General features: G+C 52.8%; 48 protein-coding genes. 38 read left to right on the forward strand and 10 right to left on the reverse strand.

Annotated features, from left to right (window positions below; all coding sequences use genetic code 11):
- The first annotated feature begins 70 nt into the window (after positions 1–70).
- The 3 genes from SD69_RS05155 (at position 71) to SD69_RS05165 (ending at position 1,893) form a co-directional block, all read left to right on the forward strand.
- The gene (locus SD69_RS05155) at positions 71–1,069 is read left to right on the forward strand and encodes a type 2 periplasmic-binding domain-containing protein (RefSeq protein WP_157471616.1); all 999 of its coding nucleotides are present in this window, start codon (positions 71–73) and stop codon (positions 1,067–1,069) included.
- A 77-nt stretch (positions 1,070–1,146) separates the two neighbouring features.
- Complete coding sequence (locus tag SD69_RS05160; RefSeq protein ID WP_041522360.1) at positions 1,147–1,497, forward strand: hypothetical protein; 351 nt, start codon at positions 1,147–1,149, stop codon at positions 1,495–1,497.
- Between the two features lie 27 nt (positions 1,498–1,524).
- A complete protein-coding gene (locus SD69_RS05165) occupies positions 1,525–1,893 on the forward strand; it encodes a SpoIIAA family protein (RefSeq protein WP_041522361.1) in 369 nt (122 codons plus the stop codon).
- Between the two features lie 48 nt (positions 1,894–1,941).
- Here the strand turns inward: SD69_RS05165 and SD69_RS05170 are convergent, their stop codons facing one another.
- The 6 genes from SD69_RS05170 to SD69_RS05195 all read right to left on the reverse strand — a co-directional run bounded on the left by SD69_RS05170 (position 1,942) and on the right by SD69_RS05195 (position 11,668).
- Positions 1,942–2,736 carry a gluconate 5-dehydrogenase gene (locus tag SD69_RS05170; protein WP_041522362.1) on the reverse strand — a complete coding sequence of 265 codons (795 nt, stop codon included), beginning with the start codon at positions 2,734–2,736 and terminating at the stop codon, positions 1,942–1,944.
- A gap of 22 nt (positions 2,737–2,758) precedes the next feature.
- Positions 2,759–3,598, reverse strand: coding sequence for a 5-dehydro-4-deoxy-D-glucuronate isomerase (kduI, locus tag SD69_RS05175; RefSeq protein ID WP_041522363.1), 840 nt, complete (start codon positions 3,596–3,598; stop codon positions 2,759–2,761).
- A 42-nt stretch (positions 3,599–3,640) separates the two neighbouring features.
- Positions 3,641–6,133 carry a DUF4861 family protein gene (locus tag SD69_RS05180; protein WP_041522364.1) on the reverse strand — a complete coding sequence of 831 codons (2,493 nt, stop codon included), beginning with the start codon at positions 6,131–6,133 and terminating at the stop codon, positions 3,641–3,643.
- A gap of 208 nt (positions 6,134–6,341) precedes the next feature.
- Positions 6,342–9,050: a TonB-dependent receptor gene (locus tag SD69_RS05185; RefSeq protein WP_041524462.1), complete on the reverse strand. Its 2,709-nt coding sequence runs from the start codon at positions 9,048–9,050 to the stop codon at positions 6,342–6,344.
- Positions 9,051–9,354: 304 nt separating this feature from the next.
- Entirely contained in the window at positions 9,355–10,767 is a 1,413-nt protein-coding gene (locus SD69_RS05190; protein WP_041522365.1) for a glycoside hydrolase family 28 protein, read from the reverse strand.
- A 133-nt stretch (positions 10,768–10,900) separates the two neighbouring features.
- Positions 10,901–11,668 carry a FadR/GntR family transcriptional regulator gene (locus SD69_RS05195; RefSeq protein ID WP_052480911.1) on the reverse strand — a complete coding sequence of 256 codons (768 nt, stop codon included), beginning with the start codon at positions 11,666–11,668 and terminating at the stop codon, positions 10,901–10,903.
- A gap of 209 nt (positions 11,669–11,877) precedes the next feature.
- On the opposite strand from SD69_RS05195, the gene SD69_RS05200 reads away from it, so the two are divergent.
- From SD69_RS05200 to SD69_RS05215, 4 genes are all read left to right on the forward strand, one after another.
- A complete protein-coding gene (locus tag SD69_RS05200; protein ID WP_041522366.1) occupies positions 11,878–13,404 on the forward strand; it encodes a UxaA family hydrolase in 1,527 nt (508 codons plus the stop codon).
- Positions 13,405–13,620: 216 nt separating this feature from the next.
- Complete coding sequence (locus SD69_RS05205) at positions 13,621–14,796, forward strand: Re/Si-specific NAD(P)(+) transhydrogenase subunit alpha (RefSeq protein ID WP_041522367.1); 1,176 nt, start codon at positions 13,621–13,623, stop codon at positions 14,794–14,796.
- A gap of 12 nt (positions 14,797–14,808) precedes the next feature.
- Positions 14,809–15,093, forward strand: a complete 285-nt coding sequence (locus tag SD69_RS05210) for a proton-translocating transhydrogenase family protein (RefSeq protein WP_041522368.1) — start codon at positions 14,809–14,811, stop codon at positions 15,091–15,093.
- A gap of 9 nt (positions 15,094–15,102) precedes the next feature.
- Positions 15,103–16,506, forward strand: coding sequence for an NAD(P)(+) transhydrogenase (Re/Si-specific) subunit beta (locus SD69_RS05215; protein ID WP_041522369.1), 1,404 nt, complete (start codon positions 15,103–15,105; stop codon positions 16,504–16,506).
- A 127-nt stretch (positions 16,507–16,633) separates the two neighbouring features.
- Here SD69_RS05215 and SD69_RS18725 read toward each other — a convergent pair whose 3' ends face one another.
- Entirely contained in the window at positions 16,634–16,885 is a 252-nt protein-coding gene (locus SD69_RS18725) for a hypothetical protein (protein WP_157471617.1), read from the reverse strand.
- Here SD69_RS18725 and rpsJ point away from each other — a divergent pair, their 5' ends adjacent.
- The 28 genes from rpsJ to rplQ all read left to right on the forward strand — a co-directional run bounded on the left by rpsJ (position 16,886) and on the right by rplQ (position 30,768).
- Positions 16,886–17,197 (forward strand): 30S ribosomal protein S10, encoded by a 312-nt coding sequence (rpsJ, locus tag SD69_RS05220; RefSeq protein WP_020210111.1) that lies wholly within the window; start codon positions 16,886–16,888, stop codon positions 17,195–17,197.
- A 101-nt stretch (positions 17,198–17,298) separates the two neighbouring features.
- Positions 17,299–17,943, forward strand: a complete 645-nt coding sequence (rplC, locus tag SD69_RS05225) for a 50S ribosomal protein L3 (RefSeq protein WP_041522370.1) — start codon at positions 17,299–17,301, stop codon at positions 17,941–17,943.
- Between the two features lie 20 nt (positions 17,944–17,963).
- Complete coding sequence (rplD, locus tag SD69_RS05230) at positions 17,964–18,578, forward strand: 50S ribosomal protein L4 (protein WP_041522371.1); 615 nt, start codon at positions 17,964–17,966, stop codon at positions 18,576–18,578.
- Positions 18,575–18,871 (forward strand): 50S ribosomal protein L23, encoded by a 297-nt coding sequence (rplW, locus tag SD69_RS05235; protein ID WP_041522372.1) that lies wholly within the window; start codon positions 18,575–18,577, stop codon positions 18,869–18,871. The genes rplD and rplW overlap by 4 nt, the downstream gene beginning before the upstream one ends.
- 13 nt (positions 18,872–18,884) lie before the next feature.
- Positions 18,885–19,712: a 50S ribosomal protein L2 gene (gene rplB, locus SD69_RS05240; RefSeq protein WP_041522373.1), complete on the forward strand. Its 828-nt coding sequence runs from the start codon at positions 18,885–18,887 to the stop codon at positions 19,710–19,712.
- A gap of 33 nt (positions 19,713–19,745) precedes the next feature.
- Positions 19,746–20,024 (forward strand): 30S ribosomal protein S19, encoded by a 279-nt coding sequence (rpsS, locus tag SD69_RS05245; protein ID WP_041522374.1) that lies wholly within the window; start codon positions 19,746–19,748, stop codon positions 20,022–20,024.
- A 27-nt stretch (positions 20,025–20,051) separates the two neighbouring features.
- Entirely contained in the window at positions 20,052–20,384 is a 333-nt protein-coding gene (gene rplV, locus SD69_RS05250) for a 50S ribosomal protein L22 (RefSeq protein ID WP_041522375.1), read from the forward strand.
- A 13-nt stretch (positions 20,385–20,397) separates the two neighbouring features.
- Complete coding sequence (gene rpsC, locus SD69_RS05255) at positions 20,398–21,075, forward strand: 30S ribosomal protein S3 (protein ID WP_041522376.1); 678 nt, start codon at positions 20,398–20,400, stop codon at positions 21,073–21,075.
- Between the two features lie 12 nt (positions 21,076–21,087).
- A complete protein-coding gene (rplP, locus tag SD69_RS05260) occupies positions 21,088–21,501 on the forward strand; it encodes a 50S ribosomal protein L16 (protein ID WP_041522377.1) in 414 nt (137 codons plus the stop codon).
- Entirely contained in the window at positions 21,501–21,692 is a 192-nt protein-coding gene (gene rpmC, locus SD69_RS05265; RefSeq protein ID WP_041522378.1) for a 50S ribosomal protein L29, read from the forward strand. The genes rplP and rpmC overlap by 1 nt, the downstream gene beginning before the upstream one ends.
- A gap of 2 nt (positions 21,693–21,694) precedes the next feature.
- A complete protein-coding gene (gene rpsQ / locus SD69_RS05270; RefSeq protein WP_041522379.1) occupies positions 21,695–21,961 on the forward strand; it encodes a 30S ribosomal protein S17 in 267 nt (88 codons plus the stop codon).
- Positions 21,962–21,998: 37 nt separating this feature from the next.
- Positions 21,999–22,367, forward strand: a complete 369-nt coding sequence (gene rplN, locus SD69_RS05275) for a 50S ribosomal protein L14 (protein WP_041522380.1) — start codon at positions 21,999–22,001, stop codon at positions 22,365–22,367.
- Positions 22,368–22,403: 36 nt separating this feature from the next.
- Complete coding sequence (gene rplX, locus SD69_RS05280) at positions 22,404–22,718, forward strand: 50S ribosomal protein L24 (RefSeq protein WP_041522381.1); 315 nt, start codon at positions 22,404–22,406, stop codon at positions 22,716–22,718.
- Positions 22,719–22,723: 5 nt separating this feature from the next.
- On the forward strand, positions 22,724–23,263 hold the full coding sequence (gene rplE / locus SD69_RS05285) for a 50S ribosomal protein L5 (RefSeq protein ID WP_041522382.1): 540 nt from the start codon (positions 22,724–22,726) through the stop codon (positions 23,261–23,263).
- A 10-nt stretch (positions 23,264–23,273) separates the two neighbouring features.
- Positions 23,274–23,579, forward strand: coding sequence for a 30S ribosomal protein S14 (rpsN, locus tag SD69_RS05290; RefSeq protein WP_041522383.1), 306 nt, complete (start codon positions 23,274–23,276; stop codon positions 23,577–23,579).
- Positions 23,580–23,610: 31 nt separating this feature from the next.
- Entirely contained in the window at positions 23,611–24,003 is a 393-nt protein-coding gene (gene rpsH / locus SD69_RS05295; RefSeq protein WP_041522384.1) for a 30S ribosomal protein S8, read from the forward strand.
- A gap of 11 nt (positions 24,004–24,014) precedes the next feature.
- Positions 24,015–24,548, forward strand: a complete 534-nt coding sequence (gene rplF / locus SD69_RS05300; RefSeq protein WP_041522385.1) for a 50S ribosomal protein L6 — start codon at positions 24,015–24,017, stop codon at positions 24,546–24,548.
- Between the two features lie 10 nt (positions 24,549–24,558).
- Positions 24,559–24,909 (forward strand): 50S ribosomal protein L18, encoded by a 351-nt coding sequence (rplR, locus tag SD69_RS05305; protein WP_041522386.1) that lies wholly within the window; start codon positions 24,559–24,561, stop codon positions 24,907–24,909.
- Between the two features lie 10 nt (positions 24,910–24,919).
- Complete coding sequence (gene rpsE, locus SD69_RS05310) at positions 24,920–25,429, forward strand: 30S ribosomal protein S5 (protein ID WP_041522387.1); 510 nt, start codon at positions 24,920–24,922, stop codon at positions 25,427–25,429.
- 37 nt (positions 25,430–25,466) lie between these two features.
- On the forward strand, positions 25,467–25,652 hold the full coding sequence (gene rpmD / locus SD69_RS05315; protein ID WP_041522388.1) for a 50S ribosomal protein L30: 186 nt from the start codon (positions 25,467–25,469) through the stop codon (positions 25,650–25,652).
- 1 nt (position 25,653) lies between these two features.
- Positions 25,654–26,088, forward strand: a complete 435-nt coding sequence (rplO, locus tag SD69_RS05320) for a 50S ribosomal protein L15 (protein ID WP_041522389.1) — start codon at positions 25,654–25,656, stop codon at positions 26,086–26,088.
- Between the two features lie 9 nt (positions 26,089–26,097).
- Positions 26,098–27,435, forward strand: coding sequence for a preprotein translocase subunit SecY (secY, locus tag SD69_RS05325; RefSeq protein ID WP_041522390.1), 1,338 nt, complete (start codon positions 26,098–26,100; stop codon positions 27,433–27,435).
- A gap of 22 nt (positions 27,436–27,457) precedes the next feature.
- Positions 27,458–27,574, forward strand: a complete 117-nt coding sequence (gene rpmJ, locus SD69_RS18400; RefSeq protein ID WP_020210089.1) for a 50S ribosomal protein L36 — start codon at positions 27,458–27,460, stop codon at positions 27,572–27,574.
- A 264-nt stretch (positions 27,575–27,838) separates the two neighbouring features.
- Positions 27,839–28,195: a 30S ribosomal protein S13 gene (gene rpsM / locus SD69_RS05330; protein ID WP_041522391.1), complete on the forward strand. Its 357-nt coding sequence runs from the start codon at positions 27,839–27,841 to the stop codon at positions 28,193–28,195.
- A gap of 57 nt (positions 28,196–28,252) precedes the next feature.
- Positions 28,253–28,648, forward strand: a complete 396-nt coding sequence (gene rpsK, locus SD69_RS05335; RefSeq protein WP_041522392.1) for a 30S ribosomal protein S11 — start codon at positions 28,253–28,255, stop codon at positions 28,646–28,648.
- 12 nt (positions 28,649–28,660) lie between these two features.
- Positions 28,661–29,281: a 30S ribosomal protein S4 gene (gene rpsD, locus SD69_RS05340; protein WP_041522393.1), complete on the forward strand. Its 621-nt coding sequence runs from the start codon at positions 28,661–28,663 to the stop codon at positions 29,279–29,281.
- Positions 29,282–29,307: 26 nt separating this feature from the next.
- Positions 29,308–30,297, forward strand: a complete 990-nt coding sequence (locus tag SD69_RS05345) for a DNA-directed RNA polymerase subunit alpha (protein WP_041522394.1) — start codon at positions 29,308–29,310, stop codon at positions 30,295–30,297.
- Between the two features lie 75 nt (positions 30,298–30,372).
- Positions 30,373–30,768 (forward strand): 50S ribosomal protein L17, encoded by a 396-nt coding sequence (gene rplQ, locus SD69_RS05350; protein ID WP_041522395.1) that lies wholly within the window; start codon positions 30,373–30,375, stop codon positions 30,766–30,768.
- Between the two features lie 117 nt (positions 30,769–30,885).
- On the opposite strand, the gene SD69_RS05355 is transcribed toward rplQ, so the two are convergent.
- From SD69_RS05355 to uvrA, 3 genes are all read right to left on the reverse strand, one after another.
- Positions 30,886–31,860 (reverse strand): glutathione S-transferase family protein, encoded by a 975-nt coding sequence (locus tag SD69_RS05355; RefSeq protein ID WP_041524464.1) that lies wholly within the window; start codon positions 31,858–31,860, stop codon positions 30,886–30,888.
- Positions 31,861–32,041: 181 nt separating this feature from the next.
- Positions 32,042–34,270, reverse strand: a complete 2,229-nt coding sequence (locus tag SD69_RS05360; protein ID WP_041522396.1) for an NADP-dependent isocitrate dehydrogenase — start codon at positions 34,268–34,270, stop codon at positions 32,042–32,044.
- A 288-nt stretch (positions 34,271–34,558) separates the two neighbouring features.
- A complete protein-coding gene (gene uvrA, locus SD69_RS05365; protein ID WP_041522397.1) occupies positions 34,559–37,414 on the reverse strand; it encodes an excinuclease ABC subunit UvrA in 2,856 nt (951 codons plus the stop codon).
- Between the two features lie 173 nt (positions 37,415–37,587).
- On the opposite strand from uvrA, the gene SD69_RS05370 reads away from it, so the two are divergent.
- From SD69_RS05370 to SD69_RS17990, 3 genes are all read left to right on the forward strand, one after another.
- Complete coding sequence (locus SD69_RS05370; RefSeq protein WP_041522398.1) at positions 37,588–38,955, forward strand: MFS transporter; 1,368 nt, start codon at positions 37,588–37,590, stop codon at positions 38,953–38,955.
- Positions 38,956–39,054: 99 nt separating this feature from the next.
- Complete coding sequence (ssb, locus tag SD69_RS05375; RefSeq protein ID WP_041522399.1) at positions 39,055–39,612, forward strand: single-stranded DNA-binding protein; 558 nt, start codon at positions 39,055–39,057, stop codon at positions 39,610–39,612.
- Positions 39,613–39,812: 200 nt separating this feature from the next.
- Positions 39,813–43,492, forward strand: a 3,680-nt coding sequence (locus SD69_RS17990; protein WP_084591491.1) for a DUF6531 domain-containing protein, incomplete at its 3' end; no start/stop codon positions are given.

The following is a 43,492-nucleotide window of genomic DNA, read 5'->3' on the forward strand; positions in this document are numbered from 1 at the left end:
GTGACGTCTGAAAATCGGTAAGCTTTTACGCGAGCCCAGAGCCGGCAAGGCCTGGACCGGGTAGATGGGTTTGGAATATCGAAAAGGTGTTTTAATTTCAACAACCAGTGAAGCCTACGACGGCTATGGTATGATGGCTGCCACCTGTGGCGACAATAATAGACGATTGCGGATAACGGTGGGCGACATGGTAATGATCAAAAAAGCGGTAATGCGTTGGATGGGCGTCGCCTGCCTGCTAGTGGGCAGTGCAGTGCCAGCGTATGCGGCCCAGCAGAATTCAGCGGCCGATACCGTTGCGAGCTCATCAAACCCCGCTATACCCGAATATGTGTTGTGGGTTGGGGGTAATGCGCCGGGGCGCGCCGAGCACGAAGTCGACGTGATTACTCGGGCACTGGAGCGTACTGAAGCAAAGTACGGACCCTATAAGTTAGTGGTGTCTCGCGAAAGCTCTCTCGGCGGCGATTGGCGCCACCTGCTCACCGCCGGGGATAAAATTCATATTGTCCCTACGTCGTACCTGAGCTTCCCGCCCGATGAAATAACACTGATTCCGGTGCCTATCGCAGGAGGCAAGTTGGGTTACCGCCATGTGGTGGTTAGACGCGATAGGCTAGCTGAGTTTGCCGGCGTGCAACACGCGCACGATTTGCGTGACAAGCTCGCCGGTCAAGGGCTGTATTGGCCAGACATGTGGGTCTACGAAGCCAATGAACTGCCGGTGGTGGGCAGTGAAGATTTACCCGCGTTACTAAAAGCGCTCGATAAAGGTGATATTGATTACTTACCTCTGGGGGTAAATGAAACCGAGTCTATCTTGCAAAAATACGCCCCAAACCCAGAGCGCTTTGCCGTCGTCCCCAACCTGCTTATTTACTATCCGTTATCCAGCACCCCCGTCGTGACGAGTAAGCGCCCAAAGCTTATTGCGCGTCTGAGTGAGGGGTTGGAGGCAATGCACGCCGACGGCAGTTTGCATGGCATGGCGGCTGACAAGTACGCGCCAACTCGCTGTCGTATTATAAAACTCGAAAACCCCACAAGTCTGTTCCCGGTAATTTACTAAACGGTGTTATACGCCTATATTTAGTTGCCTGGACTGAGCTTGGGCGTGTGCTTCGCAATCTACGTAGAGACGATAATATGGACTTTATCACAGCACCTGAAGCTGAGATCCTCGCTGTTGCAACCCCCATTATGGACAACCTGATGTCGGCCTCTGGTGACATCGATCACGCCCGCCACACGCGGGACTTTACTGATCGGCTTAAACAAATTGTAATGCCGGATTACTTGCGTAAAGTGTGCGAAAAATATCAGGCCGAAACAGGCTTTTTTGCCAAGCGCGAACTGGTTGCTGTGTTCCGCCGGCCAGACTCTGTCGCCATTGTGTGGCGGCAGTATTTTACCAAAGCCCCTGGCGAGTTTGTTGCCGAAATGGTTTTGGTGCAGCAGGACGGAAAATATTTATGTGATCATGCGGCGTTATTTTAGCGCGCGTTTAATCTGGAGAATCATATTATGTTGCAGATTGAGAAGATCGATAACCACTTAAACATTACCCTGTCAGGGCGCCTGAATAAAGAGCAAATGAGCCAGGCGCTTGACGACTTGATGGTTAAAGCGCGCGGTGTAGATCACGGCACCATGTTGTACGATGTGGTGGACTTTAAATTACCTGAGCCCCGTGCGGTATTGGCAGAGTTTATGCGAATGCCATCAATGCTGGGCTTGATTCGAAAGTTTGACCGAGTTGCGGTGTTAGCTGATCAGTCATGGTTGCAAAAAATCAGCGAATTAGAAGGGATGTTGATTCCGGGGCTGGAGTTAAAAGCTTTTTCACGGGCTGACCGTGCTGCCGCAGAAACCTGGTTAAAACGTTCGCCATAAGTCATTTAAAGTGGGCACAAGCCGAGCGGGCTTGTGCCGTGTTCCATTCTAGGTTTCGTTGGCAGGGCGGCCGATGGTGGCCAGGATGCCACCATCGACATAGACTATCTGCCCCGTGACAAAGTCCGATGCCCTGGACGCCAGAAAGACGGTGGCGCCTTGCAGGTCTTCCGGGTCGCCCCAGCGACCGGCCGGCGTGCGGCTGATAATAAACTCGTTCATAGGATTGCCATCTACCCGTATCGGTGCCGTTTGGCTGGTGGCAAAGTAGCCGGGGCCGATGCCGTTCACCTGTACATTGTGTTTGGCCCACTCGGTGGCCATATTTCGGGTTAACATTTTTAGGCCGCCTTTAGCGGCGGCATAGGCACCCACCGAGTTGCGCCCGAGCTCGCTCATCATCGAGCAAATGTTAATGACCTTACCGCCGCCGCGCTGTACCATTCGGGCTGCTACGGGCTTGGTCATGGTAAACACGCCGGTGAGGTCGGTTTTAATAACGTTTTCCCACTCGTCCAGTTCCATTTCCAGCAGTGGTGTACGGCGAATAATGCCAGCGTTGTTTACTAAGATATCAATGGGGCCCACGTCGCTTTCAATTTTTGCAACGGCGTCGTTTACCTGCGCTTCGTCGGTCACATTAAATAAATAGCCGTGGGCGGTGATGCCCGCGTCGCGGTATTCTTTTAAGGCTGTATCGACTTTCTCTTGCGATGAGTGGCCATTGATAACAACCGTGGCGCCCGCCTTGCCAAGACCCATGGCCATAGCCATGCCCAGGCCGTGAGTGGCGCCGGTAACCAGCGCCACTTTGCCTTGTAGAGAAAATAATTCGGTAGACATAATTGATCCTATAAAATTCGTATTACTTCAAGGTATGAGGCTTGTGGAAGTCCATGTCGGTGTAGTCGAGATTTTCACCGGCCATGCCCCATATAAAGGTGTAGTTGGCGGTGCCTACGCCGGAGTGCATTGACCAGGGCGGTGAGACGATGGCTTGTTCATTGCCAACCCAGATATGGCGGGTCTCATCGGCGGGGCCCATAAAGTGGCACACGGCTTGTTCTTCCGGAATATTGAAGTAAAAGTAGGCCTCCATGCGCCGACTGTGGGTATGCACTGGCATTGTGTTCCAGATGCTGCCTGGTTGCAGTTCAGTCATGCCCATTTGCAATTGGCACGTTTGCACGACACCGCTAATCAGTAGCTGATTGATTTTTCGCTCATTGCAGGTCTCTGATGAGCCCATCTCTAGTACCTTAGCGTCGCTCATGCCAACCTTTTTATGGGGGTAGGCATGATGTGCCGGCGCTGAGTTCATATAAAACTTGGCCGGGTTGGCCGGATCATCACTTTCAAAAATGACCTCTTGAGCGCCTTGACCTAGGTAAAGCGCCTCTTTGGTTGCGATTTCAAAGCGCTCGCCATCGACTGTAATCGCCCCTTTACCCCCGACGTTAATGGCGCCAAGTTCGCGTCGCTCGAGAAAAAAGTTGGCCTTTTGTTGGTACACCGGTTCCAGTGGAATCGGTTTGTTAACGGGCATCGCGCCGCCGACCATGATGCGCTCATAGTGCGTGTATACAAACAAGACTTCATCGGCCGCAAACACCTTTTCAATTAAAAAGTGTTTGCGGATTTTATCCGTGTCGTAATGTTTGTAGTCATCTAGGTGAACGGCAAAGCGTTCTTCAATAATGTTCATGATTCATCCCGTTGACTGTCGGTGGTTACTGGTAATTAACGGTTACTTTAAAAGCTTATAAGTTTCGATACCTGCCAGAATAAAAGGCCCGGTACCTTTTGGATCGTTTTTAAATACGGGTTCGCTCATATAATAGTCGTAACTCCCGTCGCGCCCGAAGCCGAGACCGGCGACATAGCATTGATTGGTCATGCTAATGCTGCCATCGGCACCCACGGTAACAAACTCTCGTATCAGGCCGTCGTAGGCTTTTTGCGCTGTTTCGGTAAAGTCGTCGCTTAGGTAACCTTTATTAATAGCTTTCGAGTAAAAGTAACTGAACATAGCGCTGGCGCTGGATTCGCGGTAGTTTCCGGGAGCTTCAGGCATATCCATGATTTGCCACCAAACGCCGGTTTGTGGGTCTTGATAGCGCTGTAGATCCTCGGCCATTTCTTTAACCATGGCCAGTAGTGGTGCCCGTTGTTCGGTGTTCTCCTCTGGAATGATTTCCAGTACGTCCACCAGTGCCATGGCCAGCCAGCCCATGCCCCGGCCCCAAAAGTGCGGTGACAAGCCGGTTTCCGGGTCGGCCCAGTCCTGCTGTTTCTTTTCATCCCAGGCGTGGTAATACAGGCCCGTTTCAGGGTCGCGTAGATATTTACGCGTTAATTCAAACTCTTTTACAACTTCGCCCAAGCTGGCGCCGTCTTCAAACATCACAGAATAGCCCGCCAGAAAGGGCATGCCCATGTACACGCCGTCCAGCCACAGTTGGCTGTCGTATTTTTTCTTGTGCCAGAAGGCGCCTTCGCTGGTTTTAGGATGATGCTCTAATTGCTCGCGGATGGTAGTGGCGGCAATCTTGTACTTTTCTTTGCCAGTTTCCTGGAACAGTGCGAGCAGGTTGCGCCCTGGTTTGACGCTGTCGATGTTGTAGTTGCTAACTTTATAACGGGCAATCTCACCTTTATCGTTGATAAAGCTACCTGTTACTTTGGGCATTACCTCGGCGTAGCGCGGGTCCGGGGCGATCTTGTTGAGCTCGTCATAGGCTAGCGGCAGCAAGCCGATAATATCGTATTCAAATTTAGGGTCGCGCTCGCGGTTCACATCCCAGCCATTTACATGATAGCCCAGGGCTTTGCGTTCAAGCTCGTCATCGGCCAGGCGCTTGCTCCAGTTAAGTGCTTGTTCTGCACTTACCGGAAAAGACTTTTCTGATTCGCCGAGACGCGTTTTAACTTGTTCGCGCGGTGGTACCGTGAGCTTTTGAGCCTCTGCGTTGAGGTATTCGATAAAAGCTTCTTTGGAGGTGATGCCATTAGCTTCGCCCTCCCACGCGGCCAGAAAATAGTAATCCAGATCTTCACCGGCGGCCTTCATTACAGATACATAGTTGTGCTCGTCTTCAGTTTGCTGCTCGCGATCGGATTTTCGAAACAATAACGCCATGCCTAATAGATCATTGTTGAGCGTTTGCTTCCCCCAGCTGGCGACATAGGTATAGGCTTTTCCGGTAATATCGATATCACCCTGAATGAACTCGGTGCCGGGATGCTTAACCAAGCCTATCGCAAAGTTGTCCAGTGATTTGTCGAGGCTCAGGCGTGTGTGGACCATCCTGCTGCCGCCATGCATGGAAAGTATGGCATTTAAGTTGACCGGCATGTCGTTAACCTGCCAGTTCTTATAATCGATACTGAGTGAGGAGTAGAGGTCGCCGTTGTCGAGGATTTTAGCGTCCCAGCCCTCAACGTCCTGTACCCGAACAACTTTTTCGCCGTCCCAAAATCCGTAGCCGCCGGCCCCAAGTGAGCTGCCAACCTTGAGTATATCCATGCCCCAGTCCGCCATATGGTGGTAGGAGTCATAGCCGTCTTGCCCTACGTTTTGCAGCGCCATCGCCGGTTGGGTTTTACCAAAAATATCAAAACCGTTACGGCGGTCGAGATAAATACGATAACCCACCTTATCGGACTCAATCCCCGGGCCCTCGTAACGAATATAGTAGGAGTGATCGTCATGCTGGGGCGGCGGTGTCAGCTGATCGACGTTCTCGAATGTTCCGCCAACGTAGATTTGTTTCCCTGGTTTTTCCGGGTCTTTTTGCCATTGCCCATCGACCTTGTGAGAAATTTCAGCCTGAGAGCGTTTGGCCGTGTCCACCGGCTCTAGCCCGCTTACCACGTTTAAAGACAGCGACTCCGCCGGCTTAAAGTCCAATAAGGTAAACAGGCTATCATTGTCACCGTCGCCATCACGATCAATGAGTTGGCTGGCGATGGCCTCGCCGTCAAGTGAGACACCGAGGTCATCGCCAGAGTTAACCCCAAGCTCGTTAAAATTAATAATATATGGCGTATCGGAGCGCTCTTGCTGGCTGGGGTTGCTCAAAGTGATGCTCGCCACAGCGGTTGGCTTGGGGGCGCTAGTCATCGACTTGGGAGAAGAGCTGGCCGAGCTGTTAGTTTGCGGCGTGCTGGATTCTTGGCAGCCGATAAGCGCCAGCGTGCTGGCAGCCAAGCCGATAACGAGAGCGTTCTTTCTATACATAGTGAATACCTGAGTCGTTATTGTTTGAGAGGCGGTGCTATTTAAGTAACGTTATAGCAATCCGAGCTACATTTTTATCCCACGATAAGGGTTGCAGTGTAAGTAATGGTAAAAAACTTTGGTTAGCAGCCGGAGGCCTCTAACCAAAGTTTTTTAGGCTATTAAAAGCAAGGGCTCTCAAAGAGAGCCCTGCAAATTTACCTAGGTTTTAGAACTTATACTGAGCGCCGACATAGAACTGACGGCCAGTAGAGTGGTAGTACGACAAGCGGTTACCGCTGGCGTCTACCCATTGATCTTCTACTTCGTCGGTCAGGTTCAGGCCTTCAAGACTTACAGAGAGGTGCTCGTTAAAGTCGTAAGAGATAGAGGCATCTATGTTGGTGGTGCCGTTGGTGCCTTCACGGTCATTGCCGTTACGCCCAGTCGCATTGGTTAAGTAGCCCGAGCGGTCGGTCATTGACACCCGTGCCTGGAATGAACCATCGTCGTAGTACAGTGTTGCACTCGAGGTGTCTTCCGACATGCCCAGCAAGTCCTGCGTAGCAACTACTTCACCGTCGGAGTTCAGATAGTCCAGCTGCGCTTTAACGTAGGTGAAGTTACCAATAAAACCTAAGTTACTAAACGGGCCAGGCAAAAAGGTAAACGGTTGTTGGTAGCTAACCTCAAAACCGTACAGTGGGCCGCCTGGTGCGTTGGTAGGAGAGGACACCTCCCAGTTAACATTTTCATCGCAACCTGAGGTGCCGCCGTAGCCTGGGCCGGCTTCACAGGCAGCAACAGCCAGGTCAATAGGCAGGCCGGTTTCGGTATATGGCTTAGTCTCACGAACGCTTTGCACCTGGCTCTCGATGTCTTTGTAGAACACCGCAAAGCTCATCATCGACTCGTTATCGAAGTAGAGTTCGGTAGACAAGTCGTAAGTTTTAGCTCGGGTTGGCTCCAGTGTCGGGTTACCACCGCTTACGCTACGTGAACCGCCTGATACAGAGACCGATACGTTTGGACGTAAGCTCGCAATGCCAGCACGTGCCATTACTTCGGCGTAACTGGCACGGATCAGCACGTCTTCGATGGGCTCGAATACGATGTTGGCCGACGGCAGGGTTTCGGTGTAGCTGTGCTCAGCGGTAATAAAGTCACCGGCCGAATTTGAGTAGGCGGTAGAGGATTGGTCGGTATCAACCCGGCGCACGCCGATGTCACCGCGTACCGGCGTATCACCGATTTGGGTGTTAAACACGAGCTGTGCGTAAACGCCCAGGCTCTCTTCCTCGGCCGAATAGTTGTCGACCAGACGGTTTTCTTCGCTGACTTCAAACTCACCGGTGTTGCTGTAAATATTATTGGCGGCGTTGATGGCGTCAATGTCTGGTACTGCCCAGATGTTGCTGCCAAGGCCAGAGTCAATAACCATCATGCTGTTGGCATCCAGCACGACGCCGGCGTCGTTTTCAGAGGCGCGTCGCGCTTGATTGGTGGCGAACTGGAAGTCTTTGTACAACACGCCACCTTTTAAGGTGATGCTGTTGTTTAGGTCAAACTCTAAATCAACCGAGGCGCTGTCGAAGGTGTTGTCCGTGGTGATTGGGCGTAAGCGAATGCCGCCGTTTTCCCAGCCATTTACATCGCCCACTTCATTGCCGTAGGTTAATACTGGGTCGGTGCGGTTGGCGCCGCTGTAGTCGTACGAGAAGTCGATACCCTGCTTGCGGGCGATAATAGTGGTTTGAATCGGATTTTCAAAATTGGACTCAGACCGGCCAACCATACCGCTTAGGCGAGTGCGATCGCCTAAGTCTTGGCTGAAGTTCAGGTTAACCTGAGTAAATTCAGTAGACAGTTCATCGTAGCGGTTTTCGGCCTGAATAGTGGCGTTCTCGAACGATGCGGCGGTCACGGTGTTGGTGTTGTCCAGCGTGTGACTTAACACGTTCATGGCGCCGGCGTAGGAGCTGTTATTTAGGGCCGCCAGCATAAAGGTTTCTTGGCGGCTTTGATCCAGCTTCGAGTAAAGCATGTCTAAGCTGATTTCGGTAGAGTCGGTGGGCAAGAACTCAATCGAGCCTGCCAGGCCGGTGCGCTCCATCTCGTGCTGATAAAAATCGTATCGTGGCAGACGAGGGCGGAAAGCGTCATTAACTTCCGTCAGGCGCGCGTCGTCGGCGCTGCCTTGGTAGGTACCAAAATCGTTGGAATTATCCCAGCGCACGGTACTGGCACCTTCATCTAACAAAGTGCGCTCCGAGTAGGAKCCGGCTAACAGCACGCCGACTTTGCCATCGGCAAACATATTGCTTACCAGGAAGTTAAGCCGTGGGTCAGTGTCTTCGGATAAATCATTGTAGCCAGCTTGTGCGGAGATAGAGGCGGTAAACTCGTCATAGTCAGAGGCGCGTACCGTGTTCATGTCTACGGTGGCACCTAGCGAGCCCTCTTCTACGTCTGCCGAGGCTGTCTTGCGTACGGCCAGGTTGCCAAACAGTTCAGACGGAAACACATTGAAGTCAAAACCGCGGCCGCGGTTGGCACCGCCAGCAGCATCAGTGCCGCCGCTAGAGGACATCGCCTCCATACCGTTAATGCGCACGCGAGTAAATTCGGGGCCGAGACCGCGAACCGAGATTTGACGCCCCTCACCGCCGACGCGGCTAATGGCCACACCGGGAATACGCTGTAGCGATTCGGCCAGGTTCATGTCGGGGAAGCTGGCGATGTCATCGGCAACAATAGCGTCCACAGAGCCGGTTGCCTCACGCTTTTGATCCAGCGCTGACTCGAGCGAAGCGCGAAAGCCAGTTACCACCACTTCTTCTAACATCTCGTTGTCGGAGCTTTGTTCTTGGGCATAAGTTGACGCTGCGCTCGCAAGAGCAACAGCAACAACCAAGGGTTTCAGTTTAGGATTATTCATTATTTTATCCCCATCTATTTCGGTTTTGTTGTTGAGCAAGTTGTATTGCATAGACCAATTATTCTGGTAGCCGAATGATAGTCGCATAGTTTGGCAGACCAATCAATAGTTTCTGCATTACCAATATTAGGTAAATTTTCGGTTATTGTATGATCTATTCACTAGTTTTTACGGATTTCGTCTGCATTTTTTTATTTGTAAAAATTGTTTATGGCTGTGGCTTTTGGGCGTGGTGGGTGTGGTTGTCGGGGCGGGTAAGGCGGGTGGCCCAAATTGGTCGGGCCACTCTTGGTCGTGGTGACTATCAGGCTCGGAATGGCTTGCCGTTGATAGAGACGTTGTCGATGGTCAGTTTATCCACGTTTTCGATAACGCCGGGGTTGTTGGCGTGCTTAAATTCGCAGTCGATAAAGCGCAGGTCGATAATCGGGGCCCGGTCAAACCCTCGTACCCGAAACACTTGGTTGGCGTCCTCACACACGAGGTTGTTTACTTCTACATGGCGTACGGTTGGGTCGAAGTTGCCGGCATCGCCTTCTTCGTAATAAAAATTGATGACGATAGCGTTTTGCACAGTGCCAATGGTGCAGTTACGCATATATAGGTGCTCTAGTACGCCGCCGCGTACTGAGTTGGTTTTTATGCGAAAGCCGCGCTCCAGATCGGGGCTGCTCATGGTGTTATTTTCGGCAAACACGTTGCGTACGCCGCCCGATATCTCACTGCCAATCACCACGCCGCCGTGCCCCGCCAGCATTTCGCAGTTGCGAATCACGATATTCTCGGTGGGAGTGTTGATGCGCCGCCCGTCGGCATTGCGCCCGGATTTGATGGCGATACAGTCATCGCCGGTATCGAAGTGGCAGTCTTCAATGAGTACGTTTTTACAGCTCTCGGGGTCACAGCCATCGGAGTTGGGGCCAAGGCTCTTCAGGGTTACTCCGCGCACGGTTACATTTTCACAAAGTACCGGGTTGAGCAGCCAGAAAGGGGCGGCGACGATGGTGATATCTTCAATAAGGATGTTTTGGCAATTGTAAGGCTGCACAAAAGGAGGGCGAAAGTAAAACCCGTCGCCATAGTGGCGCTCCTCGGGAGGGATACCGGCCTCGGCGTCGGCAAAAAGTTGATCGCGGCCTTCTTTTTGGCTACGAAAGCCGGGCTTGCCCCATTCTTCGTTGCCTTTCCAGGGCCACCAGGTGGTTTCATTGGCGCGCCCATCCAGTGTGCCCTTGCCGGTGATGGCAATGTTGTTTTGGCCGTAGGCGTATATAAGGGGGGAGTAACCCATGAACTCGACCCCTTCCCAGCGTGTGAAAACTTCTGGCAAGAAGCGTTTAGGGTCGGTGTAGAAGGCGAGGGTCGCGCCATCCTCCAGGTGTAAGTTGACGTTCGACTGTAGGTGGATCGGGCCTGTTAAGAAGGTTCCGGCGGGGATAACTACCCGGCCGCCTTCAGCTTTGTGGCAGGCGGCAATGGCGTTTTTAATGGCCTCGCTGCAATCGGTGCTGTCGTCACCCTTGGCGCCAAAGTCGGTGATGGTAAAGTCGCGCTTGGGAAACGTCGGCGGGTTAATTTGCGCCGCAATCTCGTCGGCCAGATGCCAGGGGGCGGCAGAGCTTCGGGTTGCGCTCTGGCTTGCTTGGTGGGCGGCGCAGCCGGCCAGTGGGAGTGCGGCCAAGCCTTTAAGGGTAGTGCGTCGAGTCAGCTTATTCATGGTTAACCCTGTGATAGCGTTTGTTATTGGTGCTGCAAGGTTAACGCAAAAAGCTGGTTTTGGTAATACCAAATTGGTTATTTTGTCAGGCAGGGTGCGGTGGCCTTGACAAGCTGGCCACCGTTGTCACACATTAATCGATCAGGTTAAAGCGCTCGCGGCTGTGCATAACCTTGCGGCGCGCCTCTTCTACGGCCTCGGCTTCGGTGGCGTCCAGTAGCTGCTGAATTACGCGGGTTAAGTGCTCGCGCATGGCGGCACGCGCTGCTGGGCCGTTGCGGGCTTCGAGTGCTTCGAGGATGGCGTTGTGCTCTTCAATGCGGGGCTTGGAGCCTGCCTGGCGTACTTTCTCTAGAATGCGCGCCGAGACGGGTGAGCTATTGCGCAGCCCCCACAAGTGGCTGCAAACCGAGATGATTGCGTCGTTTTTGGTGGCGCGCGCGATTAGCATGTGAAAGTTTTCATCGGCTTTTTCGCAGATGGGCTCACCTTCGTTTTCGGTCACCATATCGCTCAAGGCCTGGCGTACTTCGGCAAGCTCTTCGGCAGTGATCTTTTTGGCGGCCAGCTCGGCGGCTTCGCCCTCAAACAGGATACGCGCCTCAAGGATGTCAAAAGGGCCGACGTCTAGAGCGCTGCTGGCGAGCTTGTCGGCGTGGCCGTCACACACATACACACCGGAGCCGCCGCGCACCTCGACAAAGCCTGCCAGCTCGAGTGCAATAATGGCCTCGCGCACAGTGGGGCGGCTGACCTCAAAGCGCTCGGCGAGCTTGCGCTCGGCCGGTAGCCGTGAGCCGGGTGGGTATTCCCCGCCATTAATGACGGCTGCTAGCTGCTCTGCAACCCTCTGGTAGAGTCGTCCGCCACTGAGCCTGCCGGTGTCTATGGATACGTTCATGGATTCGCGCTTCATTATATGAAAGTTTGACTGACTGATTCTAGCAAGAATGGCTATGCCACTCAAGCAAAGAGGCTTGTTTTTTAGTCATACCAAAATAATATTGCGGTCTGACCAATTACCTGTTAACTTTGCCGTCATGCTGTTGTGGTGTGCTCCTGTGGCGCCGCAAAAGAAATTTGAATATATATCAGAAAGTAGGGGTGGTTGTGAGTAAGTTCATTCACTTGCATCAAAACGATAATGTTGCCATTGCGGTTTGTGAACTGGCTGCCGGAGATTGCCTGGATGTTGCGGGGCGTGCGGTACAGGTTACAGATCCGATCGCTGAAATGCACAAGTTTGCGGTAGAGCCTATTAAGCAGGGCGAGGCGATCATAAAGTATGGGCAGTTTATCGGCTATGCCGCCGCCGACGTTGCGGCGGGGCAGCATGTGCACACGCACAACTGTATCGTTGGCGACTTTGCCAAGGATTATGGCTTTTGTCGCCACGCCGAGCCCACGGCTTATGTGCCCGATGCGGAGCAGGCGAGCTTTCAGGGCTATCGCCGCGCCAGTGGCAAAGTGGGTACCCGCAACTACATCGGCATTCTCACAACCGTAAATTGTTCGGCTACGGTCGCCAAGCAAATTGCGGCCAGTTTTAGTTATCCCGGTGCATTGGCTGACTACCCCAATGTTGACGGTGTTGTCGCACTAACGCATGAGTCTGGCTGCGGCATGCGCGCTGAGGGTGAAGGTTACGAGATTTTGCAGCGAACCTTTGAAGGCTATGCCGCGCACGCCAACTTTGGCGGTGTGCTCCTGGTGGGGCTTGGCTGCGAAACCATGCAGGTCGACGGCGTTTTGGCTCAGGCCGGTCTGGCGCAGTCCGAGCTTTTTAAGGCTTACAATATTCAGGGTGTGGGCGGGACGCGTAACGCTGTTGAGCAGGGTGTCGAGTATGTTCGGGCGATGCTGCCTCGCGTTAACGAGGCCAGTCGCGAGCCTTGCCCTGCCTCTGAGTTGGTGCTGGCGGTGCAGTGCGGCGGTAGCGATGCCATGAGTGGTATTACGGCGAACCCGGCGCTGGGTGTGGCCGGTGATATCTTGATTCGCCATGGCGGCACAGTAATTTACTCTGAAACGCCAGAAATTTACGGCGCCGAGCACCTGTTGACCCAGCGATCTATTTCGCCGGAGGTGGCCGAACAGTTGTTGGAGCGCATCCGCTGGTGGGAAGAGTACACCAGTACCCACGGCTTTGAGCTGAACAATAACCCGTCACCGGGTAATAAGGCGGGTGGTTTAACCACTATTTTAGAGAAGTCGCTGGGCGCTCAGGCTAAAAGCGGCTCGACGACGATGACCGCGGTGTACCGCTATGCCGAGCCGGTTGTCAAAAAAGGCTTGGTGTTTATGGATAGCCCAGGCTTTGACCCCGTGTCGGTGACCGGGCAGGTGGCCTCTGGCGCGAATGTGGTGGCCTTTACTACGGGGCGCGGCTCAGCGTTTGGCTACAAGCCGGTGCCGAGCGTTAAGTTGTCGAGCAATACGGCCGTTTACCATCGCATGCAGGACGATATCGATATTAACTGTGGTGCGGTTACCGACGGTGACGAAACGCTCGAGACGCTCGGGCAAAAGATTTTTGACCGGCTGCTGGCCATCGCATCCGGTGAGCAGACCAAGAGCGAAGAGCTGGGCTATGGGGATGCCGAGTTTAACCCCTGGAAGATCGGCGCCGTTGTGTAGCCCTCTTCGTGTTGGGCGGGTGCTTGCGGTTTGCGGGTGCCGCGCCTACATTCAACAGAGGCCTGTTAATACTAATTGAATCCAACCTGAGAGGCTGGGGCCCTTTTTGCTCCCAGTGTTGTTGCCTCTCGTTCATTGGGGGCCGCCAGCTAGGCGGCTCAATTAGTGCTAGCAGGCTCTAGTACTTCCATCCTAATAAGAATAGAGGGTAAGTCTATGAAAATAGCCGTGCCAAGGGAGCGTCGTGCCCACGAAAGACGCGTGGCGGCCACCCCCGAGACCGTAAAAAAATTCATCGCGCTGGGTTTTGAGGTAGTGGTTGAGGCTGGCGCCGGCCTTGAGAGTCAGGTGCCCGATGATCTGTACCAAAACGCGGGTGCCGTGGTCGAGCCGGATCTTGCCCGGCTATATCAGGGGGCGAGCGTTGTACTTAAAGTGCAGCGTCCGCTGCTTGCCGGTGAGGCCGAGCTGGATGAATTGGCGCTGATCCCGCGGGGTGCGCTACTGCTTGCGGTGCTTTCACCTTTCAGCGACCCGGAGTCCGTGACGGCCTACGCGAAAGCGGGGGTTACGGCGATGGCGCTGGAGTTTGTGCCGCGCATTAGTCGTGCGCAAAGCATGGACGTGCTTAGCTCGCAAAGTAATTTGTCCGGCTATCGGGCTGTGCTTGATGCCGCTTACGAGTACGACCGCGCAATGCCGATGATGATGACCGCTGCCGGCACGGTGGCGCCCGCCAAGGTGATGGTGTTGGGGGCAGGGGTTGCCGGTCTGCAGGCAATTGCCACCGCCAAACGCTTAGGAGCGATTGTCTCGGCCACAGATGTTCGCCCGGCGGCTAAAGAGCAGGTTGAGAGTCTTGGCGGTCGCTTCGTTATGGTGGACTCTGAAGAGACTCGGGAGGCCGAAACCGCCGGCGGCTACGCTAAAGAAATGAGCGATGATTTTAAGCGTGCTCAGGCTGAGTTGGTGGCGGCCACGATTAAGACGCAAGACATTGTGATATGCACCGCGCTGATTCCCGGTCGCAAAGCCCCGATTCTGGTTAACGATGAGATGGTCGCGAGTATGCGTCCGGGCTCGATCATTGTTGATCTGGCGGTCGAGCAGGGCGGCAATTGCACAGCCTCCAGAGCGGGGGAGGTGGTTGACGCGGGTGGCGTTAGAGTGGTGGGACACTTCAATGTGCCAAGCCGCCTGGCTGCTGATGCCAGCGCACTCTACGCGAAAAACTTGTTGAATTACTTAACCCCGTTGGTGGCTAGTGCCGAGGGCGAGTCTGGTGCGAGCCTGGCGTTGGATTTTGACGATGAAATCCTGGCGGCCGCGACTCTGACTCGTGACGGTCAGGTGGTGCATGCGGCGTTCGCTGCGCAGCAGGCAGAGCAATAATAGGAGGCGGTTATGCACGGCGATTTTATATCTCAGTTATCCATTTTTGTGTTGGCGGTGTTTGTCGGTTACTACGTTGTCTGGAGTGTTACTCCGGCGCTGCACACACCGCTAATGGCGGTCACTAATGCGATATCCAGTGTGATTGTGGTGGGGGCGCTGATAGCGGCCGGCCCAGACGGGATGAGTTTGGCCAAGGTGTTGGGGTTTGTGGCGGTTATGTTGGCCTCTGTGAACATCTTTGGCGGCTTTGCCGTAACCCAGCGCATGCTGGCCATGTATAAAAAGAAGAAGTAAGGGGGAGGTATGGAACTACAAGCGAATGTGACGGCGCTCGCCTATCTGGTGGCGGCGGTATTGTTTATTCTCGCGCTGCGCGGGTTGTCTTCACCGGAGACCTCTCGCGCCGGCAATACCATGGGTATGGTCGGTATGGCCATCGCTGTGGCGACGACGATACTCAGCCCCGAGATTGAGTCTTACACCTGGATATTGGTGGCGGTGGTGATCGGTGGTGCGGTCGGGCTGCTGATTGCATCGCGCATCGCTATGACGGCGATGCCGCAGTTGGTGGCGGGGTTTCACTCGCTGGTTGGCTTGGCGGCGGTGTTGGTGGCGGGGGCGGCTTATTCACACCCGGCATCGTTTGGCTTGCTCGACAGCGCCGGAGAGATCTTTATTGCCAGTCGGGTCGAAATGGCCCTTGGTGCCATGATCGGGGCGATTACCTTTTCGGGTTCCATAATTGCCTTCACCAAGCTGCAGGGGCTGGTGTCCGGCCGGCCAGTGACGTTTGCGGGGCAGCACTGGCTTAATGCCTTGCTTGGCATCGCCGCGCTGGGGCTGGTGGGTTATTTTTGTGTCGATCAGTCGCCCTGGGTGTTCTGGTTGTTGGTGGCGCTGGCGTTTGTATTGGGCTTTTTGTTGATCATCCCTATTGGTGGCGCCGATATGCCGGTGGTGGTGAGTATGCTTAACTCGTACTCGGGTTGGGCGGCAGCCGGCATCGGCTTTACCTTGCACAACAACGCGCTGATCGTGACGGGGGCGTTGGTGGGCTCTTCCGGCGCTATTCTTTCTTATATTATGTGTAAGGCCATGAATCGCTCATTTTTTAGTGTCATTTTGGGTGGTTTTGGGGGGGATAGTACGGCGGCGGCCAGTGGTGGCGAGGTGGACGACCGGCCCGTAAAGCAGGGTAGTGCCGATGACGCTGCCTTTATAATGAAAAATGCCGGCTCGGTGATTATTGTGCCGGGCTATGGTATGGCCGTAGCTCAGGCGCAGCACGCGCTGCGCGAAATGGTCGACGAGCTTAAAAAAGCCGGCGTTAAAGTGAGTTACGCCATCCACCCTGTGGCTGGCCGTATGCCGGGGCACATGAATGTGCTGCTGGCTGAGGCTAATGTGTCGTACGATGAGGTCTTTGAGTTAGAGGATATTAACAGCGAGTTTTCGCAGGCCGATGTGGCCTTTGTGATTGGCGCCAATGATGTGACGAACCCGGCGGCAAAAACCGACCCCGCGAGCCCGATTTTTGGCATGCCAATTTTGGATGTCGAGCGGGCCAAGACGGTGCTGTTTGTTAAGCGCGGCATGTCGGCCGGTTATGCGGGCGTGCAAAACGAGCTGTTCTTTAATGACAATACGATGATGTTGTTTGGCGATGCCAAAAAAATGGTGGAGAGTATTCTGCGCGCCATCGATTAGTGTTGCGGGTGTGGGGGTTCAGTGGTTTTTGGGCCCCACCGCCTGTCTGACGCCCCTGCGTTAGCCTATCTTGCCGCTTCAGGTCTTGTGTCGGCCCCTTGCTGTTTGTCTGTGGTTAGCTCTTGCTTCATTTATATGGCAGGCGGGCGCCTTCGGGTGTCGCCGCCGCCCCGTTGGCGTTTTTAGTCAGGGTTGGCGGCGCGTCAGGCTTAAATATCTGGGGCTTGAGGTGGTTGATCAAAATATTATCAGTTTTTTGTGTTTTGTTGTTGACAGGGTGTGCCTCGATCATTAAGATTGCGCCTCCATTTTGCACGGACCCTGGTGGTCTTGCCGGGATGGTTTGTTCTTTAAAGTATATGACTGGAGTTTGGTTCACATGCAGAATCAACGCATTAGGATTCGCCTGAAGGCTTTCGATCACAAGCTTATCGATTCTTCGACTCAGGAAATCGTAGAGACCGCTAAGCGAACAGGTGCCCAAGTGCGTGGCCCTATTCCTTTGCCGACTCGCAAAGAGCGCTTCACTGTATTGATTTCTCCGCACGTTAACAAAGACGCGCGCGATCAATACGAGATTCGTACACATAAGCGTTTGCTCGATATTGTCGAGCCTACTGAAAAAACTGTAGATGCCCTGATGAAGCTAGATTTGGCTGCAGGCGTTGAGGTTCAGATTAGTCTCGGTTAAAAAGTAAATGTTGACCGGGCATTCCAGTCCGGTCGTGTGTAACGCTCTGAAATGGGCGGCCATAGCGGGTAACAGCCCCGTACACTATAGAGGTTAGTAAGATGACGATTGGTATTGTCGGCCGCAAGAGCGGTATGACTCGTGTATTTACCGATGATGGTGTTTCCATTCCCGTGTCTGTGATTGAGGTTTCTCCCAATCGCATCACTCAGGTTAAGAATGTAGAAACCGACGGCTACAGCTCTGTGCAAGTAACCGTAGGGTCTCGTCGTGCCTCCCGTGTTAGCAAATCTGCTGCAGGTCACTTCGCCAAGTCTAACAATGAGGCTGGTCGTGGTTTGTGGGAGTTGCGTAACAACTCAGAAGAAAGTTTTGAAGCCGGTGGTGAGTTGACTGTGGCTGCTTTTGAAGCGGGCCAGATTGTCGACGTTACCGGTACCTCCAAAGGTAAAGGTTTCCAAGGTGGTGTTAAGCGCTGGAATTTCAGCATGCAAGACGCTACTCACGGTAACTCTTTGTCTCACCGTGCTCCCGGTTCTATCGGACAATGTCAGACCCCGGGCCGCGTCTTCAAGGGCAAAAAAATGGCTGGCCAAATGGGCAATGAGCAGGTAACTGTTCAAAACCTAGAAGTGGTTAGAGTTGATGCCGAACGCAATCTGTTGTTGGTCAAAGGTGCCATCCCCGGAGCTCCGGGTGGTGACGTCATTGTGCGTCCAGCAGTTAAAGCGCGCACCAACGCATAGTTGTCCGAGGGGAAACGACCATGGAATTAAATATTGTAACTCCCGGCGGCTCCAACGGTACCTTGAAAGTATCTGAGGTGGCCTTCGGTAAAGAATTTAATCAGGACCTGGTTCACCAAGCGGTTGTTGCCTATATGGCAGGCGCCCGTCAGGGTACCAAGGCCCAGAAGACTCGCTCTGAAGTTGCTGGTGGCGGTAAAAAGCCCTGGCGTCAAAAAGGCACTGGCCGCGCCCGTGCCGGCACCATCCGCAGCCCAATTTGGCGCAGCGGCGGTGTAACCTTTGCCGCCAAGCCACGTAGCTTTGAGCAAAAGCTGAACAAGAAAATGTACCGCGCTGCACTGCGTTGCATTTTGTCTGAGCTGAACCGTCAGGATCGTCTGGTGGTGGTTGAGGATTTCGATCTGGAAACTCCTAAGACCAAAGCTCTGGTGCAAAAGTTAGGTCAATACGGCCTGTCTGAAGCGCTGGTAGTCACCGAGAATGTTAGTGAAGGCCTGTACCTGGCTTCACGCAACCTGCATAAGGTTGATGTTTGCGACGTTGCCGCCGTGAATCCGGTTAGCCTGATTCGCTTCGACAAAGTAGTTGTGACCGTGCCTGCGATGAAGAAATTCGAGGAGATCCTGGGATGAATCAAGAGCGCATTTATAAGGTCTTGTTAGGCCCTGTGGTTTCTGAGAAAGCTGCAGCTGCTGGCGAAACTGGCAATCAGGTGGTTTTTAAAGTCGCCTCGGATGCTACCAAGCTAGAAGTGAAGGCCGCTGTTCAAGCGCTGTTCGACACTAAAGTCGAGCAAGTTCGCATTTTGAACGTTAAGGGTAAAACCAAGCGTACACGCTACGGTCTCGGCAAGCGCAGTGACTGGAAAAAAGCATACGTACGCCTTGAGCAAGGTCAGGACATCGACTTTGCGGTAGCTGAGTAAGGGGACTGTTGCAATGGCTATTGTAAAACGTAAACCAACCTCGCCCGGTCGCCGCTTTGTAGTAAGCGTTGTCAGCCCGGACTTGCACAAAGGTGCGCCTTACGCGCCCCTGTTGGAAAAGAAATCCAAATCTGGTGGTCGTAACAACGCCGGTCGGATTACCAACCGCCACGTTGGTGGTGGTCACAAGCAACATTATCGCCTGGTTGATTTCCGTCGTAACAAAGACGGTGTTCCGGCGACTGTTGAGCGTATTGAATACGATCCGAACCGCACCGCACATATTGCGCTGGTTTGTTATGCCGATGGTGAGCGTCGCTATATTATCGCTCCTAAAGGTTTGACCGCTGGTGACAAAATTGAATCTGGTGACGCTGCGTCGATCAAAGTGGGTAACACTTTGCCGCTGCGTAACGTTCCAGTCGGTAGTGTGGTTCACTGTGTAGAGCTTAAGCCTGGTAAGGGCGCGCAAATTGCACGTTCTGCTGGTACCTCTGCCAACTTGGTTGCCCGTGATGGTGTTTACGCCACTTTGCGCTTGCGTAGCGGTGAAACCCGCCGCGTATTGAGCGAGTGTCGCGCCACTTTGGGTGAAGTATCAAACAGTGAGCACAGCTTGCGCTCACTGGGTAAGGCTGGCGCTACTCGCTGGCGCGGTGTTCGCCCGACCGTTCGTGGTGTTGCCATGAACCCGGTGGATCACCCGCACGGTGGTGGTGAAGGCCGTACTTCTGGTGGCCGTCATCCGGTTTCACCTTGGGGTACTCCGGCTAAGGGTTATAAAACGCGCAAGAACAAGCGTACCGACAAGATGATTGTGCGTCGTCGCGATAAGCGCTAATTGACGACCTAACAACCAAAAGAGGAAGCAACAGTGCCACGTTCACTGAAGAAAGGTCCTTTTATCGATCTTCACCTGATTAAGAAGATCGAAGCAGCGATCGAAAAAAATGATCGTCGCCCGATCAAAACCTGGTCTCGCCGCTCCATGATTCTTCCGGAGATGGTTGGCTTGACTCTGGCGGTACATAACGGGCGTCAACATGTGCCAGTCCTGATCAACGAAGAGATGGTTGGGCACAAACTGGGCGAGTTTGCCGCTAGCCGCACATATCGCGGTCACGTTGCAGACAAGAAAGCTAAAAAGCGCTAAGCGCTAAGTGCCTAACGAGGTAATACGATGGAAGTAGCAGCAAAGTTACGCGGTGCTCGTCTGTCGGCGCAGAAAGCGCGTTTGGTTGCAGATCAAATTCGTGGAAAAGGCGTTGAAGATGCTCTTGATATTCTGGGCTTTAGCCCGAAGAAGGGCGCTGCGATAGTTAAGAAAGTGCTTGAATCTGCTATTGCAAATGCAGAGCACAATGAAGGCGCTGATGTTGATGAGCTGAAAGTGTCTACTATTTTTGTAGACGAGGGTATGAGCATGAAACGCATCATGCCTCGCGCTAAGGGTCGTGCAGACCGCATTATCAAGCGCACTTGTCACATCACCGTAAAAGTAGCCGACCAGTAAGAGAGCAGGCGTTATGGGACAGAAAGTACATCCGACAGGTATTCGTCTGGGTATCGTCAAAAGCCATACCTCTACTTGGTATGCCGGCAGCGACGAGTACGCAGATAAACTCAACACCGACCTGAAAGTGCGCGAGTACATTCAGGATAAGCTGGCCAGTGCATCGGTTAGCCGCGTTGATATCGAGCGCCCAGCTAACACTGCGCGTATCACTATTCACACGGCTCGTCCGGGTATTGTGATCGGTAAGAAAGGTGAAGATGTTGATAAACTGCGTGCTGAAGTTAGCAAGCTAATGGGCGTGCCTGTCCATATCAATATTGAAGAGATTCGCAAGCCTGATCTGGATGCGGCTCTGGTAGCCCAGGGTGTTGCCTCTCAGCTTGAACGCCGCGTTATGTTCCGTCGCGCTATGAAGCGCGCTGTACAAAACGCCATGCGTCAAGGTGCCGAGGGTATCAAGATTCAGGTAGGTGGCCGTCTTGGAGGTGCTGAGATTGCACGCTCTGAATGGTACCGCGAAGGTCGAGTGCCGTTGCACACATTGCGTGCCGACATCGACTACAACACCGCAGAGGCGTCAACAACCTACGGGATTATTGGCGTTAAAGTTTGGATTTTCAAAGGCGAAGTTATCGGTGATGTTGAACCGGAAACGACACCTAAGAAAAAAGGCTCAAAGTCTAAGTAAGGGGTACGCAAGATGCTGCAACCGAAGCGTACGAAGTTTCGCAAGCAACAGAAAGGCCGCAACCGCGGTTTAGCCCATCGCGGCTCCAAGGTTAGCTTTGGCGACTTTGGATTAAAAGCCACGGGTCGCGGTCGCATTACTGCACGTCAAATTGAGGCGGCCCGTCGTGCAATGACCCGCCACATTAAGCGTGGTGGTAAAATTTGGATCCGAGTTTTCCCGGATAAGCCAATTACCGAAAAACCTCTGGAAGTTCGTCAGGGTAAAGGTAAGGGTAACGTGGAATACTGGGTGGCACAGATTTGCCCAGGCAAAGTCCTGTATGAAATGGACGGTGTTAGTGAGGAGTTGGCCCGTGAAGCCTTCGCCTTGGCCGCGGCAAAGTTGCCTATTAATACAACATTCGTTAAACGTTCGGTGATGTGATGAAAGCTTCAGAACTCCGGGAAAAGTCCGTTGAAGAGCTGAACAACGAGTTGCTTGCACAGCTGAAAGAGCAATTCAAGCTGCGTATGCAAGCATCGACTGGTCAGTTGAACCAGACGCACTTGTTGTCGCAGGCTCGTAAAGATATTGCTCGCATCAAGACGGCGCTTAGACAAAAGGCAGGTAACTAACGATGACTCAGGCAGAAAAACTGGCTCGTACGCTGACCGGCAAAGTAGTTAGCGACAAAATGGATAAAACCATTACTGTGCTGATCGAGCGCCGTGTAAAGCACGAGCTTTATGGCAAGTACGTGAGTAAGTCATCTAAGCTTAAAGCGCATGACGAAAACAATGAGTCCAAGATGGGCGACACTGTAACTATCGCAGAGTCACGCCCGCTGTCTAAAAGCAAGTCTTGGACTTTGGTAAAAATCGAAGAGCGCGCTACTGAAATCTAAGGATTTCTAGCGACCTAAATAGTTTCGGAGACGGACGATGATTCAAACAGAATCCTACTTAGATGTAGCTGACAATAGCGGCGCTCGCCGAGTCATGTGCATCAAGGTGCTTGGCGGCTCTCACCGTCGTTACGCAGCCGTGGGTGACATCATCAAAGTTACCGTTAAGGAAGCAATTCCTCGCGGTAAAGTGAAGAAAGGCCAGGTGATGAAGGCGGTAGTAGTACGCACCAAAAAAGGTGTGCGTCGTCAGGACGGTTCATTGATCAAGTTCGACGATAACGCTGCTGTGCTACTGAACGCCCAAGATGCTCCAGTTGGTACACGTATTTTCGGACCCGTGACTCGTGAGTTGCGTGGCGAGAAATTTATGAAAATCATTTCTCTGGCACCTGAAGTACTTTAAGTACTTTGGCAGAGTCGGAGAGTCGAGGGCAGACAAATGCGCAAGATAAAACGTGATGACGAAGTAATTGTTATCGCCGGTCGCGATAAAGGTAAGCGTGGCAAAGTTGTTCGCGTTATGCCGAACGATAAAGTGATCGTTGCTGGTATCAATATCGTCAAAAAACACCAGAAGCCTAACCCGCAAATGGGCGTTCCTGGTGGGATTGTAGAGAAAGAAGCCGCTATTGATGTTTCCAATGTTGCGATTTTTAACGCAGCAACCGGAAAAGCTGATCGCATTGGCTTCAAGGTTGAAGGCGACAAGAAAGTGCGCGTCTTCAAATCCACTGGCGAAGCCGTAGGGGCGTAAGTGACATGGCTAGGCTTAAAGAGATATACAGCAAAGAGCTCGCTCCCAAACTGAAAGAAGAGTTGGGGCTGGCAAACGTAATGGAAGTGCCACGCATTACCAAGATCACCATTAATATGGGTGTTGGTGAAGCTGTGGGCGATAAGAAAGTCCTTGAAAACGCCGTTGGTGATCTGGAAAAGATTGCCGGTCAAAAGGTTGTGGTAACTAAAGCGCGCAAGTCTATTGCTGGCTTTAAGATCCGTGACGGTTGGCCGATCGGTTGTAAAGTGACTTTGCGTCAAGATCGTATGTACGAGTTTTTGGATCGTCTGATTTCGATCTCGATTCCACGTATTCGCGACTTCCGCGGCATCAGCCCTAAGCAATTTGACGGTCGTGGCAACTTCTCTATGGGTGTGACTGAGCAAATTATCTTCCCGGAGATCGACTACGATAAGGTCGATAAGCTGCGCGGTTTGGATATTTGTATCACCACATCTGCACGCAACGACGAAGAAGGTCGCGCTTTGTTAAAAGCGTTTAACTTCCCGTTCAAAGGCTAAGGGTAGAGACATGGCTAAAAAATCAATGATTGCGCGCGAAGCAAAACGTGCTCGTCTGGTCGAAAAGTACAGCGCTCAACGTGCTGAGCTTAAGGCGATTGTTTCGAGCCCTGCTTCATCTGAAGAGCAAGTGTGGGAAGCGCAAGCTAAACTGCAAAAACTGCCACGTGATGCCAGTGCTTCACGTCAGCGTAACCGCTGTCGCGTAACTGGTCGCCCACACGGCGTTTATCGTAAGTTTGGTCTTTGCCGCCACAAGTTGCGCGAAGCAGCTATGCGCGGTGATGTCCCGGGTCTGGTTAAGTCGAGCTGGTAAGCTCAAGACCCATATATAGGAGCAGATTCAGATGAGTATGCAAGATCCGTTAGCAGATATGCTGACCCGCATTCGTAATGCGCTGCAAGTTGGTAAGACTGACGTCACCATGCCATCTTCAAAGCTGAAAGTAAGTGTTGCCAAAGTTTTGGAAGAAGAAGGTTACGTTACTGGTCACACCGTTAGCGAAGGCCCAAAAGCCGACCTGACGATTGACCTGAAGTATTTTGAAGGMAAGCCGGTTATCGCTGAACTCGTTCGCGTTAGTCGCCCCGGTTTGCGCAATTACGCTGGTAAAACCGAGCTGCCGAGTGTTCGCAACGGCCTGGGTGTTGCCATCGTTTCGACAAGTAAAGGTGTTATGACTGATCGTGCTGCCCGCGCCGCTGGCGTTGGTGGTGAAGTCCTCTGCACAGTATTCTAACGGGAAGAACCATGTCACGAGTTGCAAACAGTCCGGTTGAAGTGCCTGCTGCAGTTAATGTCACCCTGAATGGGCAAGACCTTAGCTTAAAAGGCAGCAAGGGCACGTTGGCGCTGACAATTCACGAGCAAGTTGAAGTAAAACAGGACGAAAATGTTCTGCGCTTCACCGCCCGTGACGGCGCCAAGCAGTCCATCGCGTTGGCAGGCACCATGCGTGCCCTGGTCGGTAACATGATGCACGGCGTAACTGAAGGTTTCGAGAAGAAGCTACAGTTAGTCGGTGTTGGTTATCGTGCCAAAGCTGAAGGAAAAACTGTAAACCTGTCTTTGGGTTTCTCTAACCCTGTTAACTATACCCTTCCTGAGGGTGTAACAGTGGAAACTCCAAGCCAGACCGATATCGTACTTAAGAGCGCTGATAAGCAGCTGCTCGGCCAGGTAGCTGCAGAAATTCGCAGCCTGCGTCCACCAGAGCCTTATAAAGGTAAAGGTGTGCGTTTTGCCGACGAGCAAGTACGTCGTAAAGAAGCTAAGAAGAAGTAAGGGCTAGGTTATGAGCGATAAGAAGCAATCTCGTCTTCGCCGTGCGCGCCGTGCCCGTGCCAAGATTCGTGAGTTGGGTGCTAACCGTTTAAGCGTTTACCGCACCCCACGTCACATATATGCGCAGATCATCGCGCAAGATGGCGCGAGTGTTCTGGCAAGTGCGTCTACACTGGACAAGTCACTGCGTAGCGGTAAAACCGGTAACGCAGAAGCCGCTAAAGCCGTTGGCGAGTTGATCGCCGAGCGTGCCAAGGCCGCCGGTATCACCCAGGTGGCCTTTGATCGTAGCGGTTTCAAATATCACGGTCGCGTAAAGGCATTAGCCGATGCCGCGCGTGAAGCTGGTTTGGAATTCTAAGGGTAAAGACATGGCTTTTACTAAGAAAGATGACAGCAACAACGAAGGCTTCCAGGAAAAACTGGTACAGGTCAATCGTGTTGCCAAAACTGTTAAAGGTGGCCGTATCTTTGCCTTCACCGCACTGACTGTAGTTGGTGACGGTAACGGTAAAGTCGGCTTTGGTCGCGGTAAAGCGCGCGAAGTGCCAGTAGCTATTCAAAAAGCTATGGAAGCAGCTCGCCGTAATATGATCTCTGTAGATCTAAACGGTGATACACTGCAGTACGCCACTAAAGGTCGCCACGGCGCCTCTAAGGTTTACATGCAGCCAGCTTCTCAAGGTACCGGTGTTATTGCCGGTGGTGCGATGCGTTCAGTACTTGAAATTGCCGGTGTACAGAACGTTCTGGCTAAGTGCTACGGTTCTACCAATCCTGTAAACGTAGTTCGCGCTACGTTCCAGGCGCTCAAGTCAATGGCCTCTCCGGAGTCTGTTGCAGCTAAGCGCGGTAAGAGCGTAGAAGATATTCTGAACTAATTGGCATTGTCCGATTACTAGACAGCGGTATACGAGCATGGCTAAGAAAATGATTAAAGTGACTCAGCTGAAGAGTACCGCAGGCCGACTGAAGAACCATAAGGCTTGTGTTACTGGTTTAGGGCTGCGTCGCATCGGTCACACTGTAGAGGTTGAAGATACTCCATCTACGCGTGGCATGATTAATACTGTGAACTATCTGATTAAGGTAGAGGGAGAATAACATGCGTCTTAATACGCTGAGTCCCGCTCCAGGTAGCACCCATAGCAAGAAGCGTGTTGGCCGTGGTATCGGTAGTGGTCTGGGTAAGACTGCTGGTCGAGGCCACAAAGGTCTTAAATCACGCTCTGGCGGCAGTGTTGCTCCGGGCTTTGAAGGCGGTCAGATGCCTTTGCAAAAACGCTTGCCTAAGTATGGCTTTAGCTCACGTATCGGCCGTGTTACTGCGGAAGTGCGTTTGAACGAGCTGAACCTTATCGAAGGCGAAGTAGTAGATCTGGAAACCTTGAAGCAAGCTGACGTGATCGGCTCGCAAATCAAGCGTGCTAAGATCTTTGCTTCAGGCGAAGTGAAAAAAGCCGTTACAGTGAAGGGTATTGCTGTAACAAAAGGCGCCAAAGCTGCCATTGAAGCGGCCGGCGGTAAAGTCGAAGAGTAAGAGGTGCCAATGGCAACTCCCGGTAATCTGCCGTTAGCAAATCAAAAAGGGTTGGGCGAGCTTTGGGCTCGCCTTCGTTTTCTGTTTTTGGCAATCGTGGTTTACCGTATCGGTACCCACATTCCAGTTCCGGGTCTCGACCCAGAGCGCATTGCCGATCTGTTTAATCAGAATCAGGGAACGGTGCTAGGCCTGTTTAATATGTTCTCGGGCGGTGCTCTTGAGCGTATGAGTATTCTTGCGCTGGGTATTTTCCCTTACATTTCAGCGTCGATTATCATGCAATTGATGACCGCCGTTACTCCGTCACTGGAGCAGCTGAAAAAAGAGGGTGATGCCGGTCGTCGCAAGATTAACCAGTACACTCGCTACGGTACTGTGATTCTCGCAACCGTTCAGGCGATGGCAATGGCGGTAAGCTTTTCCGGTTTCGCCTATGGTGGTGAGCCAGGATTCGCTTTTTACTTTATTGCAGTTACCTCACTGGTTACCGGCGCCGTCTTTATGATGTGGCTGGGTGAGCAGGTAACCGAGCGCGGTATTGGTAATGGTATATCCATGCTGATCTTCGCCGGTATCGTTGCGGGCTTCCCGACAGCGATTGGTGCAGCGTTTGAAAGCGCGCGCCAGGGTGACTTACACATTTTGATGTTGTTGGTTATTGCGGTTGTTGCTATGGCGGTAATCTGGGCGATTGTCCGGATCGAGCGTGGCCAGCGTCGCATTACAGTGAACTACGCTAAGCGTCAGCAGGGCCGTCAGGCCTACGCGGCTCAGACTAGCCACTTACCTCTCAAGATCAATATGGCGGGTGTTATTCCGGCGATCTTCGCCAGCTCGATATTGCTGTTCCCTGCGTCAATCGCGCAGTGGTTTGGTGAGGGCGGCGAAGGTGTTGTGAGTAACTTCTTGCAGGACTTTGCCTTGGCGATTGGCCCAGGCCAGCCTTTGAACATTATTTTGTTCACCGGTTTGATTGCGTTCTTCTGCTTCTTTTACACGGCGTTGATGTTTAACCCAAAAGAAGTGGCTGACAACCTGAAGAAATCAGGTGCTTATATTCCGGGGATTCGTCCCGGCGAGCAATCAGCCAAGTATATCGATAGTGTCCTTACTCGGTTGACAGTAGTAGGCGCCATCTATATGTCGGTAGTGTGTTTGATGCCCCAGTTCTTGGTGGTGGCCTTTAATGTGCCATTCTACCTAGGCGGCACTTCACTGCTCATTGTAGTGGTGGTAGTGATGGACTTTATGTCTCAGGTTCAATCTCACTTGATGTCCCATCAGTATGAATCACTGATGAAGAAATCAAACTTAAAGGGATACGGCAGCGGCAACGCTCGCTAATCCCGGTTTTAAGGGTAGGATCATGAAAGTTCGTGCTTCTGTTAAAAAGATTTGCCGCAACTGCAAAATGGTACGTCGTAACGGTGTTTTGCGAGTAATTTGCAACGCCGAGCCACGCCACAAGCAGCGTCAAGGCTAAGCAAGACAATCCGGCAGCCTCTGGTTGCCGATTGGCCAGAAAAGGTGGCATACTATGCCGCCTTTTCTGTCAGCTGAAACACTAAAGGTTTATCTCGGCTGGCTTGCACAATAGGGGGCGTTGACTGTCGTCTGGTGAGAAATCGCCAGGCTATTGCTTTTTTGTGTTTTTACCGCTATCCTTGCGCGCCTTTTTACCATGGTGCGTCGGGGTGGTGTAATTTCACGTCAACGCTGCAATTTTAGAGTTACTGGAGTAATTTGAATGGCCCGTATTGCTGGTGTAAACATACCAGACCATAAACACGCGGTTATATCCCTGACTTATATCTATGGGGTAGGCCGGACCACTGCCAAGCAGATTTGTGCTGCTACAGGCATTGCGGAAGATACCAAAATTGGCTCACTGAGCGAAGAACAGGTAGACCAAATCCGTAATGAGTTGGGCAAGTTCACCGTAGAAGGTGACCTGCGTCGTGTTGTGTCTATGAACATTAAACGTCTGATGGATTTGGGATGCTACCGTGGCTTGCGCCACCGTCGTAGTCTGCCGCTCCGTGGTCAGCGTACTAAGACTAACGCACGTACCCGCAAAGGTCCGCGTAAGCCAATTAAGCGTTAATTCGCTGGTTTTCGCTCACATTCAAGTACGGTAACAACAGTTAGGAAGAGAATTGCTATGGCCAAGCCAGGTAATAAAGCTACGACCAAAAAGAAGGTCAAAAAGCAGGTTGCGGATGGTGTTGCACACATCCATGCCTCTTTTAACAACACGATCGTTACGATCACCGACCGCCAGGGTAATACCCTGACTTGGGCAACTTCAGGTGGCTCAGGTTTCCGCGGTTCACGTAAAAGCACCCCGTTCGCCGCTCAGGTAGCAGCAGAGCGTGCTGGTGAAGCCGCTAAAGAGTACGGCTTGAAGAACCTTGACGTGGAAGTAAAAGGCCCAGGGCCCGGCCGCGAGTCTGCCGTGCGCGCCCTGAATAACGTTGGTTATAAAATTACCAACATCACAGACGTGACGCCGATACCACACAATGGCTGTCGTCCGCCGAAAAAACGTCGAGTGTAAGGGGGCAAACTAATGGCACGTTATATTGGACCAACTTGTAAACTGTCCCGTCGCGAAGGTACTGACCTCTTTCTGAAGAGTGGTGCACGCGCGCTGGATTCAAAGTGTAAACTGGAAACCGCTCCTGGCCAGCATGGTCAGCGTCGCGGACGCCTGTCTGATTACGGCATCCAGTTGCGCGAGAAACAAAAAGTACGTCGCACCTATGGCGTTCTGGAAAAGCAGTTCCGTGGCTACTACAAAGAAGCCGCTCGTCGCAAAGGCGCGACTGGTGAGAACCTGCTGAAATTGCTGGAATGTCGCTTGGATAACGTGGTTTACCGCATGGGCTTTGGCGCAACTCGCGCAGAAGCGCGTCAGCTGGTATCTCACAAAGGCATTACCGTTAACGGCCAAACCGTTAACATCGCTTCTTTTCAGGTAGCGGAAGGTGATGTCGTTGCGGTTCGCGAAAAGGCTAAAAACCAGCTGCGCATCCAGAACGCTTTGACCTTGTCGGGTCAGCGCGCTGATGTTGAGTGGGTTGAAGTTAACGCTGACAAGAAGGAAGGCACCTATAAGCGCGTTCCTGATCGCAGCGACTTGCCGGCTGAGATCAACGAAAACCTTATCGTAGAGCTTTACTCCAAGTAAGGGATTAACCGTTAACAGGTGTGGCTATGCAGACTGCAGTAAACGAATTTTTGACTCCGCGTCATATCGACGTTACCGAAAACAGCCCAACTCACGCTCGAGTTGTGCTGGAACCGCTGGAGCGTGGTTTTGGACATACTTTGGGCAATGCGTTGCGTCGTATTTTGCTTTCATCAATGGCCGGTTGTGCTGTTACTGAAGTAGAAATCGATGGTGTGTTGCACGAGTATAGTGATATCGAAGGGGTCCGTGAGGACGTCATCGAGATCCTGCTGAACCTCAAAGGCGTTGCCGTGGTAATGCACGGTAAAGATCAAGCCGTACTGACGCTGACCAAAAAAGGTCCGGGTGTTGTGACTGCGGGTGATATTCAGGTAGACCACGACATCGAGGTGAAAAACCCCGAGCACGTGATTGCCAATATCACTGGCGACACTACTTTGACCATGCGTTTGACGGTTGCCCGCGGCCGCGGTTATCAGCCTGCTGATGCTCGTCGCCAAGAAGAAGACGAAAGTCGTGCTATTGGCCGTCTCCAGTTGGATGCGTCTTATAGCCCCGTTCGTCGTGTTGCTTACAGCGTTGAAAGCGCTCGGGTTGAGCAGCGCACCGACCTGGATAAACTGATTTTGGATCTGGAAACCAACGGTACCATTGATCCTGAAGAAGCTATCCGTCGTGCCGCTACCATCCTGCAGCAGCAGTTGGCGGTGTTTGTTGATCTGGAAGGCGAAAAACTGTCACAACCGGAAGAAAAAGAAGAGGCGATTGACCCTGTTCTGTTGCGTCCGGTAGATGATTTAGAGCTGACCGTACGTTCGGCAAACTGCCTGAAAGCGGAAAATATCTACTACATCGGTGATCTGATTCAGCGCACAGAAGTTGAGCTGTTGAAGACCCCGAACCTGGGTAAAAAGTCTCTGACCGAGATTAAAGATGTATTGGCCTCTCGTGGCCTCTCGCTCGGTATGCGTTTAGAAAACTGGCCTCCGGCTAGCCTGCGCAACGAAGACTGATTAATAGACCGTCCCGCGTGTTGCGCGGGCTAACGCGATTGCTGTGAAGCAATCATAAGTGAAGGATTTAGCGTCATGCGTCATCGTCATAGTGGCCGTCAACTGAATCGTAACAGTTCACATCGCAAAGCCATGTTTCGCAATATGACCGCGTCACTGGTTGAGCACGAACTGATTAAGACTACCTTGCCTAAGGCCAAAGAGCTGCGTCGTTTTGCCGAGCCTTTGATTACCTTAGCTAAGACAGACAGCGTTGCAAATCGCCGTTTGGCATTTGCCCGTCTGCGCAACCCTAAAGCTGTTGGTAAGCTGTTCGCCGAGCTGGGTCCACGTTATGAGAGTCGTCCAGGTGGTTACCTGCGCATTCTTAAGTGTGGCCTGCGTACTGGTGACAAAGCAACCATGGCTTACGTTGAGCTGATGGATCGCCCTGTTACAGGTGCAGTTGAAGAAGCGGTCGAAGCCGAGTAAACACTGGCTTTATCGTTAAACGCAAAAAAGCCGGCTTGCCGGCTTTTTTGCGTTTTTGTGTCTGTAGGGTTGCCTCAATAGTCGGCGCAATAAATAGTGCCATGTTTTCCTGCTAGATCACTTATTGCGGCCATGGGGTTGGTTGAGGTCGAGCGCTGGCCCCTGCGGCACAATAGCCGTTGGGTTTATCATGGTGTGGCTGCGGTAATAGTGGCCCTTGATGTGCTCAAAATTTACCGTTTCGGCCACTCCCGGCCACTGGTAAAGCTCGCGGGTAAAGCCCCAAAGGTTGGGGTAGTCGACAATGCGTTTTAAGTTGCATTTAAAATGTCCGTGATACACGGCATCAAAGCGTATTAGCGTGGTAAACAGTCGCCAGTCGGCCTCGGTTATTTGATCTCCGGCTAAATAGCGCTCTTTACTTAAACGCTCCTCTAGCTCGTCCAGCGTGTCAAATAGCGTTGTTACCGCTTCATTGTAAGCCTCTTGCTCTGTCGCAAAACCGGCTTTGTACACACCGTTATTGACGTTGTGGTACACCGCATTATTGATGTCATCGATGCGGCTTTGTAGCGCTTGTGGGTAATAATCACCTTCGATTGCACCGAGCGGATCAAACGCCGAATTTAATATCCGAATGATGTCCGCTGACTCATTATTAACGATGCAATTGCGCTGTTTATCCCACAGTACCGGCACGGTAACCCGGCCGCTATAGGTAGGGTTGTCTCGCGTATATAGCTCGTGTAAAAAGCCCGAATTGTAAAGTCTGTCACCTGTCACGTCGCTGCCTGGAGCGAAGGTCCAGCCGTTTTCGCGCATCAGTGGGTTAACCACCGACACCTCAATCATATCCTCAAGGCCCTTGAGAGTCCGCATAATTAAACTGCGGTGAGCCCAGGGGCAGGCGAGCGACACATACAGATGATAGCGTCCGGCTTCGGCTTTAAACCCTGAGTCGCCAGTGGGGCCGGCGCTGCCGTCTGGTGTAATCCAGTGACGATACTGTGATTCGCTGCGGACAAACTTACCGCCTGACGCTTTTGTGTCGTACCACTGGTCGTGCCATTGTCCGTCGATCAGTAAGCCCATAAAACCTCCATTACCTCGCCACATGGGGCGCTTAATATGCTTTAAGTCGGTATAGGTTAGCGCGTGGTAGGTTTGAAAAACACCGGTCAAGTGCTCGGCTAATGATTGAATAAATCGATAGAAGTGCGCATACAAAAAAGGCGGCCCATGTGGGCCGCCTTTTTATACCAGATACGCTAGATTACAGGGCGTTGATAATCTGGTTGAGAGTGCCGCTGGCACGCATTGCGGCGGCGGTTTTAACGTCATCGGTCTGGTAGTAGCCACCGATGTCTACAGGCTTGCCCTGAGCGTCGTTTAGCTCACCGATAATAGCTTGCTCGTTGGCGGCCATCTCGTTGGCGACTTTGCTAAAACGTGCTTGCAGGTCGGCGTCGTCGGTTTGTGCAGCCAGAGCCTCGGCCCAGTAGAGCGCCAGATAAAAGTGACTGCCACGGTTGTCGATTTCGCCCACTTTGCGCGACGGAGACTTGTTGTTGTCGAGGAACTTGCCAGTGGCTTTATCCAGCGCATCCCCCAGGACTTTGGCTTTCGGGTTGTTATTAACCTGACCAAAGTGTTCCAGTGATGCAGCCAGAGCCAAAAACTCACCCAGTGAGTCCCAGCGTAGGTGACCTTCTTCGGTGAACTGGTCGACGTGCTTAGGAGCAGAGCCACCGGCGCCGGTTTCAAACAAGCCGCCGCCGTTCATCAGAGGCACAATAGACAGCATCTTGGCGCTGGTGCCCAGCTCCAGGATGGGGAACAAGTCGGTGAGGTAATCGCGCAATACATTGCCGGTGACCGAGATGGTGTCTTCACCGTCTTTGGCGCGTTGCAGCGTTACGCGAGTCGCCTCTACCGGTGCCAGGATACGGATGTCCAGACCTTCGGTGTCGTGCTCGGGCAGGTAAGCGTTAACCTTTTTAATCAGCTCGGCGTCGTGGGCGCGGTTTTCGTCCAGCCAGAAAATCGCAGGGCTGCCAGTTGCGCGGGCACGGTTCACGGCTAGCTTGACCCAGTCTTTGATCGGCGCGTCTTTTACCTGGCAAGCGCGGAACAGGTCGCCTTCTTCTACCGGTTGCTCGAGCAGTGTGTTGCCGTCCGCGTCGATAACGCGCACGGTGCCGCTGCCGGACATCTCAAAGGTTTTGTCGTGCGAGCCGTACTCTTCGGCTTTTTGCGCCATCAGGCCAACGTTGGGCACGCTGCCCATGGTGGTTGGGTCAAAGGCACCGTTCTCTTTGCAAAATTCGATGGTTTCGGCGTAAACACCCGCGTAACAGCGGTCTGGAATAGTGTACTTGGTATCCTGCAGGTTGCCCGCCGGTCCCCACATCTTGCCTGACGAGCGAATCGCCGCCGGCATAGAGGCGTCGATGATGACGTCGTTAGGTACGTGCAGGTTGGTGATACCCTTGTCTGAGTTCACCATGGCCATTTCCGGGCCTGCGGCGTAAGCGGCTTTGATGTCGGCCTCTATAGCTTCGCGTTTCTCGGCAGGCAGCTTTTGGATGTTTGCCAGCACGTCGGCGAAACCATAAGTGGGGTCTACCCCCAATTCTTTGAATTCGGCGCTGTATTTTTCGAATAAATCTTTAAAGAAAACGCTGACAGCGTGGCCAAAGATGATGGGGTCCGAGACCTTCATCATGGTGGCTTTCATGTGCAGTGAGAACAGCACGCCTTGCTCTTTGGCATCGGCTATGGCTTCTGCCAGGAACGAGCGCAGCGAGCTCGCGCTCATTACCGCAGCGTCGACAATCTCACCCGCTTGTAGGGCCAGGCCATCTTTTAATACTTGCTTGCTGCCATCGGCTTTTTCAAACTCGATTTTGGCTGTAGTGGCGGCGGGCAGGGTGACTGACTTTTCACTGCCAAAGAAATCGCCTTCGCTCATGTGCGATACATGAGACTTAGAATCTTTAGACCAGGCGCCCATAGAGTGCGGGTTTTTGCGCGCGTAGGCTTTTACAGACGGTGGTGCACGGCGGTCTGAGTTACCCTCACGCAGTACCGGGTTTACCGCGCTGCCTTTGATTTTGTCGTAGCGGCCGGCGATGTCTTTTTCTTCATCGGTGCTGGGCTCGGCGGGGTAGTTAGGTAGAGCATAGCCTTTATCTTGCAACTCTTTAATGGCTTCTTTTAGCTGCGGGATGGAGGCGCTGATATTGGGAAGCTTGATGATGTTGGCCTGTGGTGTTTTGGCCAACTCGCCCAGCTCGGCCAGTGCGTCGCCCTGGCGCTGATCTTCTGTTAGGTACTCGGGGAAGGCGGCGATAATACGGCCTGCCAAAGAGATGTCTTTTAACTCTACACCCACGCCAGAGACTTGGGTAAATGCCTCAATAATAGGCAGCAAAGACTGTGTAGCAAGCGCAGGGGCTTCGTCGGTCTTGGTGTAGATGATTTTGGAGTCTGATGTAGCCATTCTTTTACCTATGGTTTTAAGAGGGTATCTTCAGAGGCCGGGCGGGTACTGCTTGCAAACGGGGGCGGCTGAAAGGTCAGCCAGGTACGGATAAGTGCCTTCCCGTGCAAGTGCCACCAACCCTTTATCGGCAGCTTTTGGCCACCAATCAATTCGGCACACAAGCCTCTGCATTGGAGGAGGCGGCATTATACCAGCTCGAACCATTCTGGAGTAGAGTGCGCCGGCTTAAGTGCCAGCGCAGCGTTAGCGGCAGCGGTGGTCGCTGTTGCTGCCCTTGTTGGGTATTTACGTGTTGCGCGCTTCTGCCCGGTCGCGGGCGATTTGTAGCATGGGGGCCAAAAACTGACCGGTGTAAGATTTCTTAACCTTGGTAATATCTTCAGGCGTACCAGAGGCTATTATCTGGCCGCCACCGCTGCCGCCCTCGGGGCCCAGGTCGATAACCCAGTCGGCGGTTTTCACCACATCCAGGTTGTGCTCAATTACCACCACGGTATTGCCGTGGTCGCGCAGTCGCTGAAGTACCGTCAGTAGCAGCTGAATGTCGGCAAAGTGTAATCCCGTGGTAGGTTCGTCGAGGATATAAAGGGTTTTGCCGGTATCGCGCTTGGATAGCTCCTTGGCCAGTTTAACCCGCTGCGCCTCACCGCCTGAGAGGGTGGTGGCCGCCTGCCCTAAACGAATGTACGACAGCCCTACGTCCATAAGCGTTTGTAGCTTTTTGGCGATGGCCGGGATGGCGTCAAAGAACTCGCGGGCGTCCTCGACAGTTAGGTCGAGGACCTCGTGGATGTTTTTGCCTTTGTATTTCACCTCGAGGGTTTCGCGGTTATAGCGCTTACCTTTGCAAATATCGCAGGGCACAAACACATCGGGTAAAAAGTGCATTTCAACTTTGGTGACGCCATCGCCCTGGCAGGCTTCACAGCGACCGCCTTTGACGTTAAAGCTAAAACGCCCGGCTTTGTAGCCGCGTGAGCGGGCTTCGGGGGTGCCGGCAAACAGCTCGCGCGCGGGAGTAAAAATACCGGTGTAGGTGGCGGGGTTAGAGCGAGGCGTGCGGCCGATAGGGCTTTGATCGATATCGACGCATTTATCAAAAAGCGCCATACCCTCAATGCGGTCATACGGGGCTGGCTTTAGGGTAGTTGCGCCATTCAGCTCGGTGGCGGCTACCGGGTGCAGCGTGGCGTTAATCAACGTGGACTTGCCCGAACCGGACACCCCGGTAACGCAAGTCATCAGGCCAACGGGTAGCTCGAGGTTCACGTTTTTTAAGTTGTTGCCGCGTGCGCCAAACAGCTTGAGCATTTGTGTGGGGTCGACGGGGGTGCGCTTGGCCGGTATCGCGATTTCCTTCGCGCCGCTTAGGTATTGCCCGGTCAGAGATTTCTCGCTGGCCATAATGTCGTCGACCGTGCCCTCGGCGATCACTTCGCCACCGTGCACGCCGGCGCCGGGGCCAATATCAATGACATGGTCGGCCAGGCGAATGGCGTCTTCGTCGTGCTCGACCACAATGACGGTATTGCCCAGGTCCCGCAGATGGGTCAAGGTGGCTAGGAGGCGCTCGTTGTCGCGCTGGTGCAAACCAATCGAGGGCTCATCCAGAATATACATAACCCCTACCAGCCCGGCGCCAATCTGGCTGGCCAGCCGAATGCGCTGCGCCTCGCCGCCCGATAAGGTGTCGGCGCTGCGGTTAAGGGTGAGGTAGTTAAGGCCCACGTCCACCAAAAAGCTAAACCGCTCACGCAACTCTTTTAAGATTTTATCGGCAATGCCCGCGCGCGAGCCGGTAAACGCAAGGTTGCTAAAGTATTGGTGCGCTTCACCCACGGGCAGCTCGGTAATCTGCGGCAGGGTGCGTTCGTCGACAAATACATTGCGTGCCTCTAACCGCAAGCGTGCGCCTTTGCACGAGGGGCAGGGCTGGGTCGAGAGAAATTTGGCCAGCTCCTCGCGCACCGATGACGATTCGGTATCGCGGTAGCGCCGCTCCAGGTTTGGCACCACGCCTTCAAAGGTGTGGGTGCGCTGGATGACATCCCCGCGCTCGTTGACATAATTAAAGGCAATCACCTCGTCGCCCGAACCGTCAAGCACCGCGCGCTGGTGCTCCTTATCGAGGTCTTGCCAGGGGGTGTCCACTTCGAAGCCGTAGTGTTTGGCGATGGAGGTGAGCATGTGAAAATAGTAAATGTTGCGTTTGTCCCAACCGCGAATAGCACCCTGTGCCAGCGATGCCTCGGGAAACAGCACAACTTTGCTCTCGTCAAAAAACTGCTTAATGCCCAGGCCGTCACAGGTGGGGCAGGCGCCGGCGGGGTTATTAAACGAAAATAGCCGTGGCTCCAGCTCGCTCAAACTGTAGTCACACACCGGGCAGGCGTGTTTCGCCGAGAAAATTCGGTCGGGCTGTTCGCCGTCCATATCGCTGATGCCGGCCAGCCCCTCGGACAAATTAAGCGCCGTTTCAAACGATTCAGCGAGGCGTACTTGCAAATCCTCGCGCACTTTAAAGCGGTCTACCACTACGTCGATAGAGTGCTTCTTCTTTTTATCGAGTTTGGGCGCGTCGTCCAGGTCGACCAATAGGCCGTCGATACGGGCGCGGATAAACCCTTCTCGTTTTAGGTGCTCCAGCGTATGTAGGTGCTCACCTTTACGGTCGCGCACGATGGGCGCCAGCAACATCAGTTTGCTTCCTTCGGGCAGGGCCAGCACGGTATCGACCATCTCACTCACGGTTTGTGCTGCCAGTGGTTGCCCGTGCACCGGGCAGCGCGGCTCGCCCACCCGGGCAAACAACAGGCGCAAGTAATCGTAGATCTCGGTGATCGTCCCTACGGTGGAGCGCGGGTTATGGGAGGTAGATTTTTGCTCGATGGAGATCGCCGGGCTCAAACCCTCCACGTGATCCACATCGGGCTTTTCCATCATCGACAAAAACTGCCGGGCATAGGTAGACAGAGATTCGACGTAGCGCCGTTGGCCCTCGGCGTACAAGGTATCAAACGCCAGTGATGACTTGCCCGAGCCCGACAGGCCAGTAACCACTACCAGTTTATCGCGGGGTATATCCAGATCGATATTTTTAAGGTTGTGGGTGCGCGCGCCGCGAACGTAAATCGTATCCAATCTATATCACCTGTTGGGGCTCAAGTTGCCCCTTTGCCTAAAAACTCACCATTATACGTTATTTGGCACGGCTAATCGGCCCCGGCGGACGATAAAGCTCTGCGACGGATTGGCAAACGCGTTTTGCTTCGCGCTGTGGTAAAATTCGCCGCTTTTACCAAGCAGGATTTCTTGTGTCCGAGCCTACCGCCTCTTTTGAGCGCCGCGTTGTGATGGCGCTGTCTTCACTTTATGCATTCCGTATGCTCGGTTTGTTTATGGTGCTGCCGGTGCTCACCTTGTACGGCGACGCCTACAGTGGCGCGACGCCGGCATTGCTGGGGCTGGCGTTGGGTGCCTACGGTTTTAGTCAGGCGCTGCTGCAAATCCCCTTTGGCATGTTGTCTGACCGTATCGGCCGCAAGCCCGTTATTGTCGGTGGCCTGCTGATTTTTGTGCTGGGTAGCATCGTTGCCGCTCAGGCCGATACCGTGTACGAGTTGGTACTCGGGCGTATTTTGCAAGGTGGTGGCGCTATTGCCAGTGCGGTGATGGCCATGGTGACTGATTTAACCGCCGACGAAAACCGTACCAAAGCCATGGCCAGTATCGGTGCCTCGATTGGGGTGTCTTTTGCCTTGGCGTTAGTGATTGGCCCGGCGTTGGCGGGTATTGGCGGGTTAGGGCTTATTTTTTGGGTGACCGCCGCCCTCGGCTTGGTGGGTGTTTACATCATTATTTATCAGGTGCCGGCGGTTAGCCATGGGGCCAGCGCGGCGCGGCGGCGCGAGACTGGCGCGGTACCGGCACTGCTGGCTAAAACCCTGCGCAACCCCGAGCTGCTGCGCCTTGATATCGGCATTTTTGCCCTGCACTGCGTACTCACGGCAAGCTTTGTGGTGTTGCCCGGCGTATTGGCTGGTTCGTTGGGCGTAGCTCGCGCGCACCACTGGGTGATTTATTTACCGTTATTGGTGGGCTCGTTTATCGCCATGCTGCCCTTTATTATCATTGCCGAAAAACGCCGTAAAATGAAGCGTGTGTTTTTGGCGGCTATCGCGCTGTTGACGGGTGCTTTGCTGTGGCTGGTAGTCACGCCGCAAACACTGCTGTGGTGGCTGCCGGGGTTATTTGCCTTTTTTATGGCCTTTAATCTGCTAGAGGCAACGCTGCCGTCGCTGGTGAGCAAGCTGGCCCCGGCAGGTTCCAAAGGCACCGCCACGGGCATTTACTCCACTGCACAGTTTTTAGGTGCCTTTACCGGCGGGGTGGCCGGCGGGGCTCTACTGCAGTGGCAGAGTGCGCAGTTTGTGTTGGCGGCAGGCGCGGCGCTGGTCGCCCTGTGGTGGCTTATCGCTCGCCCAATGACGCCGCCGCGTTATTTGGCCAGCATGCTGCTGCCGCTTAACGGCTGCGACCCGGCCAAAGTTAGCGATACGCTCACGCAAATCGACGGTGTGGCTGAGGTTGTGGTCGTGCCCGACGAATCAATGGTTTATCTAAAAGTCGACGCTCAGAAAGTGGAGCGCGAACAAATACTGGCCGCTATGGCCAGCCAATAAGCTCGCTGGTGCTGATGCGCCAGACGTGACAAACTAGCGGATTACTGCGCCCGATGCGCGCAGACCGTAATAAGCAGAGATAAGTGCGAGGAGGCAACTATGGCATCGCGTGGCGTCAACAAAGTAATTCTGGTCGGTAACCTGGGGCAAGACCCAGAAACCAAATACATGCCATCGGGCGGGGCCGTGACCAACATCAGTGTGGCCACCTCCGAGCAGTGGAAAGACAAACAAACCGGTCAGCCGCAAGAGCGCACCGAGTGGCACCGCGTGGTATTTTTTAACCGCATCGCCGAAATCGCCGGTGAGTACCTGCGCAAGGGCTCAAAGGTTTACATCGAGGGCTCGCTGCGTACCCGCAAATGGCAGGGGCAAGACGGCCAGGATCGCTACACCACCGAAATCGTTGCCAATGAGATGCAAATGCTAGATAGCCGCGGTGGGGACGGTGGCAACAACTACGGCCAGGATAACTACAATCAAAACCAAAATTACGGTGGCGGGCAAAACTTTGGCGGCAACCAGCCGCAGGGGCAACCACAACCACAGGGGCAGCCGCAGCAAGCGCCGCGTCAGGCTCCGCCGCAACAACAACCCCAGCAGCCACAACAACCGGCCGGCGGGTTTGATAGTTTTGATGATGATATTCCGTTCTAGCGGGGAGTTAATGTAAAGTACCGAGAAAGGCTGCGCTTGGATGTGGCCTTTTTTTGTGGGGCTACAGTTCCCCTGTTGGGCATGCTTTGGGAGGGTATCTTGCGAGTGAACGAATATAAGCTTGTTGTTTGTGCTTTAATAAAAACGTAAGTAATATGCCGTACAGTTATGTATTTTGAGATAATACCAAGGATGGTTTTATGCCGCGCGAGCTCCCTGCCTCTTTACCCCTCCAAAAAACTTTGACTCTTGAGTGTAAAATGTTGTTATTTAGCATTTTACTTTGTATGCCGTTTGCTGATGCGAATGCACTAGGCCCATGTTTGGCGGCGAATGGGTGCTTGGAAAATATGACGGATTCTTGGTGGGCAGACGGTAATCATTACCCAGTAGAGAAGAGAAATAGAGTTGAATTTTTAAGTTTAGACGAAGCATTGAATGATTTATGTGTGGAGATAAAAGAGTGGGAAGCTTTAGCCAATGAAAGCGCCTGTGTTAATTATTCAGTGACATGTCCGAGTGACGGTATAGATATAACCGCAAGATCTAAAGGGTACGATTACCCTATAAACTCTGTTCAAACTTGCCGTAACCCTGAAGTTAAGGGGACTAGTTATGGTGTTGCAATGACGACAAAGCATAGCCGATGCAAAACGCCGCCTCATTTATATGGTGAGGAGGGTAATATACGTGATTCAGTTATGGAGCAATGCTGGGCGTGTAGCGCAAGTTTAAGGGGGCAGAAGAGGGCAAGTTTTGGCCGCTGGGCGCCGAGTGGAGAGAAAGTTGATTCTAGCTATTCCCACGTCACCATGTTTAGTCCGGATGCCTGCCCCACAGAAAGAGAGGCAACTGACTGTGAAAAAAGTAGTAAGGTTGTAGAAGGGAATCCTATCTCGTGTGACAGCGGTGCAAAAATAGAAGTTGATACTGACTATAGGGCGCAAGGTGGCGACAGTCTAAGTTTTTCCCGCAACTATACCTCTCAACCTGATATAAGCGAAGCAGGATTTGGCTGGAGTAGCAGTCATGATGTTACATTCAAACTAATCCAAGATGAAAGTTACAGTCGGGTTGCTGAAGTGGGGAATAGTAAGTTTCGCTATTTGTATGTTGGTGCTGGGGGTGCTACAAAATTAACCTCAAGCACCAATGCGCATGGTTTTATTAGCTTAGTCAATGGTGCTTGGACTTGGACTACGGCTGATGGCGGGAAGGTGGTGTTTGGTGCTGGCGGTAAAGCAGTGCAAAAGCAAAGCAAAGGCGGTGTTGTTAATCATTATGTGTGGCAGGAAATTGTCGGAGTAGGTTATGTTTTAGAGAGTATTACTAGTGAAACCGGTAGGCAGTTACATTTTACTCATAATGCATTGGGGCAAATGCAAACCCTGACTGACCCGGCAGGCAATGTGACGAGCTATGAATATGATGCGAATGGAAATTTAGTCAAGGTTGTTTACCCCGATGATACACCGGCTACATTGGCAGACAATCCGTTCAAAATTTATCACTATGAAGATCCACGTTTTATTCATGCCCTCACGGGTAAAACCGATGAAAATGGCGATCGTCACTCAACTTACGCTTACGATGAGCATGGTAAAGGCATACTAACCACGCTTGCAAATAATGCAAATAAAGTTACTTTGACTTATCCGGAGCATGGCGTCACTGAAGTAGAGCGTCACGTGAGTGAAACCGATTCGCATAAGCTCATTTATCATATCAGTAGGTTTCATGGTGCGAGTAAAGTTACGCAACTGGAGAGTCAGTCTTGTGCTGGTTGTGCCGTAACAGAAGAGTTTTATAAATACGACTTCTATGGCCGGCTACAAAAAATAATTCATAAAGATTCTACAGAAACAATTATTAAGCAAGACAATAATTTTCGTGAAACTCGCCGTACAGAAGCTGTGGGAACCACCGATGAGCGTGTAATTACGCGCGGTTGGAATACCACTTGGAATACGCCTTCTTTCATAAACAATAATGGTAAGAAAACCTCTTATGGTTATGATGCAGAGGGCCGGTTATCTGTTCGGGTGGATGCGGGAGCTTATACTCGCTACACGTATACTGCTGGTAATTTAACTCGTATAGATGGGCCGCTATCTAGCCCTGCCGACCATACCAATTTTACCTATGATGCACAGCGTAATATGGAAAGCCGCACCAACGCCTTGGGTCATTTCACGCTTTTCAGTAACTACGATGCCAATGGCCGTGTGGGAACAATTGTTGATTCAAATGGCTTGACCACCACCTACAGCTACACACCTAGAGGCTGGCTTGAGGCCATGAGTGTAAATGGTAGAGTAACTACCTTCACTTACGACAAAGTGGGTCAACTTAAGCTGGTACAATCACCTTCAGGCTCTGTTATGGGCTATGAATATGATGCTGCACATCGCTTAATCGCCATTACTGATGGCGAAGGTAATCGCTTGGAATACACGTTGGACTTTCGTGGTAATCGGAAACAAGAAGTTATTAAAAATGCTTCCGATACTGTTGTTAAGCAAAAAAAACAACGCTTTAATGCCTTGAGCCAGTTGGTCGAGGTGATTAATGGCTCCAATCAATCGGCCATTCATTATCAGTACGATATAGGGGGGCAAATCATTGAGGAAAGTTCAATCACTGGAGATGGCCCGCGCTCTACGCTGCAGCAGTACGATGCGCTGGGCCGTGTAAGTCAGACTGTGGACGCTCTAAATGGAGTAACCACCTTTGATTATAATGTTCATGACGCATTGGTCCGTGTAGAAGACACCCGAGGTATAGTCACTGATTACTCAGTCAATACCCGAGGCGAAGTAACCCAACTAACCAGCCCCGACACCGGCACCACCACCTACGAGTATGACGCGGCCGGTAACCGCACCGCTCAAGTGGACGCGCGCGGTGTGCGCACCGAGTACACCTACGATGCGCTTAATCGTTTAACTCAAGTGCATTACCCAAGTGACCCATCGTTAGACGTGATCTACACCTACGATCAGGGCACCAACGGTATTGGCCGCTTGACGCGACTTGACGACGCTACGGGTTACACCACGTACACCTACGATGCGTGGGGTAATGTCATTAGCCAAACCCAAGTGACCGATGGCAACACTTATACCGTGACGTACGGTTATAACCTTGATAACCAGCTTGAAAGCATTACCTACCCTTCCGGTCAGGTCGTGACCTACAGTTTTGATGACGTCGTTAACATCAGCGGTGTCAGCAGCACATCAGGCGGAGCGACGAGCAGTCTTGCCTCCGGCATTGGTTACTTGCCCTTTGGCCCCGCTGAGCAGTGGACGCTGGGTAATGGCTTAATCGTTAGCCGCGACTTTGACTTGGATTACCGCTTAACCGGTGTCACCACCACGCCAGTGATCGACTACAGTTACGCCTACGATCCGGTGGGCAATATCATCGCGTGGGATAACCTACTGGATGCCAGCCGCTCACAAACCTTCGACTATGACGTGCTCGATCGCTTAACCGATGCCACTGGTGTTTACGGCGACTTTGATTACAGCTACGACCCTGTCGGCAATCGCCTGAGTAAAACTAAAACCGCTGGCAGTGCCAACAGCACGGATACTTACTCCTACGACCCTACCAGCAATCGTTTAGCTGGCATTACCGGTGGCACGACAGAGTCTATCGGTTATGACGCGGTGGGTAATATTGTCAGCCGTGGCTCCGACACTTTTACCTACAATGTCCGCAACCGCATGGTGCAAGTCAATCGCAATGGCAGCGTGGTGGCCCAATACCAGCACAACGGCAAAGGCGAACGCGTTATCAAAACGGCCGGCGGTATTACCACCCACTTTGTTTATGACTTAATGGGTAATATCATCGTGGAGGCGAATGGTGCCGG

This window comes from Gilvimarinus agarilyticus, assembly GCF_000832015.1.
Taxonomy (GTDB): Bacteria; Pseudomonadota; Gammaproteobacteria; order Pseudomonadales; family Cellvibrionaceae; genus Gilvimarinus; species Gilvimarinus agarilyticus.

Excerpts from the sequence above, each read along its gene's own strand:
- SD69_RS05160 (WP_041522360.1), top strand. The coding sequence starts at position 1,147 with ATGGACTTTATCACAGCACCTGAAGCTGAGATCCTCGCTGTTGCAACC.
- SD69_RS05165 (WP_041522361.1), top strand. The coding sequence starts at position 1,525 with ATGTTGCAGATTGAGAAGATCGATAACCACTTAAACATTACCCTGTCA.
- SD69_RS05170 (WP_041522362.1), bottom strand. The coding sequence starts at position 2,736 with ATGTCTACCGAATTATTTTCTCTACAAGGCAAAGTGGCGCTGGTTACC.
- kduI (WP_041522363.1), bottom strand. The coding sequence starts at position 3,598 with ATGAACATTATTGAAGAACGCTTTGCCGTTCACCTAGATGACTACAAA.
- SD69_RS05180 (WP_041522364.1), bottom strand. The coding sequence starts at position 6,133 with ATGTATAGAAAGAACGCTCTCGTTATCGGCTTGGCTGCCAGCACGCTG.
- SD69_RS05190 (WP_041522365.1), bottom strand. The coding sequence starts at position 10,767 with ATGAATAAGCTGACTCGACGCACTACCCTTAAAGGCTTGGCCGCACTC.
- SD69_RS05195 (WP_052480911.1), bottom strand. The coding sequence starts at position 11,668 with ATGAACGTATCCATAGACACCGGCAGGCTCAGTGGCGGACGACTCTAC.
- SD69_RS05205 (WP_041522367.1), top strand. The coding sequence starts at position 13,621 with ATGAAAATAGCCGTGCCAAGGGAGCGTCGTGCCCACGAAAGACGCGTG.
- SD69_RS05210 (WP_041522368.1), top strand. The coding sequence starts at position 14,809 with ATGCACGGCGATTTTATATCTCAGTTATCCATTTTTGTGTTGGCGGTG.
- SD69_RS05215 (WP_041522369.1), top strand. The coding sequence starts at position 15,103 with ATGGAACTACAAGCGAATGTGACGGCGCTCGCCTATCTGGTGGCGGCG.
- rpsJ (WP_020210111.1), top strand. The coding sequence starts at position 16,886 with ATGCAGAATCAACGCATTAGGATTCGCCTGAAGGCTTTCGATCACAAG.
- rplC (WP_041522370.1), top strand. The coding sequence starts at position 17,299 with ATGACGATTGGTATTGTCGGCCGCAAGAGCGGTATGACTCGTGTATTT.
- rplD (WP_041522371.1), top strand. The coding sequence starts at position 17,964 with ATGGAATTAAATATTGTAACTCCCGGCGGCTCCAACGGTACCTTGAAA.
- rplW (WP_041522372.1), top strand. The coding sequence starts at position 18,575 with ATGAATCAAGAGCGCATTTATAAGGTCTTGTTAGGCCCTGTGGTTTCT.
- rplB (WP_041522373.1), top strand. The coding sequence starts at position 18,885 with ATGGCTATTGTAAAACGTAAACCAACCTCGCCCGGTCGCCGCTTTGTA.
- rplV (WP_041522375.1), top strand. The coding sequence starts at position 20,052 with ATGGAAGTAGCAGCAAAGTTACGCGGTGCTCGTCTGTCGGCGCAGAAA.
- rpsC (WP_041522376.1), top strand. The coding sequence starts at position 20,398 with ATGGGACAGAAAGTACATCCGACAGGTATTCGTCTGGGTATCGTCAAA.
- rplP (WP_041522377.1), top strand. The coding sequence starts at position 21,088 with ATGCTGCAACCGAAGCGTACGAAGTTTCGCAAGCAACAGAAAGGCCGC.
- rpmC (WP_041522378.1), top strand. The coding sequence starts at position 21,501 with ATGAAAGCTTCAGAACTCCGGGAAAAGTCCGTTGAAGAGCTGAACAAC.
- rpsQ (WP_041522379.1), top strand. The coding sequence starts at position 21,695 with ATGACTCAGGCAGAAAAACTGGCTCGTACGCTGACCGGCAAAGTAGTT.
- rplN (WP_041522380.1), top strand. The coding sequence starts at position 21,999 with ATGATTCAAACAGAATCCTACTTAGATGTAGCTGACAATAGCGGCGCT.
- rplX (WP_041522381.1), top strand. The coding sequence starts at position 22,404 with ATGCGCAAGATAAAACGTGATGACGAAGTAATTGTTATCGCCGGTCGC.
- rplE (WP_041522382.1), top strand. The coding sequence starts at position 22,724 with ATGGCTAGGCTTAAAGAGATATACAGCAAAGAGCTCGCTCCCAAACTG.
- rpsN (WP_041522383.1), top strand. The coding sequence starts at position 23,274 with ATGGCTAAAAAATCAATGATTGCGCGCGAAGCAAAACGTGCTCGTCTG.
- rplF (WP_041522385.1), top strand. The coding sequence starts at position 24,015 with ATGTCACGAGTTGCAAACAGTCCGGTTGAAGTGCCTGCTGCAGTTAAT.
- rplR (WP_041522386.1), top strand. The coding sequence starts at position 24,559 with ATGAGCGATAAGAAGCAATCTCGTCTTCGCCGTGCGCGCCGTGCCCGT.
- rpsE (WP_041522387.1), top strand. The coding sequence starts at position 24,920 with ATGGCTTTTACTAAGAAAGATGACAGCAACAACGAAGGCTTCCAGGAA.
- rpmD (WP_041522388.1), top strand. The coding sequence starts at position 25,467 with ATGGCTAAGAAAATGATTAAAGTGACTCAGCTGAAGAGTACCGCAGGC.
- rplO (WP_041522389.1), top strand. The coding sequence starts at position 25,654 with ATGCGTCTTAATACGCTGAGTCCCGCTCCAGGTAGCACCCATAGCAAG.
- secY (WP_041522390.1), top strand. The coding sequence starts at position 26,098 with ATGGCAACTCCCGGTAATCTGCCGTTAGCAAATCAAAAAGGGTTGGGC.
- rpmJ (WP_020210089.1), top strand. The coding sequence starts at position 27,458 with ATGAAAGTTCGTGCTTCTGTTAAAAAGATTTGCCGCAACTGCAAAATG.
- rpsM (WP_041522391.1), top strand. The coding sequence starts at position 27,839 with ATGGCCCGTATTGCTGGTGTAAACATACCAGACCATAAACACGCGGTT.
- rpsK (WP_041522392.1), top strand. The coding sequence starts at position 28,253 with ATGGCCAAGCCAGGTAATAAAGCTACGACCAAAAAGAAGGTCAAAAAG.
- rpsD (WP_041522393.1), top strand. The coding sequence starts at position 28,661 with ATGGCACGTTATATTGGACCAACTTGTAAACTGTCCCGTCGCGAAGGT.
- SD69_RS05345 (WP_041522394.1), top strand. The coding sequence starts at position 29,308 with ATGCAGACTGCAGTAAACGAATTTTTGACTCCGCGTCATATCGACGTT.
- rplQ (WP_041522395.1), top strand. The coding sequence starts at position 30,373 with ATGCGTCATCGTCATAGTGGCCGTCAACTGAATCGTAACAGTTCACAT.
- SD69_RS05355 (WP_041524464.1), bottom strand. The coding sequence starts at position 31,860 with ATGGGCTTACTGATCGACGGACAATGGCACGACCAGTGGTACGACACA.
- SD69_RS05360 (WP_041522396.1), bottom strand. The coding sequence starts at position 34,270 with ATGGCTACATCAGACTCCAAAATCATCTACACCAAGACCGACGAAGCC.
- ssb (WP_041522399.1), top strand. The coding sequence starts at position 39,055 with ATGGCATCGCGTGGCGTCAACAAAGTAATTCTGGTCGGTAACCTGGGG.